The sequence below is a fragment of the Pelotomaculum propionicicum genome, assembly GCF_004369225.1.
GTDB lineage: Bacteria > Bacillota > Desulfotomaculia > Desulfotomaculales > Pelotomaculaceae > Pelotomaculum_B > Pelotomaculum_B propionicicum.
Genome location: NZ_QFFZ01000024.1, coordinates 1 through 51,250, shown reverse-complemented (window position 1 = coordinate 51,250; position 51,250 = coordinate 1). Strand labels below are relative to the sequence as shown.

Here is a 51,250-nt window from a genome sequence, read left to right as displayed (position 1 = left end):
GCGAAAACTACAAAAAGAAAAACCCGCCTCGAGGCGGGTTTTGCTTTAGAAGAACTTGACGGAGGGGTGGATTACGATTGTTTCGGGTTGCAGTTCAAGCTTGGTTATTTCCAGGTTGTTTAATACGAAGCCGAGCTTGTTTTGCAGCGCCTGGCTGAAGCCGGGGATTTTATTGAAGTCCAGCACCAGCTTATCTTCATTGATGGTCAGGTAGCTGAACATGCTGATCAGGCCTTCCGGCGCACCCAGGCGCCTGGCCTCGGCATCATCCAGATCCGCCGCCAGCCTGGTCCTGATATTGACGCCGTACACCGAAATGATAACCGGGCTGAGGGGGATCAGCTCGACATAGCGGTTGGTCCTGTTAAACTCGTATTTGCCCAGGGACAGCTCCAGTTTCACGTCGATGGGCGTGCTCTCGCCCACGACCAGCCCGACCCTGGCGTCAAGACAGCCTTCACCCACGGTGAGGACTATTTCTTTGACGACTTTGTTTTCCGCCAGTGTTTCTCCGATAAACTTGTTGATAAACTCCTGGTGGACGTTGATGTTGCCGCCCAGCAGGCTCTTAATGTTGTCCAGTAAACTCATCTGCTTTTATTCACTCCCTCCTGTTGTATTGGCGGTGATATATCCTCGCGCTTGTTTTTACTCATTTTTACTGTAGGTGCGACTTTAGTCGCACAATGTCGCTTTGGCCTAAAACATTTCGGGGCTGCGCGCCCAGTTCGACTGAAGTCGAACCTACATCTAAAAAGCTAACCTACAGTATGGGGAATTCTTTATCAGCAATTACATCCCCTTTTTCATGGGGGGCCTTTATGAGTATATTTTTTCCGGCCGGTCGCATACTACACACGAAATTAAAATGCTGGAGGGGACAAAACTTGAAAAAGCTGCGTGTGGGCATAATCGGCGCCGGCATGGCCTTTGAAAAACTCCATTACCCGGCTTACCAGGAACTTTCCGATAAATACCAGATTGCCGCCCTGTGTGACGCCGACAGGTTCAAGGCGGACGCCTGGGCGGGCAGGCTGGGCCTCGGCCCCCAGGATGTGTACACCGATTTCCGGGAGATAGCACGTCGGCAGGACCTGGACCTTTTTGACATCATGGTGCCCATTGAGAAAAATTACGAAGTTACCGATACGGTTGCCGCTATTGCCAGGAAGCCGATTATCTGTGAAAAGCCGCTCGCTCCCAACCTGCGGCAGGCCAGGGCGCATGCCGAGCTGCCCCGGAAATACGGCATCCCTGTAATGATCGCGGAAAATTACCGCTATAACGAAGAAGTGGACATGATCAGGGATCTGGTCAGAACTAAAAAAGTTGGCGATATCTTATATTTTATTCAGAACCGGGTTGTGAATTTCCCGGAGGACATGCTTAAAAATAAATTCCCGGCCAGGGAGTGGCGGCAGTACCCTGAGTTTGAGGGCGGCGCGCTGCTGGACACGGGTGTGCACGACCTGGCCGCCTTGCGGCATATTTTCGGGGCGGTGGACCGGATCCAGGCTTTCGGCCGGGAGCAGAGCCAGGACTTCGCCCCCTATTCAGTGGTTGCCGTTAATATTTTGTTCAAGAGCGGTGTGATCGGCACGTTTTCATTTTACTCCGCCGGCAAAGAAATGCAGCGCCCGCTGATCGGCCTGCGCATCTTCGGCAGCGGGGGGATGATCTACCTGGAGGAGAGAGACTGCGGTTATATCAATATCGCGCACAACGACGGCAAGCACGAACTCCTGCGCTACAAGCCGCAGCGCGGCTATTACAATGAACTTCTTAATTTCTACAACGCCGCCATGGGTAAAGAGCCGATTTCCGTAACGCCTGAAATGGAGTATGGCGACGCTAAAATGGTTTTTGATATTTTAAAGTCTGTTGATGAGGAAAAAATTGTGGAAGTGGACCGCGGCTACGATTACATCCCCGTCTACCGGGCCGGCAGGGGAACTGAAAGACATCCCGACCCTTACCTGATGTAGCCCCCCCAGAGGGGGTTTTTTATTTTTATCAATATTAAGGCAGGAAAGCGCACCTCTCCGTATAAACATATACTAAAGGAACTATTGTCCTGTCAGACGCTCTGGTCCTGACTTCATATAATCGAGGTGTTTTTTCAGATGTCCAGTCTAAAGCCAATCGGGTTTTTCGATTCCGGGGTGGGCGGCCTTTCTGTGATGAAAGAGGTGCGCCGCCTGCTGCCGGCGGAAAACCTGCTTTATTTTGCGGACTCAGCCTATTGCCCCTACGGGGAAAAACCACTGGAGGTAATCCGGGACAGGGTTTTTTCCATTTGTGATTTCCTTGTGGACAAGGGAGCCAAAATACTGGTTTTGGCCTGCAATACCGCTTCAGTGGCAGTGCTTGACGATGTGAGGAAGCGCTTTAGCATACAGGTTGTAGGGACCGAGCCGGCGGTAAAACCTGCTGCCGCGGCCACGAAAAACGGCCGGGTTGGTGTCCTGGCCACCCAGGTCACCCTGGCCGGGGACAGGTTTAATTCTTTGGTGGAGCGGTTCGGGGAAGGTGTGGAGGTATGTGCGCAGGCGTGCCACGGCCTGGTGGATATGGTGGAGTCGGGCTGCTGGGAGGGTCCGGAAGCGGAGGCTCTATTGAGGAGCTACCTTGACCCGCTGCTGGCCAGGGGAGTGGATACGATCATCTTAGGCTGTACCCATTACCCGTTTCTCCGCCCGGTTGTGGAAAGGATTGCGGGCAGCGGGGTCAGTGTTATAGACAGCGGGGAGGCGATAGCCCGGCAGGTGGCCAGGGTGCTGGAGCGAAACAGCCTGCTGTCCGGCGGCACCGCTCCCGGCGGAGAGTCTTTTTTCACCAGCGGTGACCCGGGCTATGTTGAGCCGGTGATGAGGTTATTATGGGGGGACCCGGAGCTGGTGGTGCGGCAGGAGAAATTCGACTGTAACAGGCGGTGTGAAGAGTGAACTGCAAGGACTGTGTGTTTTTTAAAACCTTTGCGTCATTTGACGGGGCGATCTGCCGGGCGACGTCGCAGCCGGTGGACCCCCTGGCGAAAGCCTGCGACAAGTTTATCCCGCAGGGGCGTTTTTCCGAGTGGGGAGAAGAGACCGGCGGGCATTCGTGCAGGTAGATATACATGAATTATGTGAGTTTTTAATAATATTTTACAAGTTAAAGTCTATAAGGTAAAATAATCCTGAGGCACTGTATACTGGATTATAATATCGCAGCTAAGGACATAAAAAATGAGACAGAAAAAATTAACTTATTCCCTGGTGGCTGTAGCAATTTCATCAATTCTGCTGGCCGGCACTTTGTTTCTTCACTTTTCCTGGGCGGAGCCGACAAAAGTTGTACGCATCGGCATTTTAGCCGGCGAAGCGCAGTCTGAAAAACAGAAACTAATCCTCGCTGTTTATGAACAACTGCTGAATGAGGAAGGGTTCCTCTATAAGGTAATATCGCCCGCTGAGCTTGAAATATTCGGTGCTGAAGGTATCAAAAGCCGCTATGAAACGCTGGTTATCCCTGAAAATATCAACGCGGCCATGAGGCCTGAGATTGCTGAAATCATAAAATCATACGTGAAAGATCAGGGAGGATCCGCTCTTTTCGTACTTGACCCGGCCACGATTACGACCGGTGGAGAGCCGCAGCCCGCCCCCCTGCTGGCGGACCTGATCGGTGTCAGGTACTGCCTGCCCCTGGCCAATGGCAAGCTGGCGACTTATCCCGGGTACTGGTACTTCCCGAACGCCGACAAAGGGCGGGAGTGGGGTATAACGCCGGGCCGCCTGGATAAGGATCATGCCGTCTGCACATATACTTACGGCAAACTAAAATATGAGCACTTCAGGGCCGTGAATACCGGTGCGTCAGTTTTAGCTTTTGACAGGTCTGAAAGCGGCGAAGTGCCCGTTATTACTGAGAGACGCTACGACAGCGGCGGTACGGCCGTTTATGCCAATATGCCCCTGGCCAAATACAAGATCAGGTCTGATGACCTGGTGCCCCGATCAGTACTGCGCACTTTCCTGATTAAGTACGCTAAAATGCCCCGTTTGGTCAACAGCCCTGCCGGTGAAGGCGGTATGGTTTTCAACCTGCATATCTGCAGCGGCGCTTACTTCAGGGCTTTGACGGTAATGATGATGCAGGGCCTTTTCAACAGTGAACTGCCGTTTTCCATACACATTACGGCCGGGCCGGACACCTACAAGCTTGGCGACAGCATGGGCTTTTACGCTGAAAGTTTGTACAGGGGGCAGCCGGTTTTAGAGGCGCTCAAGGACTATGGGGAGATCGGCGCGCACGGCGGCTGGGCGCACAACTTTTTCGCCTATAATATGCAGTATTTGCCGCAGGAGAAATTGAATGAACTGGTGGACTGGAATTTTAACGCGCTGGAGTCTGTGACCGGCAGAAAGGTGATCGAGTACAGCGCGCCCGGCGGCAACCATCCTTTCTGGTTTAACAGCAAGCTGGAGGAATTAGGTGTGAAGGCGTACTACTGGACCGGCGACACAGGGTCCAGCCCCACTCACCCCCGCCTGGACAATAAATATGCCAACGACAGTATGTGGGCGTTCCCGATCACGCCATACCGCCAGCATGCTTCATTGGAGGAGATGGACAGGGGGCATGTGCCTGAAGAAGAGGTCAGTCAGTGGATGAATGATTTGATTGATTTTGCCGGCAAGGAAAGAGTAATCAGGATGATTTACACCCACCCGTCCGATAGGCGTTTTTGTCTGGAAGCAATCAGGGCTTTTGAGGATAAAGCGCTGGCCGAACAAAGCGCGGGTAGGGTCAGGGTGGCGCCCATGAGCCAGTTTGCCGACTTCCTGAGCCGCTACTCCAAGACCAGGTGGGAAATAAAAAGGGAAGGCCAGGACTACTCTGTCGAACTTGAGAATCCTGATGGGCTGGCGGATATCACTGTAGCTGTCTTCGTAGGCGAGGGATCCAGCAACATAGTCACCGGCGGCGATGCCAAGACGGTCGAAGAGGACGGCTGGCTTTACATCACCGTAGCTTCCAACGACCAAAAAATGAAGCTGGAGATCAACCATTTGTAGGACTTTAAAGTCACTTTTGGAAAAACATCCGGGCGGCCAGAGCCACCAGTATAATCGCGAACACCTTGTTGAAAACACCGTTTGAGACGTATTGTACCAGCCGCGAACCGATCTGGGCTCCCACGACGCCCCCCAGGCCGATTAGAATACCCAGGCGGTAGTCCACGTGATTGAGCTTGCCGTGGGAAAACAATGCCGAAGTGCTGATAATCAGAATGGCCATAAATGAAGTGCCCACTGCCCTCTGAGCGGTAAAGCCCAGGAAAATCAGCAGCGGGACCATGATAAAGCCGCCGCCCAAACCGGTGAAACTGGCTGCTATGCCGATCACTATGCCTATGGCGACCATTATGGCGTAATTCATCTTTTCTACCCCCCCGCTGCTATTATATATCATTTTAATTGATTGGAAAACTTGATTTGTAAAGCCATCATTTTGGTGGTAGACTACTTAATGGGTGATTACTGTGAATCTTAATTGTGGCCTGATCGGGCTGCCGATGGTCGGCAAAACAACTATCTTCAACCTGCTTACCGGGGCCGGGGCTGAGACTTCGAATTTTTTAACCGGCAAAACTGAGACCAACATCCGGTCCGCCGTGGTGCCGGACCACCGGGTGGACTTCCTGAGCGGCCTTTACAAGCCGCGCAAAACCACCTACGCGCAGATCCAGTTCAGTGACGTGCCGGGCCTGGTGCGGGGGTCCAGCCAGGGGCAGGGTGTGGGCAACCAGTTTCTCAACAACATCAGGAATGTGGACTTGCTGGTGCACGTGGTGCGGGCTTTCGCCAACGGGGAAGTGCCGCATGTGGACGGCTCCGTTAACCCCATGCGGGATATTGAAACCATAAACTTGGAGCTCCTCTTTGCCGACATGGAGGTAGTGGAAAAGAAAATCGAGCGCATTAAAAGCGGCAAAAAAATTAAGAAGGAAAACGCCGCCGAGATAGAAATCATGGAAAAGTGCCTGAGCGCGCTGGAAAATGAGACCCCCATCGGGAGCCTCGAGTGGTCGGAAGCGGAAAAATTTATTCTAAGGAACTACAGCTTTCTCACTGAAAAGCCGATGCTGCTGGTGGTCAACACCGACGAGGAGCAGTTCAAGAGCAAGGTGTACGAAGGCAAGAGCGAACTGCAGGCCTTCGCCGCCGGGCGCAGCCTGCCGGAGCTGGAAATCTGCGGCAAGATCGAAGCTGAAATCAGCCAGCTGCCCGACGAAGACAAGGAAATGTTCCTGGCTGACCTGGGCATCAGCCAGTCCGGCATAGACAGGCTGGCCAGGGCGGCGTACGATTACCTGGGGCTGATCTCCTTCTTCACCGTGGGCGAGGACGAGGTCAAGGCCTGGACGATCCAGAGCGGCACCGAGGCCAAGCAGGCGGCGGGCAAAATCCACTCAGACATCGAGAGAGGTTTCATCAAGGCGGAAGTGGTCAAGTACCGCGACCTGGAGACCCTGGGCAGCATGGCCAAGGTGAAGGAAAAGGGCCTGTTCCGCCTGGAGGGCAAAGACTACCGGGTAGAAGACGGCGACATCATTCATTTCAGGTTTAACGTGTAAAAAAAAGGACATCATATTAGGGAAGATATATTAACGGGGACATTCCTCTGAGGTGAGACAAGGGGACGGTTCTCCTGTCTCATTCGATGAGACAGGAGAACCGTCCCCTTGTCTCACCTTGTCTCACCCGGCTTGCGACTTACGGCCTACGACATAAATTATGGGTGAACCGTTTCAAGATCTGGGATCGTCTAACTTATATGGTGAGGAGTGCTTATGAGTAAGGCAGCTTATTTGAAAATGACGACGCGCGAGCTGGGAGAAAAAGTCAAGCGGGCGGTGGCCATGCTGGAGGACTGCACAGTGTGCGCCCAGGCCTGCCGGGTCAACCGCCTGAAAGGTGAATTGGGAATCTGCCGGGGTGGCAGGCGCGCGGTGGTAAGCAGCTACGGCCCTCATTTCGGGGAGGAGGCCCCGCTGGTTGGCGCCAGGGGTTCGGGCACCATCTTCTTTGCCTTCTGCAACTTAAAATGCCGTTTCTGTCAGAACTGCGAAATAAGCCAGCACGGCGAGGGAGAGGTGGTTTCCACATCCGACCTGGCGGAAATGATGCTGGAGCTGCAGCAGGGCGGCTGCCACAATATCAACCTGGTATCTCCCAGCCACTTTGTCCCGCAAATCCTGGAAGCGCTGCTCGTGGCGTCCGCGCTGGGCTTAAGGGTGCCGCTTGTGTATAACACCGGCGGCTATGATGCCCCGGAGACGTTGGAGATACTGGACGGTGTGGTGGATATTTACATGCCGGACATAAAATTCGGCGATGACGATGCCGGCAGGAAGTACGCCGGGGCGGCCGGTTACTTTACTGTCGCTAAAAAAGCGGTGAAACTGATGCACGGTCAGGTCGGGGACCTGGTTGTGGACGGGAAAGGCATAGCCGTCAGAGGCCTGCTGGTCAGGCATTTGGTGCTGCCCGGGGACCTGTCCGGCACGGAAAAAGTTGTGCGGTTTTTGGCCGAAGATATTTCTAAAAATACTTTTCTTAATATTATGGCCCAGTATTACCCGGCCCACGAGGCGTTTGAGTACCCGGAACTGAACAGGAGGATCACCGGCGGAGAATACCGGGAGGCGGTAAAAATTGCTGAGCGGTATGACTTGAGCAGGGTTTATCGCTGATTAGGCAGATTTTTGCGGCTTTACCGCATTTTTCGCTTTCTTGAGACTTTATTTTCAATGGTTTATAATATGAGGGAGAAAAGATAATTTTTAGGCTGCTTCTTTGTGCAGTATAGACTTGTAAGTAAAACAGGAGGTGTTAATTTCATGAAAGACACAATGCTGGCAGTCGCAGGTTTGATGGAGCTTGCCGCCCGCACTGCTCCCAAAGCGGGTGGGCGTGATTTTGTAGGGTCAAAAGTAGTGTCAGGCGAAGATCTTAAGACCCTTGCTGACGCTATGGAACGTTATGGCCAGGAAAAAGGCGTGGTTAATTTTGACCGGGACGCGGCCAATGTCCGCCGCTCCGACGCGGTGCTGCTGCTCAGCCTGGACCAGCCCAATACTTTGGGGCTTAACTGCGGGGCCTGCGGGTACAGCCGCTGCGCCGATTTGAAACCGGAAGAAGGGCCGGAGTTTGTCGGCCCCCTGTGCGCCTGGCGCGTGCTGGACCTGGGCATTGCTTTGGGCTCCGCGGCTAAAACAGCCGGTATTCTGAACGCGGATAACCGCATCATGTACAGGGTCGGAGTGGCGGCCAGAAAGATCGGCATGATCAAAGGAGAACTGGTTGTGGGTATACCAATTTCTGCAACCGGCAAAAGCATTTACTTTGACCGTTAAAGAAAAAAATGTTTACCGTTATTGGAGGGAAAGTATTGCGTAAGAAATGGTCTGTCTGTCTCCTGTGGGCAAATTTTGTATTGGCGGTTCTGCTGTTCAGCCTGGCCGGGCCCGCGAGGGCGGATGCTTATCAACTGGTCAGTAAAACCGGCAGCGATGAGATCATTACGCAGGGGGCGGTCCTGCAAACGGTCAGGATGAGTACCGTAGAAGGGCCGCTTAATGTTTACATGCTAAAAGCCGATCTCAGTGATCCTTACCTGAAAATAGACACAATCATCGGCAGTGACGGCACCCTCAACAGCAACCAGGCCGTAACTGAAATGGCCAAGCGTACCTGGGCGGTGGCTGCCATCAACGGTGATTTCTTTCAAATTAACGAAAGCGGCCGGACTATCGGGCTTGCCTACCAGGGCGGGCACCTGGTGGAAAGCCCCGCCCAGCGCACCGATATGTATGGTTTCGGCCTTACCACGGATAAAACACCTCTGCTCGAGATTTTTGGCTTCAGCGGGCAGGTAACGGCCGGCAACGGCAAAAGCTTTCCCCTGTCAGGTATTAACAAGCCCAGCTACCTGGTGATGAGTGAAGCTACTTCAGATACTGACGCCCTTACCCTGTATAATTCACTGTGGGGCACCACCAGCCGGGGCAAGCTGCCCAATCTGACCGGAGTGGTCGAAGTTGTGGTCAAAAACGGTGTGGTCCAGCAGGTTTTGACCGACCAGCCCGGCGTGCCGATCCCCGCGGACGGCTATATCCTGAAAGGGCACGGCCTGGCGGCCAAGTTTATTAAGGAGAACCTACCGAAAGGCGCAAAAGTTACCTTTACCTACTCGGTCCAGCCCCAGGGCGATAAGCTGTTTGCGGCAGTGGGCGGGCAGGCGCTGCTGGTTGAGGACGGCCACCTGCCGGCCTACTTTACCCAGAATATCACCGGCAGGCACGCCCGTACGGCTGTGGGTATCTCCCGGGACGGGAAAACGCTTTACCTCGTTGCTGTTGAAAAACAGACAGCGGACGGTACTGTGATGAGTATCGGCATGACCCAGGAGGAACTGGCCGACTTTCTGATTTCGGCCGGGGTCTGGCGGGCGGTTAACCTTGACGGCGGCGGCTCGACGACTATGGCCGCCCGCCATTTGGGCGAATTCAGCGTGTCCCTGATCAACCGGCCGCAGGGCATGTCCCAGCGGCGGGTGCCCGACGCCATAGGGATTTTTTCCACCGCGCCGCAGGGTAAGCTGAGCGGCTTGCAGGTCAGCGGCCCGTCTGTGGTGCTGATAGGCAGGAGCGGCGAGTTTGGGGTCAAGGGATATGACGAGTATTACAACCCGGTAAACATTGATCCCGGTGAAGTGGAGTGGTCTGCCAAACCTGAGGACGGGAGCTTCCGGGGCAGTGTTTTCACACCGTCTGAAGGCGGCACCTTCACCATCCGGGCGGAACTGGGCAAAGCCAGCGGCACAGCCACACTGCGGGTAATCGGCCCCGAATCTATTTCACAACTGGTGGTAAGCCCCGCCCAAATTAACCTTGAGCCTGGGCAGTCGGTCCAGTTATCGCTGCAGGTGAAAACATACACCGGGGAATCATTCGACCTGCTGCCCGGCGACGTGGACTGGACCGTCGACAGCTCTTTGGGGAGTGTTGCGGCGGGAAAATTCACGGCAGTCAATAATACTGTCTCGGGAGTGTTAAAAGCGGACTTCCATGGCGTTACCGCCACAGTTCCGGTAACAGTAAAACCGTCCTGGGTTGACCTGCAGGTTTCTCCCAAAAAAGATTCCGATATATCCCTGGATGGCTGGATTACGATTAATTTCCCGGCCGGCAGCCTGTCCGAGAAGACCACTATCAGGTTGGCCTACGCGCCGGCCCCGACAGACCTAGCCGCCGGGCTTAGTGTGCTGGGCACCTGCACGGTCAACCCGCTGCAGGGGGATACCACGCTTGAGGGGGCCTGGGACCTGGACTGGCAGTACAGCAAGGACGTGATTACCAGCCGCCCGGCCATCCTTCTGTGGGATACTGCGACGCAACAGTGGCGGGAGCAGCCCGCTGAAATTGAAGGTGACGGGGAGATCAGGACCATTTCCGCCAGGCTGTGGAGTTTCGGCGGACTGATCCTGGTAGAAGACAGCCGCAAGGCGCCGTCCTTTAAGGATACCAAGGGCCACTGGGCCAGCCAGGCCATCAGCAGGCTTGCCCTGAGCGGGGTGGCCAAGGGTTTCCCGGATGGTACTTTCGGGCCCGGCCAGCCGATAACCAGGGCGCAATTTGTGTCCCTCCTGGCCGCGGCGCTGCAGTGGCCGGCTCCGGAAAACCAGCCTTCATTTAAGGATGCCGTACCCCAGTGGGCACAGCCTGCTATCGCGGCGGCGGTGTCGCGGGGAGTGGTCACCGGCTACCCCGATGGAACTTTCCTGCCTGACGCCAGGGTAACCAGGAGTGAGATGGCTGTAATGATCAACCGTGCGCTTAATATAGGCGAAGCAGAGGAAGCATCATACAAAGACTCCGATTTAATCCCCGCTTTCGCCCTTGATGCTGTGGACAGTGTTACCGAGGCAGGCATACTGCAGGGCAGCAACGGCTACTTCAGGCCCGGCGACGGGGCGACCCGCGCCGAAACCGCCGTCGCCATAGACCGTGTGATCAAATGGTGGGCCGCCCAGTAAGAAGCGTCGCTCTGCTTCCCCTCTCCCCTCAAGTTGGAAAGAATTTTTTAACGGCGGCAGGAAGTTGATATATTGTGTAGAATAAGGAAGTATAATACAAAGAATATAAAACCCAGCAGGTGCCCGCGAGGGAGAATAGGGAATCAGGTGTAAGACCTGAGCGGTCCCGCCACTGTAAACGCTAGCCATACCGCTTTTTTGCCACTGGTTTTGCCGGGAAGGCGCGATATGGTGATGAACGAGAGCCAGGAGACCTGCCTGCTGGACGGAAACCCCGCGTCGAAGGGTAAGCCGGTGGATGATGGAAAAGTCCACAGCCTTAATTGGCTGTGGTTTTTTATTTAACAAAAACATTAATATGAAAGGGGTTTTAAAATGCTGCTGAAAAAAACAATCGGTGAGATAAGGGACCTGGATCAAGAAGCGATGAACCAGGCACAAAAACGCCTTGACAGCCTGATCAAGCCGCCCGGAAGCCTCGGTGTGCTCGAGGACATAGTGGTACGGCTGGCTGGGATTACCGGCGACCCCAGGCCTGTGATTGGCGACAAGGCTGTGATTATCATGGCCGGGGACCACGGGGTGGTTGAGGAAGGTGTGAGCGTCGCTCCTCAGGAGATCACAGCCCAGATGCTGCCCGCGTTTCTTACGGGGGTGGCCGGCATCGGGGTGCTGGCCAAGCACGCGGGTGCGCGGGTAGTGGTAGTAGACGTGGGTGTTGTCTCCCCGGTAGATTTTCCGGGTGTGCTGCAGCGAAAAGTAAGGGCGGGCGCCGGCAACATCGCCAAAGGACCGGCCTTGTCTGTGGCTGAAGCTGTGCGGGCGCTGGAAGTTGGCATTGAAGTGGCAGTCGAAGAAATTGAGCGGGGCGCCAGCCTGCTGGCGGTCGGCGACATGGGCATTGGCAACACCACGCCGAGCAGTGCGATTTTAGCCGCTTTCGGAGGGTACAGCGCTGAAGATGTGACCGGTCGGGGGACGCTGGTCAACGACCAGGTCATGAAAACGAAGCGAGAGGTTATTGCCAGAGCCCTGGCCATAAATAAGCCTGACCCCAAGGATGGCCTGGACGTTTTGTCCAAGGTGGGCGGCCTGGAAATTGCCGGGCTGGCGGGGGTTATACTCGGTGCGGCGGCCAGGCGGGTGCCGGTTTTAATAGACGGTTTTATTACCACGGCGGCGGCCCTGGTTGCCTGCAAGCTGCAGCCCAAAGCCCGCGACTACATGTTTGCCTCTCACCTGTCGGGTGAACAGGGTCACCGGCTGATGCTCGATTTGCTGCAGCTGGTCCCTTTAATCCACTTGAACATGCGCCTAGGTGAAGGGACCGGGGCCGCCCTGACCATGCACCTGGTCGAAGCTTCAACCAAAATCCTGCACGAGATGGCCTCCTTCGACGAGGCAGGCGTCTCAGACCTGGAAGAAGACAAAATCCTGAAATAAAATGAAAGAAGGAAGCAAGGGAACGCCCGAAGCAGAGGGAAGCAGAGGGACGTTCTTTTTGCTTCCTTTTACAGTAATTGCCAGGCAACAGCAAGAACCGTCTCCGGTTTTACGGTTTGCTGGTTGACTAGCTGAGGCGGAGTTTTTCGAAGCGGTCTTTGAGGCGCTTGCTTACGTCGGGCAGGGTGGTGTACTCCATTTCGTTGAGGTGCAGCCGGTGCGGCTCGAAGGGGCCCATGCGGCGTATGTAGTTGGCGATCTCATTAGCTTTTTGCCTGGCTAAATCATAAGATGGATCGGCGAAGAAATCCTGCGGGCCGAGCAGCTTGCCGCCGCACAGCTGAAAGCCCAAAGCCGCCACCCTGGGCGGCCCGTCAAAGCGGGTCGGGTTTGACATGGCGACTGGTACGGGCATGAGCGGGCCGCTGTGCGAGCCCCGCATCCAGCCGGAAACCAGGTGGGGGTTGGCGAAAGGCTCCAGCGCCTCGCCCACAGCCGGGAAACCGCTCTGGCAGCGCACCAGCAGGACCGGGTCGTCTTTGCCCACATAGCGCCCGGCCATCAGGTTGAGGCGCTGGGTGCTGGAGGTGGCGACTATTTCGTTGGTTTCTTTTTGGAAAACTGACTTGACTACGTAACGGCCCGTCGCGCCTATGAACACCAGCATGTCATAGAGTTCTTCGGGGCAGGAAAAAGTAACTTTTTTGTTCTCAATCAGGTCGCGGATTTCAAATAAAAAACCTTTGTGCATTTTGGGGTCGATGACCAGCCCGATGGTGTTGAAAGGGTCGGCGAACATCTTGTAGAGCGGCAGGTTCCAGGCCCCGGGTTCGGTTTTGTCGGCCATGAACACGATCACAGGCTCGCTGCCGCGCTCTTCAAATTCCAGTTCGGCCACACCGGGCCCCATTCCTTTGACGTTGCCCGAAAAGGCGTCTGACAGCAGGTCCTGGCCGGCGCCGTACAATTTGAGTTTCTTGGCCACACCGGTGCAGGACAAAAACGTGTCCCAGGCCAACTGGTGTATACTGCCGTTATCCTTGCCGTTTTCATGGGTCATGATCAGGTTAATGTCATCGCCGACGTGGGTTACATGGAAGTCAATCAGAAGCGGGCTGCCTGCCAAAACACCTCTGGCGGTTTCCAGTAATTCCGGGTGTACGCTGGAGTGTCCCACAAATCCACCAACGTCCGCCTTGATGACCGATAAGGTGATTTTCTTGCCCATTATTTACCCTCCCTTAAAAGATTTGCTATAATAAACGTGCTGCTTTTACCCCTATATTCTTTAATGTGTTTTCATGAAAAACTATAATGATATACTATTCTCTATTTATAATATAATTGTGACATACTAATTGTCAATAAAGAGTGCTTGAATTAAACAAATTTCAGTGCAAGGTATATTATATTTTTGCGGGGGGTTGACATGGATATGGCCGGAAATGATACTTTCTTAAAGAAAACGCTGCTGCAGGCCGAAATCAACCGGCTCAAGCACGGGGATGCGCAGAAGGATGACCTCAGGCCTGTGCTTGATTGGGCTTTGATCGCGGGGGAGCATATGGGTCACCTGCTCGGCGCGGTGCGGGAAAACGATCTGGAAGCGGTGGAGAAAGAACTGCTGCATGTGGCGGCGCCCCTTATGGAACTGCATAATGCCCTGCAGAGGGAACAGTTGGGAAAAACAGAAAAAACATAATGAGGTGATTGTAATGGAATGGTTAATCACACTAGTGCTGAACGGTGTGGCTTTGCTGGTGGCGGATTACTTTGTGGCAGGGTTTCACATCAGCGGTTTCTTTGCCGCCCTGCTGGCCGCCCTGGTGCTGGGCCTGGTCAACACGTTTATCAGGCCGGTGCTGCTGGTGCTTACCCTGCCGGTAACCTTTTTCACCCTGGGGCTGTTTATCCTGGTGATAAATGCCCTGGCCTTTCTAATAGCGTCCTGGCTGGTGCCTGGTTTCACTGTTTACACCTTTTGGGGCGCGATGGCGGGAGCGCTGATCACAAGTATTGTCAGCTGGCTTCTGAATGGAATTTTAAGCCTTCGGGACTAGCGACGCGGGGCGGGATTCTTGAATATATCATAATTATATATAAAATATATAAAAAATATTGCAAGTTTGTAATCCAGTGATAAAATGTAAAAATAGAGATTTTACGAGTAATCTTCAGAAAAAAGGACAAAAGGAAGGAAGTTATTGGGAAGGTATTGAATTTTCGAGTTATTTAGGGAAATCCCACACAATTAATTACGCGCCTGGCTATACGGCAAAAAAATGCCGCGGGATTAAGCCGGACGAGGATGTCCGGCAGGATCCCGGGAAGACCGTCAATGAGGCCGCGTCCTTCCAAATTAAAGGGGGTATTATTTCCGATGAAGTTAGCCAACCGGGCGCTGAATATCAGTCCGTCCCCAACTTTGGCCATCGACAGTGTCGCGAAAGAGATGATAGCCAAGGGAATGAGTGTGGTGAGTTTTGCCGCCGGTGAGCCGGATTTTGACACGCCGGACCATATCAAAGAGGCCGCCGTTGCCGCTATCCGCGCGGGCAAAACCAAATACACACCTGTAGCTGGGACTTCCCAGTTGAGAGAAGTCATCTGTACCAAGCTAAAAACAGATCAGGGTCTGGATTACACGCCTGACCAGATTGTCGTTTCCGCCGGGGCCAAGCATTCCCTGTACAACGCCATGCAGGTGCTGGTACAGCCGGGCGACGAGGTTATCCTGCCGGCGCCGTACTGGGTTAGTTATCTGGAACAAATAAAGCTGGCCGGAGCGGAAGCCAGGATCGTGCCGGCCAGGGAGGAGAACGGTTTTAAGCTGACTCCCGCCGAACTGCAGGCGGCAATCAGCAACCGGACCAGGCTCCTGATCCTGAACAGCCCCAGCAACCCCACCGGCGCCGTATACACGGCCGATGAACTTGGAGCGCTGGCGGCGGTCATCGAAAAGTATGACTTTATGGTTATATCTGATGAGATTTATGAAAAGTTCATTTATAACGGCACCAAGCTGGTGAGTATAGCATCATTGTCTCCTGGTCTTAAGGAGCGCACCGTGGTTATTAACGGTGTTTCCAAGACTTACGCCATGACCGGCTGGCGGATTGGTTACGCCGCGGCGGCCAAACCTGTGGCCAAAGCCATGGGTGCTTTGCAGGGCCACTCCACTTCCAACCCGACTTCCATCGCCCAGGATGCCGCGCTGGCGGCCATTGGCGGCGATCAGGCGCCGGTTGCGCTGATGATGGCTGAGTATAGCCGGAGAAGAAACTTCATACTGGAGCGTTTAAACGCCATCCCGGGGATATCTTGCTTCAAACCCGGCGGCTCGTTTTATGTTTTTCCGAGTATTAAGCATTACGTCGGTAAGTCTTACAAAGGGAGGACTATCAGCGGCGCTACAGATCTGGCGTCCGTCCTGCTGGAAGAAGCACAGGTGGCCATAGTGCCGGGCATTGCTTTTGGAGACGATAATTATATACGCCTTTCCTACGTGTGTTCAATGGAAAAAATAGAAGACGGCCTGAACCGGATTGCCGGCCTGCTAAAGTTGATAAAATAAATTTATGGTAAAAGATAATACTAAGCAAAGGTTAATCATACAGGCGGTGGAGAATTGATTAAAAGTATGACTGGTTACGGCCGGGGAGAAGCCAGTTCGCCCGGCAAAAAGTTTAATGTGGAGCTAAAAGCGGTAAACCACCGTTTTTGTGAAGTGGTTTTGCGCATGCCCCGTTCCCTTTCCCTGTTTGAAGACCGCATTAAAAAATTAATCCAGTCGCGAATTGCGCGGGGACGGGTGGACGGCTTCCTCAGCCAGGAAGAATGCGGTGAAAAAACTGTAGCGGTTAAAGTTGACAAAGCGCTCGCCGCGGCGTATTATAGGGCAGTGAAAGACCTCCAGGAAAGTCTTGACATAGCAGGCAGCATTAAGATAAAATATCTTACCGATCTGCCTGGTGTACTGGTGGTGGAAGAGCCTGCCGAAGATCTTGAAAAGTTATGGCCGGCTATTCTTGAGGCGGTTGAGGCCGCTCTGGCCAACCTGATCCTGATGAGGGAGGCGGAAGGTGAGCAGCTGGCCACTGACCTGCGGCAAAGGATAGAGAAGTTGGCCCTGCTGAATGATCAGATCAGAGCAAGATCGCCTCTGGTGGTTGAGGAATACCGGGAAAAGCTCAGGGCGCGGCTGAATGATTTTATCAAGGACGGCAGCCTTGACCCCGAGCGCCTGGCTGCTGAAGCTGCTGTTTTTGCCGACCGCTCGAATATTACCGAAGAGACGGTGCGCCTGGACAGCCATTTGAAACAGGCAAACGCCTGCCTTAAAGAAAACCAGCCGGTTGGCAGGAAGCTGGACTTTTTAGTGCAGGAAATGAACAGGGAAATTAACACCATAGGGTCAAAAGCCAACGACCTGGAAATAAGCCGTCTTGTTGTTGAAGTGAAAAGTGAAATAGAAAAGATCAGGGAGCAGATTCAGAATCTGGAGTAAGTCCCGGGTTAAAGAAGGGAGTGCAGAAATGGAGATCAAGTTAATCAATATTGGTTTCGGCAACATTGTCTCAGCCAATCGCATTATTTCCATCGTAAGTCCGGAGTCGGCGCCTATTAAAAGGATCATCACGGAGGCCAGGGACAGGGGGATGCTTATTGACGCCACCTACGGGCGGCGTACCAGGGCTGTCATAATTACCGACAGCGACCACGTGATCCTTTCAGCTGTCCAGCCTGAAACTGTGGCCAACCGCCTGGCGTCCAAAGAGGCCTCACCCCAGGCGGAGGAGCCCGCCGATTAAGGACGGCGCGGCGGTTGTGGGCAGAAAAGGTTTACTGCTGGTTTTTTCCGGTCCTTCAGGGGCAGGGAAGGGTACCATCTGCAGGGCGCTGCTAAATGAAATTCCCTCCCTGCGCTTATCTGTTTCCGCCACGACCAGGCCGTCCAGAAGCGGTGAGATCGAGGGGAAACATTACTTTTTCCTGAAGCGGGACGTATTTAAGAAAATGATCGAAGACGGCCAGCTGCTGGAGTGGGCTGAAGTTTACGGCAACTATTACGGGACACCGCTTCAGTATGTCCAGAAAACGCTGGCCGGCGGCAACGATATAATCCTGGAAATTGACATACAGGGTGCTCTGCAGGTAAAGGAAAAATTCCCTGAAGCGGTGCTGATTTTTATTGTCCCGCCGTCAAAATCCGATCTGAAACTGCGCCTGCTCTCCCGCGGCGCCGATGCTGAGGGGGAGGTTGCCAGGCGGCTGGCCTGTGTGGCAAGTGAGATGAATTTTGCCTGGCGTTATGACTATATTATTATTAACGATGTGATTGACCGGGCGGTGAGTAATGCCGCAGCCATTATCAGGGCTGAAAAATCCAAGCCTGGTTATCTGGAGGATTTCCTGAGAAATTTTTCAGATGAAAAAACCAGTGACCGATGAACTTAGTAGGTTCGATTTCAATCGAACAAGACGCGTTAGCGCCGAGCTTGCTTGAGATTTTGGGGACATACCTCGTCAACAAAGGAATACCTAAAATAGAGATGTGTTCCCATTCCTATGATGAATAAATTCGCACCTACACTATAAGCAACCCAGGAGGTTGTTTTAAGAGCAGTCTATAAATCGGAGGGTAGCCATGATCCAACCGTCTCTTGATGAACTCATGGAAAAGGTTGACAGCAGGTATACCCTGGTGGTGGTGGCGGCCAAGCGGGCCAGGACACTTACTGACAGGGGCAATGCCAAGGAGGAAAGCGCTGTCAGAAAGCCGGTAACAACCGCCTTAATGGAAATAGCCCAGAATAAAGTAGGATATAAACGGACCAAAATTGGCATTAAATAATAAATTGGGGGAAGGCCATTGCTGGCTGGCAAAAAAATTACCGTCGGTATCACCGGCGGCATAGCCGTTTTTAAGGCCGCTCAATTGGTTAGCAATCTGAAAGCTGCCGGAGCGGAGCTTCATGTTGTCATGACCAGAGCCGCCCAGGAGTTTGTCCGGCCGCTGACCTTTCAGGTCCTCTCGGGCAATCCGGTGCGCACCGACCTTTTTGAAGGGGCGTACGGGGCGGTCCAGCACATAGAAATAGCGCAGTGGTCGGACCTGGTGGTGGTAGTCCCGGCCACGGCCAATATCCTGGGCAAGGTTGCCGGAGGCATTGCCGATGACCTTCTTTCCACTATCATTATGGCAGCCACCTGCCCGGTATTGTTTTGCCCGGCCATGAATGTCGATATGTATCAGAACCCCGTGGTCCAGCGCAACCTGGCCGGTTTACGCGGCCTCGGCTATCATTTTGTCGAGCCGGGCGTGGGCCGCCTGGCCTGCGGCACCGAGGGGCGGGGTCGGCTGGCCGATTTAGAAACCATTACCCGGGAGATCGTCTCCCTGCTGGCGCCCAACAGGGATCTGAAAGGCCTGACCGTCATGGTCACCGCCGGCCCCACAGCCGAGCCGATTGACCCGGTCCGCTACCTGACCAACCGCAGCTCCGGCAAGATGGGCTTCGCGGTGGCGGAAGCAGCCGTGCGCAGGGGCGCCAAGGTCATCTTAATCAGCGGTCCCACCGCGCTGAAGCCTCCGGCAGGGGTAGAGTTTACCGGTGTTGAAACTGCCGCTGAGATGTGCGAGGCGGTGCTGGAGCGTTTCCCCGCTGTGGACGTGGTGATCAAGTCCGCCGCCGTGGCCGACTACCGGCCTGCCAGGGCTGCCGCGCAAAAGATTAAAAAAAATACAGACAGCATGTCCATAGAGCTGGTAAAGAACCCGGACATCCTCGCCGAGCTGGGCCGCAGGAAGGAAGGCCAGGTCCTGGTCGGCTTTGCCGCGGAAACCAGTAACCTGGAAAAAAACGCCCTGCAGAAGGTAGCGGGCAAAAACCTGGATTTACTGGTGGCCAATGATGTTACCCAGCCCGGCGCCGGTTTCGGCACCGACACCAACATCGCCAAACTGGTCTACCCGGACGGCTCTATTGTACCCCTGCCGCTGATGGACAAACTGGCCCTGGCCCACCGCATCCTGGACGAGGCGCTGGCCCTGCGCGAGGGGAAAAAATAGAAGCGCTTTAATTCAACATTATAAAAATATGAGGAGATTAAAGGATTTAATAAAAGATTAGACAAAAACAATTAGACATGATTTACAGGATTTAATAAGATTAACAGGATTATAATAAATTATTGACAAAGCGTTTTACAAGGCAATCTTAAATAGTGTTACTTGATAAAGGTAATAACCTATTATTTAAATTATTAATCCTGTGAATCCCGTCTAATCCTGTTAATCCTGTCAAATTGTTTAATTTTTGTGTTTTGACAAGAATTTTATGAGCTTAGTGCCCTTGTTCATAACCGGGGCCTTTTTTGTTATAATGGGGTAAGATTTGTAAATGTTTTCATGGGAGAGTATAATGAAGCAAAACGGCCCTTACGCCGAGATAATTGTTGATCTTACCGCCCGCAGGACTGACCGTGTTTTTCACTACGCCGTCCCGGCAGACCTGAAGGACAGGGTCAAACCGGGCTCAAGGGTGCTTGTGCCTTTTGGCGGCAGGCGTTTGGCCGGCTATGTGGTAGGGTTCGGGTTTCCTGAAAGGGATGTTAAAGTCAGGGAAATAGCCGGCATTATCGATGAGGAGCCGGTGCTGACAGGCGACCTGCCCGAGATTGCCCGCTGGATGGCTGAGAGCTACCTCTGCAGCACGGCGGAGGCATTCGGCCGCATCATCGCGCCGCGGCTGGCGGTGAAAGCGACCCGTGAGGTAAAACTGCTCAGGCCTGCTTTCCCGGACGACAAACTGCAGGAGGTTCTTAGCGGTCTTAAGCACGCGCCGAAACAGGCCGCCGTGCTAAGGGAAGCTTTACGCGGTGCAGGCCTGACCAGGAAGGAACTGGCCGCGGCTGCCCAAACCTCGCCGGCGACAGTGGACGCGCTGGTTAAGGCGGGGCTGCTTGAAGCAAAAGCCGTGCCGCCGTCTGGTTTGCCGGGGGGAGGTTCTGCCGCCGGCAGTGGGATGATGCCGCTGCTCAATCCGGATCAGGACAAAGCTGTTAAAGAAATAGCACAGGCCGTGGCCGGGGGCGGATTTGGCGCTTTTCTCCTGTACGGTGTCACCGGCAGCGGCAAGACCGAGGTTTACCTGAGAGCCATTGCCTCAGCCCTGGCGGCGGGCCGGCAGGCGGTTACCCTGGTGCCTGAAATATCACTGACCCCGCAGATGATCGGGTTGTTCCGGGAGCGGTTCGGCGCCCTGGTGGCGGTGCTACATAGCGCCCTGGCCCCCGGGGAAAGATACCGGGAGTGGAGAAGAATCAAGAAGGGACAGGCCCCCGTGGTCCTGGGAACGCGATCCGCGGTGTTTGCCCCCATGCCCGGACCAGGGCTTTTTATCATTGACGAAGAACATGAGCCAACCTATAAACAAGACGACCATATTCGCTATCACGCCCGCGAGGTGGCCCTGAAACGGGCCCAGCTGGCAGGCGCGGTGGTCGTGCTGGGCAGCGCCACCCCTTCTCTGGAGTCGTGGCTGCGGGCCGGCAGGGGAGGGCCGTACCGCCTTTTGCGGCTGCCACATAGAGTAGACGAAAGGCCTCTCCCCAAAGTCTGTGTGGTTGATCTCAGGCAGGAAATGAAGGAGGGGAACCGTGGCATTTTCAGCCGCGCCCTGACCTCAGCGGTTTTTGAGCGGCTGGGCAAAGGAGAGCAAACACTTCTCTTTTTGAACAGGCGCGGTTACTCGACTATAGTTATGTGCCGCGAGTGCGGCCTGGTTTTGAAATGCGTCAGGTGCGACATCTCTCTTTCTTACCACCTGGACGGCCTGCTGCGGTGCCACTACTGCAACTACACCACAGACCTGCCGGGGCTGTGCCCCCGCTGCGCCAGCCGCTATATCCGCCATTTTGGCGCCGGCACGCAGAGAGTAGAGGAAGAGGCGCGCAGGACTTTCCCCGGCGCCCGGATTATGCGTATGGACAGCGACTCGACCTCCCGCAAGGGCTCGCATGAAAGGATATTCAGCGCCTTCCGCCAGGGTGAGGCGGACATCTTAATCGGCACCCAGATGATCGCCAAAGGTCTGGACCTGCCCGGCATAACGCTGGTGGGGGTGATCAACGCCGACACTACCCTGCACATGCCCGACTTCAGGGCGGCGGAGCGCACTTTTCAGCTTCTGACCCAGGTGGCGGGCAGGACCGGGCGGGGAGAGCTGCATGGTGAAGTGCTGGTTCAGACTTACTGCCCCGAGCATTACAGTATAACAACAGCTTCGATACACGACTGCGAAGGTTTCTACCGGAGTGAAATGCCGGTAAGGCGCGCGCTGGGCTACCCGCCGTACAGCCATTTGGCCAGACTCCTGTTCACCCACGATGATGAAGAAGAGCTCAAAAAAGGGGCCGGCCTGGCTAAAGAAATCCTTGACAAAATAGTGACAGAGCACGATGATCTTATTGATGTACTGGGGCCGGCGCCGGCGCCTTTGAGCAAGATTAAAGGGCGGTTCCGCTGGCAGTTGGTGGTGAAGGGGCCGCGGCGCAGCTTATTAAGGGATGTTATAAAAGAAAGTCTGGAAGAACTGCAAAAACTGCGCCCCGCCTTTAAGCCGGCAATTAATGTTGATATTAACCCGCAGGGGATTCTATAGAATTTTATAAAGGAGGACTTTTTTTGGCGGTTTACAAGATTGTGGAGATAGGAGACGAAATCCTTAAGGAAAAAGCTAAGGCCGTGCCGAAAATAACGCCGAATATCATTAAGCTGTTAGATAACATGGCCCAAACGTTATACAGCGCCAAGGGGGTGGGCCTGGCCGCCCCCCAGGTCGGTGTTCCCAAAAGGGTCATAGTGATTGACGCCGGTGAGGGACTGATAGAGCTGATCAACCCCGAGATTCTGAGCTCCTCCGGCAAGGATACAGACACTGAGGCCTGTCTCAGCATCCCCGGCCTGATCGGGGATGTTACCAGGGCTACCTCAATAAAAGTAAGGTATTTTGACCGCCAGGGCAAGGAGCAGCTGGCCAAGGTTAAAGGTTTTCCGGCCAGAGTGTTTCAACATGAGATTGACCACCTGGAAGGGATACTCTTTATCGACCGGGCGTCCAATGTCAGGAAACTGGAACAGAAAGAGAAATAGGGTGTAAGCATGCTGGCTATATTTATGGGCACGCCGGATTTCGCGGTGCCTTCATTTAAAGCTTTAGTAGGGGCGGGACATGAAGTGGCCGCTGTTGTTACTCAGCCTGACCGTCCCCGGGGCAGGGGTAGGAAGGAAGCGCCTCCCCCGGTCAAGGAAGCGGCGCTTTCTTTTAAAATCCCGGTTTATCAGCCTTCACGCATTAAGGATCCTGAATTTATCGCTCTGTTGGAGAGCTTGTCTCCGGATGTGATTGTGGTGGCAGCTTTCGGCCGCATCCTGCCGGCTGAAATACTGCGTATACCAAGGTACGGCTGTATCAATGTCCATGCTTCCCTGCTGCCCAAGTACCGGGGCGCCGCTCCCATCCACTGGGCGGTGATCAACGGGGAAAAGGAAACGGGGATTACCACCATGTACATGGACGAGGGGCTGGATACCGGGGACATGATCCTGCGTGAAGCTATCCCGATTAACGATAGTGACACGGTAAGCATGGTGCATGACCGTTTAGCCCGGCTGGGAGCGCAGGTGCTGGTCAAGACGCTTTCTCTGGTCGGATCAGCCAAGGCTCCCAGGGTGCGGCAGACCGGCAGCCCTACCTATGCGCCGATGATTAAGGCTGAGGATGAACAGATCCTCTGGGACAGGCCGGCGCGGGATATTTACAACCAAATCAGAGGCATGAACGCCTGGCCGGGCGCCCGTACCACCCTCTCGGGCAGGGTGCTTAAGGTATGGAGCGCGGAGCCGCTGGAGGACGGCGGGGCCTCCGGCCTGCCAGGTCAGGTGCTGCCTGGCGGCGGCGACGGTATCATTGTCAAAACCGGCGGCGGCCGGCTCAAAATAACCGAGCTGCAGCTGCAGGGCGCCAAAAAAATGAACGCGGCGGACTTCCTAAGAGGCACCCCCGTCCCCCCCGGCACAATACTGGGCGAAACCAAAACGAGTAATTAGGAAGCGTAAGCATAAATGTCTTAGGACGTAAGGCGTATGGCGTAGGCATATATGGTCGTAAGCTATAGGCCGTAAGACGTAGGTGTGCAAGAAGTTATCATAAGATAAAGACCTAAAAGGAATGCAGGATATACTTACGGCCTACAGCCTACGGCCTACGACCAAATTGGAATGCAGGATATACCAACGACCAACCACCAACGGCCAACGTCCAACATGTGAGGCGAGACTACGTGATTGTCAGAAATTTTTTACCGGTGCGCAAGCGGCTTTTTATCGGGCTCTTAGGTATCAGTGTCCTGTTTGCCGGCCTGCTGCTTACGGGGATATGGTACCTGGCGCTGAACCCGGACAGGACAATTTATGACCAGGTGCTCCTGATCGCCCTGGCCGGTATGCTGGTCGGCGGTATGGTAATAGCCGCTTTCGGTATAGGCGGCATTGTCCTGACCATAATCTATGCTAAAGACATTTCAGCCCTGCACGGGCCGATGCGGGTGGCGGTAAACCTTTTCTTCCCTCTCGTCCTGGTCATGGGCAGGATTTTTCATATAGACATCGATAAGATCAAGAGCTCTTTTGTTGAAGTGAATAATGACCTTGTTAAGTCACGGGAACTGAAATTGGCGCCGGCTCAGATACTCCTGCTGGCGCCGCACTGCCTGCAAAACAGCGAGTGCCCTTATAAAATCACCATAAACATAGATAACTGTCACCGCTGCGGCAGCTGCCCGGTCAACGACCTGCTGAACCTGAGGGACGCCTACGGGATCAAAGTGGGTATGGCCACGGGCGGCACCCTGGCCCGTCGATTTGTGCAGGAATACCGCCCCCGCGCCATCGTCGCCATCGCCTGTGAGCGCGACCTGACCAGCGGCATCATGGACACAAACCCGCTCCCGGTGTTGGGGGTCACCAATGAGCGCCCCTTTGGTCCTTGCTTCAACACCCAGATCAAAATACCGAAAGTGGAAGAGGCGGTCCGTTACTTTTTATATGAGAAAAGCAGTGTAGCAGACGCAGACCAGGTTTTGCCTGATCTTAGACTACAGTAAAAAAAACAAGGGCGGCCTGGTTTTAAACACGGGCTAAATGTGGATAATAATTGTAGTGTTCCGGAAAGGGTGGGCTTGTTGCCTCAGTTGTCAGCCAGAGAAATGGCTCTGGAAGTCCTTAAGGCAGTTGAAGAGGAAGGCGCCTACGCCAACCTGGCCTTGAATTACATCCTGGAAAAAAACCGGCCCGGTAAACTTGACCGGGCTTTTGCCACTGAATTGGCATACGGTGTCCTGCGTTCACTAAACACCCTGGACTGGGTCCTGGGACAGTTTATTAAACGACCTTTAAGCTCCCAGACTCCGGCTGTAAGAAACATTCTCCGGCTTGGCGTCTACCAGCTGATGTTTATGGACAGGGTCCCCGCGTCCGCCGCCTGCAACGAAGGTGCTAAAATGGCGCGCAGGTACGGGCACGCGGGAGCAGTGAAATTTGTCAACGGTGTCCTGCGCAATATATCCCGCCGCAAGGCCGGGATTGCCTACCCGCCGCTGGCTGAAAACCCGGCCAGGCACATAACTTTAAAGTATTCCCACCCGCTCTGGCTGGTGGAGCGGTGGCTGGAGGAATTCGGCGCTGAAGATACCATCTCCTTATGCCAGGCCAACAATAAGCCGGCGCCCAACACGGTACGCGCCAATACTCTACGGGTTACCAGGCGGGAACTGGCGGAAAGCCTCCAAGAGGAAGGCCTGACTGTAAGAGAGACGGCATTGGCGCCGGAGGGTTTGAAAATAGAAGGTTTTTTCTCGGTTGGCTCACTGGCCTCGTTTAAGCAGGGTTTGTTCCAGGTGCAGGACGAAAGCTCCATGCTGGCAGGCCGGGCGCTGGCTCCCGCGCCCGGGTCAGCGGTGCTTGACGCCTGCGGCGCTCCCGGCGGTAAGACTACACACCTGGCCCAGTTAATGGGGAATCGGGGCGAGATCCTGGCGGTGGATGTCCACCCGCACAAGCTGGAACTGATCAGGGAGAACAGCGACCGCCTGGGGATTGCCATTATTAAGACAATGGCCGGTGATGCCAGGAAACTGCATGAAGGGTTTACAAATTACGCTGATTTTGTCCTGGTTGACGCCCCTTGCTCCGGGCTTGGTGTCCTGAGGCGCCGTCCGGACGCCCGCTGGCGCAAAGAAGCGGGCCAAATAGCGGAACTGGTTGTCCTGCAGGCTGAAATTTTGGACGCTGCCGCCCGCTGCGTCAAGCCGTGCGGGGTGCTGGTGTACAGTACCTGTACCATTACCCGTGAAGAAAACCTGGGGCAGGTCGAAAGCTTTCTGTCCAGACACCCTGACTTCAAACTTGACGACCTGACAGGGCTCCTGCCCGGCGAACTTGACTATGACAGCAGCCTGAGCCGGGGCTATGTGCAGATACTGCCCGGCTGGCACGAGATGGACGGGTTTTTCATCGCCAGGATGAGAAAAAAAGGGATTGCCTTCGCTGATGGAGAATAAAGAAAAACAAAAGTTAAACTTAAAAGACCTGAGCCTGGCCCAGATTGAAAGCTTTGTCACTGGCCTGGGAGCCGAAAAATACCGCGCCAGGCAGGTGGCGGAGTGGATCTTTGGCAAGGGCGCCGTTTCATTCCAGGAGATGACCAACCTGGCCGTTGATTTCAGGGATAAGCTGGCTTCCGGCGCCAGGGTGAGCAGCCTGTCGATAGCCGCCAAAGTGCAGTCCCAAAGGGGAGACACTGTCAAGTATCTCTTTGCCCTGGAAGACGGGCAAGCGGTGGAAAGTGTTTTAATGAAGCATGACTACGGCAACTCCGCCTGTGTGTCAACCCAGGTGGGCTGCCGTTATGCCTGTCGGCTTTGCGCTTCAGGGCTGGGCGGTTTTAAGCGCAACCTGAGCGCCGGGGAGATTTACGACCAGGTCCTTGCTATGCAGCAGGACAGCGGAGCCAGGGTCAGCCATGTCGTGCTTATGGGTTCCGGCGAGCCGCTCGAAAACTACGACGCGGTAATGACCTTTATTAGAAACGTTTCAGCGCCTTATGGCTTAAACATAGGAGGCCGCCATATTACCATATCGACCTGCGGCCTTGTGCCGGGCATCAGGAGGCTGGCCGCGGAGTCTCTCCAGCTTACACTGGCGGTTTCACTGCACGCGCCTAACGATAAGGACCGGGATTTGCTGATGCCGGTCAACAAGAAGTACCCTTTAAAGGAATTAATCCCAGCCTGCCGTGATTATGCCCGCGCGACCGGCAGGCGAGTGACATTTGAATATGCTCTGGTCGCGGGAGTTAATGACAGCGCCAGGCACGCGCAGGAACTGGCGCGGCTTTTAGCCGGCGTGCTGTGCCATGTGAACCTGATCCCGGTTAACCCGGTCCCTGAGAGGGGTTTGGAGCCACCCGCCAGGCGGCAGGTGGAATTGTTCAAATCTATTGCCGAGCAGGGCGGCCTTACAGTTACCGTCAGAAAAGAATTTGGCGCCGATATCGGCGCCGCCTGCGGCCAGCTGAGACGCAGAGTTTTGGGAAATGAGAAGTGAGACGTGGGAGTGAAAGATGGCATTAAGGGTCTAAAACCCACAAGAGGAATGTATGATATTCTTAGGTCCGGCGTCTGACGGCCGACATCCGAAATTGTAGGTGCTAATTTATTCGCAGATGCGACCAGGCAAGATCATGTTCATATAATGGATGGGTGGGAAGCCCACCTGACAAAGAATGAGACAAGAGAACCGTCCCCTTGTCTCATCACCCTTGTCTCACGGCCCATGTCCCACGACTCACATCTCAAACCGGAGGTGATAGGAATGCGCATGTTTTCGGGGTTGGAAGGAAGCCTGGAGAAATATATAGAAGGTTTTTTCAAAGACAGTTTCGGGGGGCGCATTCAGCCCGCGGATATAGCCAAGAAGATCGCCAGGGAGATGCGCGACGGCAAGCGGGTAAGTATCAGCAATATATACGTGCCCAATGAATATGAGGTGCGCCTCAACCCTTCGGACTATGAGAACATTGCCACTTTTTCCACCTTGCTTTCTCAGGAGCTGCAGGAATATGTGCGGCAGAAAGCAAACGAAAAGAAATATACCCTGACTGGAGCCCCGGTGGTAACGTTTGCCAAGGATGAGGAAGTGACTCCCGGCCATATGAGGTTGGATTCGGAGTTCAGCGAGGCACCGCCGGAAGAGAAGAAAAAGGCTGCACCAAGAGAAACTCTTGAACATACACAGCGCTTTACCCCTGTCAAAGAGGGGGGGCGGCCGGAAACTGCTTCCCTGGTTTTCGCCAGGCTTGAGGTGAACTCCGGTCCTGACCGGGGTAAAGTGTTTAATTTAAGCGGTGTTTCAATGATGATCGGGCGCCGTAATGACTGCGACATAGTGCTGACAGATGACAGCGTTTCGCGTCACCACGCCCGCCTGGAGCTGCACCGGGGCAGTTACACAATCTTTGACCTGGGCAGCACTAACGGTGTTAAAGTCAACGGTGTCAAAGTAGCGTCCAGGGTGCTTGAACCTGAAGATATAGTAAGCATAGGCGCCACATTGTGCGCATTTAAGGTGGAATAAGTTTGTTTGCAATTTTACTGGCTGTATTGAGGTATGTCTTTCTGATATTCTTGTTTCTTTTTATTTTTGGGCTGGTTAGATGGATGATTAACGACCTCAGGAGCGAAGCACGTTCCTCCGTCCTGACGCCGGAACAGCCGCATGATAAGAAGAGAGCAGAAGAGAAATACGGCGGCAGGATGATCGTAACTGAAAGCCCCTTGCCGGAGCTGATCCCCGGGGTTTCTTTCGGTATCGGGCGGGAAATGGTAATTGGCCGCGGCAGCGTCAGCGATGTGGTTATCAAAGATTCATTTACTTCAACCAGGCATGCCCGGGTATTTGTAAAAGACGGGCAGTACTGGCTGGAAGATTTGGGCAGTACCAACGGTACTTATTTAAACGGGGTGCAGCTGAAAAAGCCGGTTGTGCTCGCCGACGGGGACGGCATAAAGGTGGGCGGCGTCACTTTTCAATTTGCGAGGTGGGGGGCATGAAGTGGTCTTACACAACTGATACAGGATTGGTCAGGTCTTTAAATGAAGACAGCCTGTGCCTTTCGCCTGAAACAGGATTTTTTGCCGTGGCCGACGGTATGGGCGGCCATAAGGCAGGGGAAGTCGCCAGCAGGACGGCGCTTCAGATCATTAAGCGTGAATTGGACAGGCGGCTTGGACTTGGTGTGAAACCCGCAGACGCCCTGGTTGAAGCAATTAAGGAAGCCAACAGAACAATATACGAGATGGCTGCCCAGAATGCTGACTGGGCTGGTATGGGCACAACAATAACAGCATGCCTGAAAAATAAGAATCACGTTTTAATCGGCCAGGTGGGCGACAGCAGGGCATACCTGCTGCGGGGGAGTGAGATTGCCAGGCTGACCGAGGACCATTCGCTGGTGCAGCAGATGGTAAAAAACGGCGGCATTACCGAGGAGCAGGCTTTTAAGCACCCGCAGCGCAATGTTCTGACCAGGGCGCTCGGCACAGCGACTTCTCTAGAGGTTGACCTGTACAAGGTTAAAGTGAAGCCTCGTGAAATGCTCCTGATCTGTACTGACGGCCTGACCGGTTACCTGCGCCAGGAGGAGCTTTCTGAAATTATCACCACCGCGCCGGACCTTGACACCGCAGTGGACAGGCTGCTGAAAAAAGCCATCCAGTCCGGCGGCGCTGATAATATAACAATTATTCTGGTGGAGTTTTAGTTAAAGAATAAAAACAAATCCTGTTAATCGTATTATTAATCCTGTTAATCCTGTCAAATTGTTTTAGTTTTTCTCCAAAATAGTTCCTTCCTTCGTATATATTCTTAATGGAGGGCTTTAAGCACATGGCGTCTTCCGCAATCAATAAACTGGCCGGCAGCCGCGCCACTGAGCGCAACCTGCTCCTGCTGGCGGCGCCTTACACTTTGGCCGGCATGCTGGCGCTTTATCTTGGTTCGCAGCGGGCGGGCTACCAGTCGCTTATATTGGGACCGGCTGCAGTTGCCGCTTTTTTCCTGGTCCATTTGTATTGGAAGAAGGTTGGCTACAAGGGGGATAGTTATTTATTACCCATCACGGCTGTCCTTTCCGCTACCAGCCTGGTTGTTTTGTACAGGCTGAACCCGGCCTACGGGATGCGCCAGTTTATCTGGATCCTGATCGGGCTGGGCGTGCTTCTGCTGACATCGCGCCTGCTGGTTGATTTCCGTTTTCTGGGTGATTATAAATATATATACGCCCTGGCAGGTCTTATCGCCCTGATCCTGCCGATATTTTTCGGGCAGGAACATGGCGGGGCCAAAAGCTGGCTGGATTTCGGCCTGTTTCAGTTCCAGTCCTCCGAGTTTGTGAAAATACTGGTGGTGCTTTTTCTGGCCAGTTTCCTGACCGAGAATAAAGCTGTTTTATCAGCCGGGACAAGGAGCCTTGGCTGGCTGTCCATTCCCGGGCCGCAGGAGTGGGTGCCGCTGGTGGCCATGTGGGGGGTGTCTCTGCTGCTCCTGGTCTTTCAGAGGGACCTCGGCACCGCTTTAATTTATTTCGGCACCTTCCTGGCCATGGTATATGTCGCCACCGCCCGTGTTTCATACGTTGTTTTTGGGCTGGGGCTTTTTACGGCCGGAGCGGCGGCGAGCTATCAGCTGTTCGGGCATGTGCGGTCCAGAGTGGCGATCTGGCTGAACCCCTGGCCGTATGCCGACACCGCCGGGTACCAGCTGATCCAGTCCTATTTTGCCATCGGCTCGGGCGGGGTGCTGGGTACCAGCCTGGGTCAGGGATACCCTGACTTTATTCCCCTGGTGCACTCTGACTTTATTTTTTCAGCCATTTGTGAAGAACTGGGGCTGCTGGGCGGTGCGGCGATCATAGTGCTGTTTATGTTTTATGTTTTCCGGGGCATCAAAATTTCCATGAACACTAAAGATGAATTTGCCGCCCTTGCCGCTTCGGGCTTTACCGCGCTTTTAGGGCTGCAGGCGTTTATCATTATTGCCGGGGTGACCGGCCTGCTGCCTTTAACAGGCGTCACCCTGCCATATGTCAGTTACGGCGGCAGTTCGCTGGTGGCTAACTTTATTCTGATGGGACTTCTGCTAAATATCTCCCACGAGGCTGCAGCGGACTTATGAAAAACAACATTTTAAAACTGGGAATTCTAATGCTTGGGCTGTTTGCGATCCTGGTTGTATACCTTTCGTACCTCCAGGTAATCAGAGGGCCCTCTATCGCGGCCAGCCCCTATAATCACCGTTTTCAGGAATATGAGGCACAGGTACAGCGCGGCACGATTTACGATGCCAGAGGCACTGTCCTGGCCAGGACTGAATTCACTGACGGCAAAGGCAAGCGTGTTTATCCGGAGGGGCGTAACACTGCTCATTTGCTGGGGTATATCTCGGAAATGTATGGACGGGCCGGCCTTGAATCCGCCTATGACCGCTACCTGCTGGGCAGGGAAGGGGCCGACCGGATCAGGAACTATGTCAATAAGATCCTCGACAGGCAGCAGTCCGGCGGGGATATGGTCCTGACCCTGGACGCCGGCCTGCAGGAGCTGGCTGTGGACCTGCTGGGCGGCCGGCGGGGAGCGGTAGTCCTTCTCGACCCCAGGTCGGGGGCGGTGCGGGCCATGGCTACAAGCCCCAGCTTTGACCCTAACAAACTGGACACTATCTGGAACAGCCTGGTTGCGGATGAGGATTCACCGCTGCTGAACCGTGCCACACAGGGGGCTTACCCGCCGGGATCGACTTTTAAGGTGGTGACCGCCGCCGGCGCTCTGGCTGAAAAGCCGGACCTTGCCGCAAAAACGTTTAACTGCCCCGGCTTCATTGAAGTTAACGGGTACAAGCTGATGGATACAGACGCGCATGGCGATGTAGACCTTAAAAAAGCGCTTGCCGTTTCCTGCAACACTACTTTTGCCCAACTGGGCGTAGGTCTGGGCCCGGAAGGTTTTGAGCGGGCTTGCAAGGCTTTTGGTTTGACCCAGGACCCCGGCCTGGGGCTGCCGGCGCGGGCGGGCACAATGGCTTCAGTTGACAAGCTGCACCCGGCCGAGTTGGCCAGCAGCGCCATCGGTCAGGGCGAGGTCCTGGTGAGCCCGCTGCAGATGGCCCTGGTGGCCGCAGCGATAGCGAACAAAGGTGTGATCATGCGGCCTTACCTGGTGGATAATGTTAAGGACTCAATGGGTGAGGTGATCCTGCAAACAGCGGGACGCAAATGGCTGACCGCCACCACCCCGCAAATTGCCGCGACCATTAAAGAAGGAATGCTTGAAGCGGTGCGTTACGGCACTGCCACAGCTGCTGCCGTGTCCGGAACGCAGGTTGCCGGGAAGACCGGCTCGGCACAGAACCCGCACGGTGAGACGCATGCCTGGTTTATAGGGTTTGCGCCGGCCAGCCAGCCGACTCTGGCGGTGGCGGTAATCGTGGAAAACTCGGGCTCCGGCGGCGCGGTCGCCGCCCCTATAGCGAGCCGCCTGATAGCCGCGGCAACCGCCAAAGGATACTGATTGGGACGTGGGAAATGAGACGTGAGACGTGGGGAAAAGAAGTCGTAGGCTATAGGACGTAGGACGTATGTATGCATGAAGGTTTTATATGTCAGAACCAATAAGAAATACAGAATATACCTAGGGCTTACAGCTTACGGCTTACGCCCTACGGCTTACGTCTTACGACCATTTGATATACATGGCGAATCGTCTACTATGGATTTGAGGTGAATGTGATTGATAGGGAAACTTTTGGGTAACCGGTATGAACTTTTGGAACAGCTCGGCGGCGGGGGTATGGCCATTATTTACAAAGGCCGTGACACTTTGCTGAACAGGTTGGTCACGATCAAGATTCTACGGCCCGAGTTTACCTGTGATGAAGATTTCGTTAAGCGCTTTCGCAGGGAGGCTCAGGCAATCGCCAGCCTTTCCCACGCCAACATAGTCAGTATTTATGATGTTGGGCAGGAAGGCGAAGTCCATTACCTGGTTATGGAATACGTGGAAGGGGATAACCTGAAAAACCTGATCAGGGAGCAGGGTGCGCTGCGAGCTGACAGGGCGGCTGAAATTGCCCGCCAGATCAGTGAGGCCCTGCAGCACGCGCATGAAAACAATATTGTGCACAGGGATGTCAAGCCGCAAAATATTCTAATAACTAAAGGTGAAAAGGCCAAGCTGACCGATTTTGGTATTGCCAGGGAAGCCACTACGGCAACTTTGACCCAGACTGACACCATAGTAGGCTCTGTTCACTATCTCTCCCCTGAACAGGCGAGGGGTGAAACCGCGGGGCCAAGGTCCGATATATATTCTCTGGGTATAGTGCTGTATGAGATGGTCACGGGCCAGCTGCCATTTCAGGGTGAGACGCCCATAGGGGTGGCTTTAAAGCACATCCAGGAAACTCCTCCCCCTCCTTCCAGCCTTAATCCAGCCGTATCCCCCGGGCTGGAGAGGGTAATTGCCCGGGCGATGGCCAAAATTCCCGCTGACCGCTACACGACAGCCAGGGAAATGGCGTCGGACCTGGGAAAAATAACAGCAGCCCCCGCCGGTGAGCCCAGGCAGGAGGTTCCGGCAGACGAGTTTGCCACCAGAGTGATACCTGCTGTCTGGACCCAGCCAGAGACTGCCCAAACCGGAGAGACCAGGGTGCGAACGCGCCGCAGGTCAGCCTGGTTATGGGTGTCGTTGGTCATCCTTGGGCTGATTATTGCGGGAGGAGTAGGCTTCTGGTATTATCTGAACGTCCCCGAAGTCAAGATGCCGGATGTTATAGGAGAGACACAGGAAGACGCTGAAGGCATACTTCGCCTGCAGGGTATCAAACACATCCAAGTCAACAAGAGCGCCCACCCCTCTGTGCCGCAGGGGCAGGTTATTTCTCAGGACCCGGAGCCTGAAACAAAGATTAAGGTTACCCGCACAGTAACCCTGTCTGTCAGCCTGGGGCCTGAATGGCGTGATGTTCCTAATGTCATCGGTTTACCCCTCAGTGAAGCGAAAATCAAGATCAATAAAAACGATTTGAATGTTAGTGACCCTGTACAGGAAAGGTATAGTAACGATTATCCTGTTGGGGTGGTTATGGACCAAGATCCAAAGGCCGGTGAGCGCTGGTCTAAAGGTGACGGCGTGATGCTTTTTGTCAGCAAAGGTCCTCAGCCCGTGGTGCGCCAGGTGCCGGACCTGACCGGCATGACTGTGGATAAAGCCTCCGCGGAATTGGAAAAATTAAAGCTGAAACTTGATTCAAACGTGAAGAAAGCCTCAAGCTCTGAATATTTCTCCGGGCAGGTGATCAGCCAAACCCCGGCCAAAGGAGCTGAAGTAGCGGAAAACTCTGTGGTGCAGGTAACAGTAAGCAGCGGACCGGGGCCGTCCGTGCGGTCGGCCAGGGTGGAGGCCCAGATCCCCAGTGACGGCAAGTCGCACGAGTTAAGGATTGTGGTCAATGACGCCAAAGGAAGCAGGGATGCTTATCTCAGCATTTATGAATCAGGGGAAAAAGTGGTAAAAGAAGTGCAATACTATGGGAATGCAGTAATACAGGTCTATATAGACAAGAAATTGGTTGGTGAGCAGAGTATTGGATAGCCCGGACAACCTGGTTGAAGGCCTGGTGCTCAAGGCCTACGGGGGTTTTTACTATGTGCATGACGGCAAGACCCAGTGGGAATGCTCCCTGCGCGGGCGCTTGCGTCATGAAAAGCAGCAGGTGCTGGCCGGAGACCGGGTTCAGCTCAGACCCGGCTCAGAACACACCGGTGTTGTTGAAAAAGTGCTGCCCCGCCGGTCGTTGCTTAAACGCCCGGCGGTGGCCAACGTGGACCAGGCGGTGATAGTGTTTTCACTGCGGGAACCTGACCCCAGCCCCGGGTTGTTGGAGCGTTTTTTAATCACAGCCAAATTAAATTTTATTGAACCATTAATTTGTTTTAACAAGGTTGATTTAACCAGGGAGGCCCAGATTGAACTGGTGTCCCGCTACCAAAGAGCCTATCCTGTCTTTGTCACCAGCGCCAGGACCGGCGAAGGGGTTGATCGTTTGCGGGAGTCGCTGGCCGGTAAAATTTCTGTTTTCGCAGGGCCTTCCGGAGTTGGCAAATCATCTATTTTGAATATCTTAATTCCCGGCGTTGGGCTCAGGACAGGCGAGGTAAGCGCCAAGCTTAAAGGCGGCAGGCATACTACCCGGCATGTCCAGCTGATTAGCCTTCCGTCAGGCGGATTTGTGGCGGACACGCCAGGTTTCACCAGCCTGGATTTGCCGGACATAAAACCGGAAGAACTGCCGGGCTTCTTTCCTGAGATGGAAGAATATAACCACGAGTGCTATTTCAGCGGCTGCCTGCATTTCAAAGAGCCGGGCTGCGCAGTCAGGAAGGCCGTGGAGGCAGGCAGGATTGGGGAAGCCCGCTACCGGCAGTACGTGGAATTTTTGGAGGAGCTTATGGATAGGAGGAGGTATTGATGACTGCGGTTAAAATTGCGCCTTCGATTCTTTCTGCGGATTTTAGCGCGCTGTGGCAGGATGTTCTAAAAGTCGAAGAGGCCGGCGCCGAATACCTCCACATCGATGTCATGGACGGTCATTTTGTCCCCAACATCACTATCGGGCCCCTGATCGTAAAAGCACTGAGGCCGAAGAGCAAAATGTTCTTTGACATTCACCTGATGATCGAGAACCCGGATCTTTATATAGAGGAGTTTATCAAGTCCGGCGCCGATCTGGTCACGGTACACGCGGAGCCGGTCCATCACCTGCACCGGACCGTTTCGCTTATTAAAGAAAAAGGCGCCAGGGCTGGTGTGGCGCTAAACCCCGCCACTTCACCCGCGGTGCTTGAATACATCCTGCCGCTGGTCGATTTGGTGCTGCTGATGACGGTCAACCCCGGTTTCGGCGGCCAGGCTTTTATACCAGAGGTACTGCCTAAAATCACGGCTGTGAGAAAGATGCTGGAGAGATGCGGCTCAAGCGCGGAGATCCAGGTTGACGGCGGCATTAACCGGGAAACCGCGGCCGCTGTGGTCAAGGCGGGAGCCAATGTTCTGGTGGCAGGTTCGGCCATTTTCGGCAGCGAAGATATTGCTGCCGCTGTTCGTCAAATCAGAGAGGCGGCGGAAGGTGGTGAGGGTTAGTGGCAGTCTTTAAGTGCGCGGTGTGCGGGGCGGTGGTGGAAGCCCGCTGCAAACCCGGCAAGTGCAAGAATTGCGGGGCGGAAAAGGATAAACTGGTAAAAGAAGAAACACTAAAAAAGTAAAAAAACAGGTAATGCCTATATTTCTTGGGGCCGGGCGTTTTTACGCCTGACCCCGATTATTTTTTTAAAATGATTATTGACATATATATCGTAATATCGTAATATACAGATATAAGGATAGAGGTGGTACATATGAAAATTGAAGGCAATTATACGGAAAAGGCGGAACTGCTTAAGGCACTGGCTCATCCAACCAGGCTTTGCATCGTACACGGGCTGATGGATAGCGAGTGTAATGTGAACAAGATTACAGGCTGCATGGAAATGCCCCAGTCAACAATTTCACAGCAACTGGCCATACTACGGAGTAAAGGAATAATAGAGGGGCGGCGCAAGGGAACCGAAATCTGTTATTCGGTCATCAATAAGAAAGCCAGGGAAATCGTGACTCTTCTCATGAATGATTAGCAAAGGAGGAATGCAGCGGTGAAGTCTGAAAAAGTACTTATCATCGGTGGTGTTGCCGCTGGTACCAAAGCGGCGGCTAAAGCCAAAAGGGAAAACCCTGATTTGAAAATTGTGGTCTTGACCAAGGACCGCCATGTGTCCTACGCGGGATGCGGGCTGCCCTATTATCTGGGTGATGTGATTAAAGAAGAAAAAGAACTGCTGGTCAAAATGCCCGAAGATTTTTTAATTGATTACGACATTGAAGTTCTCACAGAAATGGAAGCTTTAAAAATCATGCCGGAAGAAAAAACGGTTGCTGTGAAGAGCCTGCGCACGGGAGATGTCCAGACCTTTGCGTATGATAAGCTGGTCCTGGCAGCCGGCGCCTCGCCGTTTGTTCCTCCGGCGCCAGGCAAAGAACTGGGCAACATAGTTACCGTGCGCACGGTCACAGAAGCCACCGCCATCAAGAACCTGATCAACACGCGGGGTATCAAGGACGCGGTGGTTGTCGGCGGCGGCATGATCGGGCTGGAAGTGGCCGAAAACCTTACCTTGAAAGGGATCAACACAACTGTTGTGGAGCTGGCCCCCCATGTCCTGCCTCCCTATGACGCCGATGTGGCGCTGTATGTGCAGAAATACCTTGCAGAAAAGGGGATTAGAGTCCTTACTGGCACCGCTGTCAAGGCTTTTGAAGACAATGGGCAGGGGGATGTCGGAGTAGTTATAACAGAGGCCGGCCCGCTTAAAGCCGACCTGGCAGTCCTGGCTGTGGGTGTGCGGCCAAACGTCGACCTGGCTAAAGAATGCGGCATCGCGCTGGGCGCCACCGGAGCTATCGCGGTCAACGAGTTGATGGAGACCAACATCAAGGACATCTACGCTGTTGGTGACTGTGCCGAAAATACAAACCTGATTACCGGCAGGCCGGTTTGGTACCCGATGGGCTCAACCGCCAACAAGACCGGGCGGGTTGCCGCAATCAACCTGGCCGGGACGGGGCATAAAGACACCATGAAAGGTGTTTTGGGAACTTCGATTCTTAAGCTGTTTGAGCTGAATATGGGCAAGACAGGACTTTCCGAAAGAGACGCCAGGGCTCTTGGCTATGATGTGGAGACAGTCCTGGTTACAACCCAGGACAAGGCCCACTACTATCCCGGCAGCCATTTGATTGTCACCAAGCTTATAGTGGACCGGAAAACTCACCTGGTGCTGGGCGGACAGGTTTATGGCGAGGGTGTGGTTGACAAACCGGTCGACATACTGGTCACGGCCATCTCCTTCGGCGCTACCGTCGAGCAGTTGACCAAACTTGACCTGGCCTACGCGCCCCCGTTTTCTATGGCTATGAGTTCAACGATTGTGGCCGCGCACGTTATGATTAATAAACTGCAGGGCCGCTTCACCGGTGTTTCACCACTTGACCTTAAGGAGAAGATGGAAGCGGGGGCTGTCCTGGTTGATGTCAGGTCCGATGAGGAGTTTTTTCTCCGCTCCATCCCCGGGTCAATTAACATTCCTTTAAGAATGCTGTCCGAACGCGCCGGTGAGTTGGACCGCAGCAAAGAAATTATCATCAATTGCAAGCTTGGTTTGCGTTCCTATATGGCATCGCTGAAATTGAAAAGATTAGGCTTTGAAAAGGTGAGCATACTGGATGGCGGACTGACCGCATACCCGTTTGAAACTGAATAGGAGGGCTGTGAAATGGCAGAAAAACATATTAACGCGAGAGGCCTGCAGTGTCCCGGCCCGATCGTGCAGATTTTTAAGGAGGCCCAGAACTGCGCCGCCGGAGATATTCTATGTGTTGAAGTAACTGACCAGGGCTTTAAAAAAGATATTGCCGCCTGGTGCAAAAAGACCAAGAATGAACTTCTTTCCCTGGAGGAAGAGGGCGGAGTGATCAAAGCCAGGATCAAGAAGGGCTGATTTGTCGTACTGACTTGAGGGGAGGGCTTCGCATGAGCGAAAACAAAAAAACCATTATAGTGTTCAGCGGCGACCTCGACAAAGCCATGGCTTCCTTCATTATCGCCAACGGGGCCGCCGCCATGGGCAACGAAGTATCCATGTTCTTTACCTTCTGGGGCCTCAACATACTGAGAAAGCCGGAAAAGATAAGAACGAGAAAAAGCTTTATGGAAGCCATGTTCGGCTGGATGATGCCGCGCGGGGCGGGGAAGCTGGGTCTTTCCAAAATGAACTTTGGCGGCATAGGAGCCATCATGATGAAAAGCATCATGAAACAGAAGAAGGTAAATACCATCCAGGAGCTGATTGAGTCGGCCCGGGCGCTGGGAGTGAAGATGATCGCCTGCACCATGTCGATGGACGTGATGGGATTTAAGGAAGAAGAGTTGATCGACGGGCTTGAGTTTGCCGGCGTGGCCACCTACCTGGGCGAAGCCGACGAAGCCAACGTAAACTTGTTTATCTAAAAATCTGAGACCCGGAATTGTATGTTGACCGGGTCTCTTAAATTTTCAGTTGGTTAGGGCAAGAACTCTCTTTGTATGAATAACCAATTGAAAATAATTATGAACATATGCAGGAAATAACTAATCTTTGTTGAAACTATGACTTAAAAAGTGTTGTCTTGAAAGGAGTGTCTTTTTTGAAAATTGGATTGATCAGGTGCCGGCAAACAGAAGATATGTGTCCGGGAACGATGGATTTTAAAATAATAAGAGAAAAGAAGTGTGCTTTTGAAGGCGTTGAAGAGGATATCGAAATAATAGGTGTGGTTTCCTGTGGTGGTTGTCCTGGCAAAAGGGCTGTAACAAGAGCTCAAGAAATAGTAAGAAGAGGCGGAGACACTATAGTGCTTGCATCCTGTATTACAAAAGGTAATCCTATTGGTTTTCCTTGCCCGCAGGCAAAGCAGATTAAGGAAGCTATAGAAAAGAAACTCGGTGATAAGGTTAAAATAATTGATTTTACTCATTAACTTATCAAGTGAAGCAAAGTGAAGCAAGGGGACGTTCTTTTTGCTTCCTCATAGTGAAGCAAGTGAAGCAAGGGGACGTTCTTTTTGCTTCCTCAGGTTTTAGTTGATTTTACATTGATAACGAACGCGCAACTTAAAAGCCCTCCGGCGGCATTTCTGCCGGGAGGGCTTTTTACTGTGATACAACGCCTTATTGTTTTTTATTTTATCACCAGACTGTTTAATTCCTGCAAATCATCCAGCTGGTTGGCTTTAATCATTTGCTGGGATAAAGTATAGAGAGTGTCGCCGATATATATGATGCGCTCGATATCTTTTTCGCTGTTGTACCAGTAGTTGCCGGCCTTCAGGTAATCTTCGTCCGACAGGTGGGTGATGCGGCCTTTCAGGGTGAAGCCGCTGGTCAGGTCAATATTGTACACGTAAGCTCCCTGAAAGGCGAAGGCGCCGTATTCCGGGACAGTCGAACCGTTATTGTAGCCGCTTTCTGTCACTTCCATCACCCTGACCGGAAATGCCAGCAGGTTTTTATCTTTGGCAAACAGCAGGGCTTTATGGTTGCGCAAAAGTTCGGAGTCTGTTCCCCTGTCCCCGATGTCCGCCCTGAACATTTCCACCGGGTTGCTCACATCGGTCACGTCAAAGACAGCCATCTTCATGCCCATATAGAAAGCCGTGGTATCATCCGGCCTGCCGCCCCATACCTTGCCGCTCATTTCCACCGTGTCTTTGCCGAAACCGATAATATGGTTTTCGTCATAGGGGTGGAGGTAGTCGCTGTAGCCGGGTATTTTCAGCTTGCCGAGTATGGCCGGCTGCTGCGGGTCGCTTAAGTCCAGGACAAAAAACGGGTCGACTTGCTTGAAGGTGACCATGTAGCCGCGATCTCCGGTGAACCTTACGGAATATATCTTTTCACCGGGGGCGATGCCTTCGATTTTCCCTGTCATATTAAGGCCGCTGTCCAGAATGTACAGGTTGTTTTGCGAGGTGTGTGTCCCGGAGCGCCAAACTTCCCCGCTGGTGGTGGCGATGCGGAAGTAACCGTCGTGTTCATCCATTGAAAACTGGTTTAAGATGGTGCCCGGCGCCTCGCCGCTGGCCGCATAGCTCACCTGCCCCTGGTCGATCCGGAATTTATAGATCTTAGTCCTGCTTAGGTCAGAGGGAGGCACAAGATCATTAGCCAGTTTTCTCGCATAGCTGTAGCCGGTTACCGCCACATAGAGGTTTTCAGTTGAGGCATAAATATTCTGGCCTGACCCCAGGTAACTGGAAACATTGGCTTTTTCCTCCGGCTGGTCTAAGTTCAGGCCGGCCACGATCAGGTAGCTGGGCTCAACAAAATCGGGGAAGCACCTGATGCTGGGGTAGTCAATTTCTTTATAACTGTCACTGACCACAGAATCGCGGTACATCGGCTTGGGGTCTTCTATTTCCCTGCCGGGATAAAAAGTAATATATTTATTGGCGATCAGGTAAAGCGACTGGCCCACTTTGCGTGAGGACACATAATTGCCGTATAGTTCCAGCTCGCGCACCTGGCTGATGTTAGACCTGTCTTCAATGTTGTAAACAATAGCCTTCACCATCGGCCTGTAGTAATTGTACGGTGGCATTATCTTCAGCCCTGAAGATGAGCCGCTTTCGTTATATAACGGGTAAACACCGTAGGTGCGGGTGTTGCCGATTACTACCAGGTGGTTGTCGTCGACATACATTTCCTGAGGAGAAAAGTCTTTGCCGGTATAGTTCAGGACACTGACAACTTCCATTGCTTCAGGCGGGGCGGCTCTGGCTATAATGATCCTTTCCCGGTTGACCTGGTAGATGTAGGTCCCGTCGGTCTTGACAATATCGGCTTCGTCCACTCCCTCGACCTGGACGTTGGTTTTAGAGTAATCAGCCGCGTTGTTGTCAGACAGGCTTTCCCCGGCGGCCGCGGGCGCCGCGCTGGCTGCCTTCTCCTGTACAGCACTCGGTGCTGTTCTTAAAATGGTTCCCGGTGTGGTAACCATTTCGTCCATTCTTCCATAGAAGGCAGAGGATTGCGATTTTTCCAAAAGGTCTTTCAGGTTCTCGTAAGTTCCAACTGACGGCAGGACGTCCTGTGATGCCTCAGGCAAATTGCCGGGAGGCCCGATTAAAACGGCCCTGACTGTCTCATCCCAGGCTACGTCATAGCCGAAGGCTTCCGCTATATGCCTGGCGGGCAGGTAAGTCCTGTTGTCGCGCAGTGTGGGGGCCGCGTCAATGGTAAACGGCTGGTCGTTTATGTAGATTGTGTTGCCGCCAACCGCCAGGCTGATAGTAACATTGTCCCGCACCAGAGTTAACGTGGAGGCGGAGGAATTCCAGATGATTTTATCCTCCGGCACACCGAGAGCCAGGGCGAGATAGCGGGCAGGCACAAATGACCGCCCGTTTTCAATGAATGGCGTGGCGTCCATAGTTTTGGCCTGGTTGTCGGTAACGTACGTCCTCTGGTCAATAATAAAAGTGGCGGTATGATTTGGCTCGGCGTTAGCTCCTGATAGGGATTTAAAGACCGGGAAGATAGTCATGGTCAGTAAAATAATTCCAAATAACATTATTCTTTTCATCCGCATAACCTCGCTTCCAACTATTTATTAGTTTAGACGTGGTTTTTATCAATCTGGTTCGTTTTACCATGAAAAGCTGTGATTATTATAATCCTTGCAAAACTTATGCTTTTTAGTCGGGTTGTTATTATACCGGCTTGTTATTATAATTGTATACGGGTGACAATTTCTTTTAAAGGTGCAAAAAATATGGAAAATATTACAAATACTCCTTTGCATATAGCCCGCTACATCACCATAGCCATGGACCTGGCAGAAAGGGTGACCAAGGGGGCCTACCGGGAGGGTCAGAAGATATCAGGCCGCTCAACTTTAGCCGGCCTTTATAATGTTTCGCCTGAAACTATCAGGAGGGCGCTTTCTCTGCTGCAGGAAGCGGGTGTGGTCAAGGTGGTGCCGGGGGCGGGCGTGCTGATGAATTCAGTTGAAGCGGCCAGGGAATACCTGGCTGAGTCCAGCCAGTATCAAGTGATCAAAGAAATGCAGGAGAGGCTGGTCAGTCTAATCCAGGAAAGGAACAAACTAAACTCGGATATTGAACACCTGACCTCGGAACTCCTGGATTATGCTTTTAGCTTGCTGTCATCGAAACACAGGATATAAAAAATTTACAGTGTCAAGTGCTTATACGAGATAAGTGAAAAGTCAATGACCATAAGCTTGAACCCGCAGGCAAAAAAGTCGCCGCCGGGCGCCGGTAAAGGCGGGAGCGGCGGCGATATTGGTCTAGAACTTACCGTAATCTTGATCATCCAGGGGTATAACGTCCTCCGGGTTTACTCTGCCGACCGCCGCTACCTCTGCCAACGGCGGCCTGGAAACCTTCTGCGCCGCGCCTTTGCCGGCCTGTTTATGAGCCAGGTAAGGCTTGCCGGTGTTTACGGGGGCTGCTGCGAAACTGCCGCCGAAGGCCTGTCTCTTTAGCTTGAACTTGCCAAGCATCTGCCTGACCATCTCAGCCTGGCCCGACATCTCCTCGCTTGCCGCGGCAAGCTCTTCTGAACCGGCTGAGTTTTGCTGGGTGACCTGGTCAACCTGGTCCAGCCCCTCGTTGATCTGACCAATGCCAAGGGCCTGCTCCTTGGAAGCGGAAGCTATCTCGCTGATGAAGTCAGTCACCTTGCTGATACCCAGGACAATTTCTTCAAGCGCTTTAGAAGTTTCCTCGGCGATCTTAGTCCCCATCTCGGTCTTCTTAATTGAGCCTTCGATCATCTCGGCTGTCTCCTTGGCCGCCTTGGCGCTCCGCTGGGCGAGGTTCCGCACTTCCTCCGCCACCACGGTGAATCCTTTGCCGTGCTTGCCGGCGCGGGCCGCCTCCACTGCTGCGTTTAAGGCCAGCAGGTTGGTTTGGAAGGCAATTTCGTCTATAGCCTTGATAATTTTAGATATGTTTGCCGCAGACTCGTTAATTTCTCTTATGGCCAACAACATTTGGCCCATCTGTTCGTTGCCCCTCTCAGCATTAACCCTGGCCTGGGCGGCAAGCTGGTTGGCCTGAGTGGCGTTTTCAGCGTTTAGCTTGGTCTGGTCGTTCATCTGGTGCATGGAGGAAGTAATCTGCGCCACTGTACTGGCCGACTCTGCGGCGCCCTGCGACAAGGCCTGGCTGGAGTCTGATACCTGCTGCGCGCCTGTGTTGACCTGTTCGATGGCTATGGCAATCTGGGCTAATATTTCGTTCAGGTCGCTAACCGATGTATTGAGCGCATCTTTGATGAGACCGTAGTCTCCCTTGTAATCACCGGTTACGGCGACGTCAAGGTTCCCTTTAGCCATTTCCTGCAGGCACTGAACTGCTTCTTTTTTCAGTATTTCATTTAATGAATCCAGTGAAGTGTTTAATGCGTTTTTAATAATGGCAAGATCGCCCTGGTAGTCGCCTTTTACTCTTACGTCGAGATTGCCGTTCGACATGTCCTCCAAACAGGCTGCCGCTTCATTGATTGGGGTGATTACTGCATCCATCATTTTGTTGACACCTTCGATAATCTTGCGGTAGTCGCCCTCGTGGCGGCTGGCGTCGGCACGGACGCCAAGTTTGCCTTCCAACGCCGCTCCGACCAGCATGTTGACGTCGTCTACGAGTTTTTGAATTGCCTCAATCATCTTGATAAAAGCAGTCATTAATTGGTCGTTCTCACTTCTCCGGCCAATTTTCTTTATTCTGGCCAGGTCGGTAAGATTACCGTTGCTCACGTTGATCAATGTATCACGACTGTGTGTCAATCGTGCGATAACCTCATTGGTGGCGTGTTTAAGGTCATTCCAAGCCCCGGCGTAGTCTTTCTCTACCTTTTTACTGTAATCATTGACTCCTATCCGGTTTAAGACCTCGAGCAATTCTTCAACCGGCTCTGCCACGGTCATAATCAGCCCGTTCATGCCGCTCACCAACTTGCTCCAGTCACCGGTGAAGGCCGCAACATTGCCGCGGGCGTCCAACCTGCCTTCCCCGACGGCATGGATCAGGCTTTCTGCCTCTTTAAGCAAGCAGTTGACAGAATCAATACAGCTGTTCAGGTTGTTCTTGATCCCGTTGAACTCGCCCTGGTAGTTGTCAATAATCTTTGGCGGGATGTCGCCTTTGCTGATCCGGCCTATATATTCGGCCGCAATATGCAAAGGGCCGGTTACGGCGTCAATGATTTTATTTAATCCGTAGATAACTCCCTGAAACTCGATGTTAACTTTATCTGAGTCTCCCCGGGTGTCAAGTTTGCCGTCCTTCACTGCTTCAGCCAGCCGGCTGCATTCGGTCAGCAAATTATTAATACTGACGTTTATACTCTGCATTAAGAAAAATCCCACTATGAGCACTAATACGCAGCCAAGTATGATGGTAACCGCCAGGATTGTTTGGGACGGTACCAAATAGACTAACAGTATTGCCGCCACTATAATAGCAATGACCATACAAAATGCCGCCACTATTTTTGTTGCAAGTTTTCCCTTGTGATGCATTTGGTAAATCCCCCTCTTATAAAAAATATTCTTCATGAATTTCCCGGTGCATTCTGGATTATCTCTCCGGCATTTTCAGTTAGGGCCGTTCCGTCGTGTATGTATATGGTTCATAACTCGTTCTATATCGCTGAACTAATCCTCCTCTTTTTAGGTCGGCTATACAAACAACATCTATTATTCAACAAGTAAGATATCCATTGACTTCCCTCCTATTGTTTTCTTGCGCACTGACAATGTTAGAGTTAATATCCCAGAAGCATTACTATATGGAAGCAACTTAAAGGATTTTATTGCCAAAAACATACAAGCAATATTGATGCCACCAGCAATTAACATGCTGGTGGCATCAATATTACTCTTACTTTTTTATGCAACCGCCGCGACATCATGATCTCCTTATGCTTATTTATATCCTCTTATGTTGTATCACTGCTAACGCTTGAAAGGTTCCAGGATTCATTTTTTAGGACCTGGGGATTGCCGGATAAGTTCTCAGCCTACAGTCACAAAACATACATAAAATGTTAAAAATTTTCTAACTATTTTGCAGGGATTTTTTAAACAAAGAATGAATTATATAGCGGCATTATTCGACAATACTTCAGGGGGGACAGAAAGAGCAACTGTAAAGGCGCCTAAATATGTCAGTTGTTCCATAACTTAGACGAAAAGGGGGTAAGTGTTTTAAAAGCAATCCTAGAGATATCTTACTGTTGAAATATAAGAATTATAAAAAAATTTTTTTCTTCAGGATTCTAAATACTGCAGGTAAGTTTCTTGCTATAAAAAACAACATGGCCACATTTGTTCCTGGATAAGCAGTGAATAAGTTTCTTGAAAGGAAGTAAAGCACACTGGGGAAATGGAAGGTGATAAAAAGACAAGCGGTAAATAAGTTTCTTGAAGGAGGCTTATAGTTATTAGTAAAAAAGATAGCATTGTTAAAAGTATCGAAACCGATAATCCTTACTTTTTTACAGTACGAACCGCGGGCGATTCACACGCAATAAACCATATGGAAATCTCGGAAGCCAGACGTGTCGCCAGCGAACTGGAACAGGTTATTGAAGCCTCTCACGACGGTATATTTATCACTGACGGCAAAGGTGATGTCCTGATGGTTAACAGCGCTTGGGAGCGTATTTGCGGCATGTCCCGGGAATATGTCGTGGGGAAAAACGCTCAGAGAGATTTGGTTGATAAGGGGTTTTATAATGAATCCGCCGCCTATAAAGCGCTGAAGGAAAAAAAAGAGGTTACTATAATGTTGCGTATGACTGGAGGCGATAAATCAGGACAAAAGATCATGGCCACCGGAATTCCGGTTTTGGATGAGAGGGGCGAAGTTAAGCGAGTTGTGGTTAATGTAAGAGATATTACTGAAATAGTAAATCTTAGAGATCAGTTGGAGGAATCACAACAACTAAATGTAAAATACGCTGCTGAACTGGAACAGATGCGCATCAAGAAGCTAAAAAATAGTAATATTATAGCCCGTAGCCCAAAGACCAGGCGGGTGCTGGAAATGGCAACCCGGGTTGCTAAAGTCGACTCAACGGTTTTAATAACCGGTGAATCAGGGGTCGGCAAGGAAGTAATCGCCAATACGATTCACTGTCTAAGCCAACGTTCTGATGGGCCTATGATTAAGATCAACTGCGGCGCCATTCCGGAAAACTTACTGGAATCGGAACTATTCGGTTATGAGCCGGGAGCCTTTACAGGGGCCAGCAAACAGGGAAAACCGGGCATGTTTGAATTAGCGGAGAGAGGAACTTTATTTCTGGATGAAGTTGGGGAGTTGTCTTTAAACCTTCAAGTAAAGCTGCTAAGGGTTTTGCAGCATCACGAAGTATCAAGAGTGGGAGGGCTTAAGCCTATTCCGGTTGATGCCAGGATTATTGCGGCAACCAATAAAGATCTTATGGAAATGGTTAAACTGGAAAGGTTCAGGGATGATTTATATTACCGTCTAAATGTTGTGTCTATAGATGTCCCCCCCTTACGTGAACGCAAGGAAGATATACCGCTGCTCTCGGTATATTTCTTGGATAAAATTAACAAGAAGTATAATTTTAACAAATATTTTTCTTCCGAAGTTATTGACAGGTTTTTAGAATATTCATGGCCGGGAAACATCCGGGAGTTGGAAAATGTAATTGAGCGAATGGTTGTAATGACAGATGATAAGGAGATTACAACCCAACACCTGCCGTTGACAATAAGAAATAATGCACATTCCGTGGTAAACGTTATTTTCCCCGAACAAACGTCTCTAAAAAGCGCGGTTGATGAGTTGGAGTAGCAGATGATTAAACAGGCCTTAAAAAAGTATGGAAGCACAAGAAAGGCTGCCAGGGTTCTAGGGGTTGATCAGTCCACGATTGTGCGTAAATCCCAAAAATATAATATTGCAATAAGTGAGGATTTTCACAAAATTTATAATTAGAGAAGATTTATATGTCATGAAGGTAATATTTGTATATGTGTTATTGCATCAGCGATGATTTTTAACAAGTGATTTTAAAAAATTCGCAATCCCGCATGGTAACTGACCAAATAATGATTTTATTAAGCTTTACGTGATGGATAGATGCATCGGCGTAAAGCTTTTTTATCATGGGTATTGCTGCTTCTATTAACTATATTTGCCAGATCCGCAAGTGATTTTTAGTATTTGATGTGTTTCCTCATCGGCTGATGGCAATATGCATATCATATTGGCCTTAATCTATAGACATCATGCCAACTGTGTTGCGAATTTGCATCATGGTTGGCATTTCTTTTTTTCATAATTAAAAATTCTTTTGAATGTCGCAAAAGTAATGGCACAGGAATTGCGACTAGAATCGTCAGGCAATCAAACCGGTAACAGTTTGTTTACAGGAATTTATCGAGGTGATGCCAGATAAAGAAACCAAAAATCCAACAATACTAGGGGGTATGGAAGATATGGCGGTATTTATGTCCGCCGAAGAAGCGGTAAAGCTAATTAAAAATGGTGATACGGTCACTACCACCGGATTTGTGGGAATGGGTCACCCGGAAGAGATTTCGGCGGCGGTTGAAAAGAGCTTTCTGGAAACCGGGACACCAAGAGATTTAACCATGGCTTGGGGCGCCAGCCAAAACGATGGAAAATCAAACTGGGGACTGAACCGCTGGGCTAAAGAAGGCCTGGTTAAAAAGGTTGTTGCAGGGCACTGGTCACTTCAGCCCGACATGATCAAATTGGCTGTGGAAAACAAAATTGAGGCCTACAACCTTCCTCAGGGGGTAATGCTGCACCTGTTCAGGGCCATCGCGGGCAAAAAGCCCGGCATAATCACTCATGTGGGTTTGAAGACTTTCGCTGATCCAAGGGAAACGGGCGGCAAGTTAAACAGCATCAGTAAAGAGGATTACGTCAAGTTAGTTGACATTGACGGAAAAGAATATCTGTTTTATAAGTCATTCCCGGTCAATGTAGCCATTATCCGGGGTACAACGGCGGACGAGAACGGCAACATTTCCATTGAAAGAGAAGGTATCGCGCTTGAATTTCTCGTGACAGCGCTGGCGGCTAAAGCTTGCGGCGGTAAAGTGATTGCCCAGGTTGAGAGAGTGGCAAAAGCCGGTACTCTGCATCCAATGATGGTTAAGGTGCCGGGGGTTGTGGTAGACGCTATAGTAGTTGCCAAACCGGAAAATCACTGGCAGGTTCCCATGGCTGAACAGTATAACCCAAGTCTCTGCGGGGAAACCAGAATCCCGCTCAGCCGTGTTAATCCTCTTCCCTTGAATGAAAGAAAGGTAATCTGCCGGAGATGCGCCATGGAACTGGTGCCCAACGCGGTTATCAACCTGGGTATCGGCATGCCGGAGGGCGTCGGTGTGGTGGCGGCTGAAGAGGGTATCAGCGACAGCATGGTAATGACGGTTGAGCCGGGGGTAATTGGTGGAGTGCCTCTAGGCGCACTATACTTCGGTACGGCGATCAACCCTGAAGCGATGCTGGATCACCCCAATATGTTTGACTTTTACGACGGCGGCGGGCTGGACCTGGCAGTGCTGGGAATGGCTGAGTTAGACCAGTACGGAAACATCAATGTCAGCAAATTCGGTCCGCGCATTGCCGGCGCTGGTGGATTTATCAACATTACCCAGAGTACCAACACGGTCGTATTCTGCGGTACCCTGACCGCTGGCGGCTTGAAACTGGAAATTAAGGACGGAAAATTAAATATCGTTAAAGAAGGCAAAATTAAGAAACTGGTTAACAAAGTAGAGCACATCACCTTCAGTGGTGACTACGGCAGGACGAGCGGTCAAAAGATTTTATATGTCACAGAACGGGCTGTATTCGAGTTGCGTCCGGAAGGAATTACGCTAACAGAAATTGCGCCGGGAGTGGACCTGGAAAAAGATGTCCTGGCCCAGATGGAATTTAAACCGCTGATAGCGCCGGATCTAAAGCAAATGGATGCCCGGATTTTTGACGAACCGGCAATGGGTATCAAAGAGCAAATATTGGCCAAAGTAAGGAGCAAATAGTTAGATAGTTAATTGGTTCCAAGGGCTACAACCCGAAAGTTAATTGGGTTAGTAAAAAATATGAATGAGGGGGACAAGAAAATGGCGCTTAAAACCAGAGAGGACTACCTGAAATCGCTTAAGGCGATGCGGCCGAACGTTTACAAATTCGGGAAGCTTATTGAAGATGTGACCACCGACCCGGCAACCCGCCGGACCGTAGAGAGCCACGCCCGCGCCTTTGACGCGGCTCATGATCCTGAGTACGCGGACGCTTTCACGGCAGTTTCAGACTTTACGGGAGAAAAAATTCTCCGCTGGAACGGAATGATGGACAGCCTGGAAGACATCGTTGCCAACTCCGTATTCAAGCGCTGGATGTACCGCTTTACAGGCACCTGCAACGGCGGCCTATGTGTTGGGTGGAACAGCCAGAACGTGATGTGGAACGTTACCGCGCTGATTGACAAGGATTGCGGGACCAACTACCAGGAGCGTCTCAAAAAGTGGATTATTGGCGCGCAGGAAAAAGGCCTTGTAGTGGCAGGCGCTCTGACCGACGCCAAGGGCGACCGTTCCATGAAGCCCTCCCAGCAGCCTGAGCTTGACGCCAACGTACACATCAAGGAAGTACGTGCAGACGGCGTCGTCATCAGCGGGGTCAAAGCGATGATCTGCGGCGTGGCTGCTTCCAACGAAATCTTCCTCCTGCCGGGTTCCGGTTATAAGGAAGAGGACAAGGCTTTTGCGTTAGCATGCGTGGTGCCCCGCGATATAGAGGGCTTGACCATTGTGGAAACCCGCCGGCCCAGTGACGGCAGGGAACTCGAAGAAGAAGGCTGGGATATTCCCGAAACTGCAATTACCCAGGCCTACCTGATTTTTGAAGACTGCTTCGTCCCCAACGAAAGAGTGTTTATGTGCCAGGAATTTAAGTACAGCGGCAAGGTTATCGAATACTTCACAGCCAACTACCGGGCCTGCATCGGCGCCTGTGTGGCCGGCCAGGGCGATATCATGATCGGCGCTGCCGCCCTGATGGCAAGGACCAACGGCCTTGCGGCAGGCACATTCTCCGGCAAGATGGTCGACATGGCGATAAATAACGAGACTACTTACGCCGTGGGTATAGGAGCGATGGCTGTTGGTAAACCTGGCCCCGGCGGCATGTGGGTTTCCGACTCGCTGCTTGCGCACACCAACAAGGTGCATGTGGCTACCCTCCCTTATGAAACCAAGCGTCTCTGCCAGGACATCGGCGGCGGCATCGTGGAAACCGGCTGCTTCCCGTCCTACAAGGACTTCCAGGATCCGAAATACGGCAAGAAAATTGAGAGTGTCGTTAAGGCCAGTGTGAGGTTCAGCGCCGAATCAAGAGCGCGTGCGGCCAGGCTTTCAGAGTGGCTGACCTTAGGCGCGGGTGTCCCCGGATGCATGCACGGCGGCGGGTCGCCCGACGGCGCCAAGCTGGTTGTCAGAGCGTTTACTCCTGTTGACAAGTTTGCCCAAATGGCCAGCAAGATCGCCGGTATCACTGAAGAGATCACCGAACCTGAAAAGAAAAAGAAATAGCAGCTAACAGGCAATAGTTTGGATAGGTTTAAGATGAGGGCGGGCGCGGGAAAAGACCCCGCCCACCCTCAAAAAAGAACAGTATAAGCATTAAAGGGAAAAAGCAAGCTCAACGGCCGTTATAGCTTATGGACCAGCGCCAGAACTAATCAATAACTCACGAGAGGAGAAACCCCATGAATTTTCAACTAACTGAAGAACAACAACTAGTGCGCGCCAGTGTAAGAGAATTCTGCCAGAAATACGTCGAGCCCATCGCCCAGAAAGTCGACCAGGAGCCC

At 52.6% G+C, this 51,250-nt stretch carries 48 protein-coding genes and 1 riboswitch; of the genes, 43 read left to right on the top strand and 5 right to left on the bottom strand.

Annotated features, from left to right (window positions below):
* Positions 1 to 45: 45 nt before the first annotated feature.
* Complete coding sequence (locus Pmgp_RS11420; protein ID WP_134214110.1) at positions 46 to 591, bottom strand: hypothetical protein; 546 nt, start codon at positions 589 to 591, stop codon at positions 46 to 48.
* Positions 592 to 887: 296 nt separating this feature from the next.
* Here Pmgp_RS11420 and Pmgp_RS11415 point away from each other — a divergent pair, with 296 nt between their 5' ends.
* The 4 genes from Pmgp_RS11415 to Pmgp_RS11405 all read left to right on the top strand — a co-directional run bounded on the left by Pmgp_RS11415 (position 888) and on the right by Pmgp_RS11405 (position 5,060).
* Positions 888 to 1,985: a Gfo/Idh/MocA family protein gene (locus tag Pmgp_RS11415; RefSeq protein WP_134214109.1), complete on the top strand. Its 1,098-nt coding sequence runs from the start codon at positions 888 to 890 to the stop codon at positions 1,983 to 1,985.
* A gap of 138 nt (positions 1,986 to 2,123) precedes the next feature.
* Positions 2,124 to 2,945 (top strand): glutamate racemase, encoded by an 822-nt coding sequence (gene murI / locus Pmgp_RS11410; RefSeq protein ID WP_134214108.1) that lies wholly within the window; start codon positions 2,124 to 2,126, stop codon positions 2,943 to 2,945.
* A complete protein-coding gene (locus Pmgp_RS19750; protein WP_192902906.1) occupies positions 2,942 to 3,112 on the top strand; it encodes a hypothetical protein in 171 nt (56 codons plus the stop codon). The genes murI and Pmgp_RS19750 overlap by 4 nt, the downstream gene beginning before the upstream one ends.
* A 115-nt stretch (positions 3,113 to 3,227) precedes the next feature.
* Positions 3,228 to 5,060 carry a polysaccharide deacetylase family protein gene (locus tag Pmgp_RS11405; RefSeq protein ID WP_134214107.1) on the top strand — a complete coding sequence of 611 codons (1,833 nt, stop codon included), beginning with the start codon at positions 3,228 to 3,230 and terminating at the stop codon, positions 5,058 to 5,060.
* A 10-nt stretch (positions 5,061 to 5,070) separates the two neighbouring features.
* On the opposite strand, the gene Pmgp_RS11400 is transcribed toward Pmgp_RS11405, so the two are convergent.
* Complete coding sequence (locus tag Pmgp_RS11400) at positions 5,071 to 5,424, bottom strand: sulfite exporter TauE/SafE family protein (RefSeq protein ID WP_134214106.1); 354 nt, start codon at positions 5,422 to 5,424, stop codon at positions 5,071 to 5,073.
* A 97-nt stretch (positions 5,425 to 5,521) separates the two neighbouring features.
* Here Pmgp_RS11400 and ychF point away from each other — a divergent pair, with 97 nt between their 5' ends.
* The 5 genes from ychF (at position 5,522) to cobT (ending at position 12,528) form a co-directional block, all read left to right on the top strand.
* Complete coding sequence (gene ychF / locus Pmgp_RS11395) at positions 5,522 to 6,622, top strand: redox-regulated ATPase YchF (RefSeq protein WP_192902908.1); 1,101 nt, start codon at positions 5,522 to 5,524, stop codon at positions 6,620 to 6,622.
* 216 nt (positions 6,623 to 6,838) lie between these two features.
* The gene (locus tag Pmgp_RS11390) at positions 6,839 to 7,741 is read left to right on the top strand and encodes a radical SAM protein (RefSeq protein WP_134214104.1); all 903 of its coding nucleotides are present in this window, start codon (positions 6,839 to 6,841) and stop codon (positions 7,739 to 7,741) included.
* 147 nt (positions 7,742 to 7,888) lie between these two features.
* The gene (locus Pmgp_RS11385) at positions 7,889 to 8,404 is read left to right on the top strand and encodes a ferredoxin domain-containing protein (RefSeq protein WP_134214103.1); all 516 of its coding nucleotides are present in this window, start codon (positions 7,889 to 7,891) and stop codon (positions 8,402 to 8,404) included.
* A gap of 35 nt (positions 8,405 to 8,439) precedes the next feature.
* Positions 8,440 to 11,085, top strand: coding sequence for an S-layer homology domain-containing protein (locus Pmgp_RS11380; RefSeq protein WP_192902905.1), 2,646 nt, complete (start codon positions 8,440 to 8,442; stop codon positions 11,083 to 11,085).
* A 100-nt stretch (positions 11,086 to 11,185) separates the two neighbouring features.
* Positions 11,186 to 11,361, top strand: a riboswitch (cobalamin riboswitch).
* A 99-nt stretch (positions 11,362 to 11,460) separates the two neighbouring features.
* Complete coding sequence (gene cobT / locus Pmgp_RS11375; protein WP_134214101.1) at positions 11,461 to 12,528, top strand: nicotinate-nucleotide--dimethylbenzimidazole phosphoribosyltransferase; 1,068 nt, start codon at positions 11,461 to 11,463, stop codon at positions 12,526 to 12,528.
* Between the two features lie 127 nt (positions 12,529 to 12,655).
* Here the strand turns inward: cobT and fbp are convergent, their stop codons facing one another.
* Positions 12,656 to 13,756, bottom strand: a complete 1,101-nt coding sequence (gene fbp / locus Pmgp_RS11370) for a fructose-1,6-bisphosphate aldolase/phosphatase (protein ID WP_134214100.1) — start codon at positions 13,754 to 13,756, stop codon at positions 12,656 to 12,658.
* 207 nt (positions 13,757 to 13,963) lie between these two features.
* Between fbp and Pmgp_RS11365 the strand changes: the two genes are divergently transcribed.
* The 28 genes from Pmgp_RS11365 (at position 13,964) to Pmgp_RS11230 (ending at position 39,315) form a co-directional block, all read left to right on the top strand.
* Positions 13,964 to 14,230 (top strand): hypothetical protein, encoded by a 267-nt coding sequence (locus tag Pmgp_RS11365; protein WP_134214115.1) that lies wholly within the window; start codon positions 13,964 to 13,966, stop codon positions 14,228 to 14,230.
* Positions 14,231 to 14,243: 13 nt separating this feature from the next.
* The gene (locus tag Pmgp_RS11360; protein ID WP_134214099.1) at positions 14,244 to 14,588 is read left to right on the top strand and encodes a phage holin family protein; all 345 of its coding nucleotides are present in this window, start codon (positions 14,244 to 14,246) and stop codon (positions 14,586 to 14,588) included.
* 320 nt (positions 14,589 to 14,908) lie between these two features.
* On the top strand, positions 14,909 to 16,102 hold the full coding sequence (locus Pmgp_RS11355) for a pyridoxal phosphate-dependent aminotransferase (RefSeq protein WP_134214098.1): 1,194 nt from the start codon (positions 14,909 to 14,911) through the stop codon (positions 16,100 to 16,102).
* A gap of 54 nt (positions 16,103 to 16,156) precedes the next feature.
* Positions 16,157 to 17,035, top strand: a complete 879-nt coding sequence (locus Pmgp_RS11350; protein WP_134214097.1) for a YicC/YloC family endoribonuclease — start codon at positions 16,157 to 16,159, stop codon at positions 17,033 to 17,035.
* Between the two features lie 28 nt (positions 17,036 to 17,063).
* Positions 17,064 to 17,339, top strand: coding sequence for an extracellular matrix/biofilm regulator RemA (gene remA, locus Pmgp_RS11345; RefSeq protein WP_134214096.1), 276 nt, complete (start codon positions 17,064 to 17,066; stop codon positions 17,337 to 17,339).
* 16 nt (positions 17,340 to 17,355) lie between these two features.
* Complete coding sequence (gene gmk, locus Pmgp_RS11340; RefSeq protein ID WP_134214095.1) at positions 17,356 to 17,979, top strand: guanylate kinase; 624 nt, start codon at positions 17,356 to 17,358, stop codon at positions 17,977 to 17,979.
* Positions 17,980 to 18,175: 196 nt separating this feature from the next.
* Positions 18,176 to 18,382 (top strand): DNA-directed RNA polymerase subunit omega, encoded by a 207-nt coding sequence (gene rpoZ, locus Pmgp_RS11335; RefSeq protein ID WP_134214094.1) that lies wholly within the window; start codon positions 18,176 to 18,178, stop codon positions 18,380 to 18,382.
* A gap of 18 nt (positions 18,383 to 18,400) precedes the next feature.
* Complete coding sequence (coaBC, locus tag Pmgp_RS11330) at positions 18,401 to 19,600, top strand: bifunctional phosphopantothenoylcysteine decarboxylase/phosphopantothenate--cysteine ligase CoaBC (RefSeq protein ID WP_134214093.1); 1,200 nt, start codon at positions 18,401 to 18,403, stop codon at positions 19,598 to 19,600.
* Between the two features lie 352 nt (positions 19,601 to 19,952).
* A complete protein-coding gene (gene priA / locus Pmgp_RS11325; protein ID WP_134214092.1) occupies positions 19,953 to 22,193 on the top strand; it encodes a replication restart helicase PriA in 2,241 nt (746 codons plus the stop codon).
* 23 nt (positions 22,194 to 22,216) lie between these two features.
* Positions 22,217 to 22,684: a peptide deformylase gene (gene def / locus Pmgp_RS11320; RefSeq protein ID WP_134214091.1), complete on the top strand. Its 468-nt coding sequence runs from the start codon at positions 22,217 to 22,219 to the stop codon at positions 22,682 to 22,684.
* 9 nt (positions 22,685 to 22,693) lie between these two features.
* Positions 22,694 to 23,641 (top strand): methionyl-tRNA formyltransferase, encoded by a 948-nt coding sequence (fmt, locus tag Pmgp_RS11315; RefSeq protein WP_134214090.1) that lies wholly within the window; start codon positions 22,694 to 22,696, stop codon positions 23,639 to 23,641.
* Positions 23,642 to 23,874: 233 nt separating this feature from the next.
* Entirely contained in the window at positions 23,875 to 24,696 is an 822-nt protein-coding gene (locus Pmgp_RS11310) for a DUF116 domain-containing protein (protein WP_134214114.1), read from the top strand.
* Between the two features lie 78 nt (positions 24,697 to 24,774).
* Positions 24,775 to 26,151 carry a 16S rRNA (cytosine(967)-C(5))-methyltransferase RsmB gene (gene rsmB / locus Pmgp_RS11305; RefSeq protein WP_134214113.1) on the top strand — a complete coding sequence of 459 codons (1,377 nt, stop codon included), beginning with the start codon at positions 24,775 to 24,777 and terminating at the stop codon, positions 26,149 to 26,151.
* Positions 26,141 to 27,196 carry a dual-specificity RNA methyltransferase RlmN gene (gene rlmN / locus Pmgp_RS11300; protein ID WP_134214112.1) on the top strand — a complete coding sequence of 352 codons (1,056 nt, stop codon included), beginning with the start codon at positions 26,141 to 26,143 and terminating at the stop codon, positions 27,194 to 27,196. Before rsmB ends, rlmN begins: the two co-directional genes overlap by 11 nt.
* A 267-nt stretch (positions 27,197 to 27,463) precedes the next feature.
* On the top strand, positions 27,464 to 28,225 hold the full coding sequence (locus Pmgp_RS11295; RefSeq protein WP_134214089.1) for an FHA domain-containing protein: 762 nt from the start codon (positions 27,464 to 27,466) through the stop codon (positions 28,223 to 28,225).
* Between the two features lie 2 nt (positions 28,226 to 28,227).
* Entirely contained in the window at positions 28,228 to 28,701 is a 474-nt protein-coding gene (locus tag Pmgp_RS11290) for an FHA domain-containing protein (RefSeq protein ID WP_134214088.1), read from the top strand.
* Complete coding sequence (locus Pmgp_RS11285; protein WP_134214087.1) at positions 28,698 to 29,411, top strand: Stp1/IreP family PP2C-type Ser/Thr phosphatase; 714 nt, start codon at positions 28,698 to 28,700, stop codon at positions 29,409 to 29,411. Before Pmgp_RS11290 ends, Pmgp_RS11285 begins: the two co-directional genes overlap by 4 nt.
* Before the next feature lie 125 nt (positions 29,412 to 29,536).
* A complete protein-coding gene (locus Pmgp_RS11280; RefSeq protein ID WP_243119818.1) occupies positions 29,537 to 30,823 on the top strand; it encodes an FtsW/RodA/SpoVE family cell cycle protein in 1,287 nt (428 codons plus the stop codon).
* The gene (locus Pmgp_RS11275; RefSeq protein ID WP_134214085.1) at positions 30,820 to 32,214 is read left to right on the top strand and encodes a peptidoglycan D,D-transpeptidase FtsI family protein; all 1,395 of its coding nucleotides are present in this window, start codon (positions 30,820 to 30,822) and stop codon (positions 32,212 to 32,214) included. The genes Pmgp_RS11280 and Pmgp_RS11275 overlap by 4 nt, the downstream gene beginning before the upstream one ends.
* Before the next feature lie 234 nt (positions 32,215 to 32,448).
* Positions 32,449 to 34,299, top strand: a complete 1,851-nt coding sequence (gene pknB, locus Pmgp_RS11270) for a Stk1 family PASTA domain-containing Ser/Thr kinase (protein WP_243119817.1) — start codon at positions 32,449 to 32,451, stop codon at positions 34,297 to 34,299.
* Entirely contained in the window at positions 34,280 to 35,176 is an 897-nt protein-coding gene (gene rsgA / locus Pmgp_RS11265; protein ID WP_243119816.1) for a ribosome small subunit-dependent GTPase A, read from the top strand. The genes pknB and rsgA overlap by 20 nt, the downstream gene beginning before the upstream one ends.
* On the top strand, positions 35,176 to 35,847 hold the full coding sequence (gene rpe, locus Pmgp_RS11260) for a ribulose-phosphate 3-epimerase (RefSeq protein ID WP_134214083.1): 672 nt from the start codon (positions 35,176 to 35,178) through the stop codon (positions 35,845 to 35,847). The genes rsgA and rpe overlap by 1 nt, the downstream gene beginning before the upstream one ends.
* Positions 35,847 to 35,969: an RCKP-type rubredoxin-like domain-containing protein gene (locus Pmgp_RS11255; protein WP_134214082.1), complete on the top strand. Its 123-nt coding sequence runs from the start codon at positions 35,847 to 35,849 to the stop codon at positions 35,967 to 35,969. The genes rpe and Pmgp_RS11255 overlap by 1 nt, the downstream gene beginning before the upstream one ends.
* Before the next feature lie 132 nt (positions 35,970 to 36,101).
* On the top strand, positions 36,102 to 36,377 hold the full coding sequence (locus Pmgp_RS11250; protein WP_134214081.1) for an ArsR/SmtB family transcription factor: 276 nt from the start codon (positions 36,102 to 36,104) through the stop codon (positions 36,375 to 36,377).
* Positions 36,378 to 36,395: 18 nt separating this feature from the next.
* The gene (locus Pmgp_RS11245; protein WP_134214080.1) at positions 36,396 to 38,060 is read left to right on the top strand and encodes an FAD-dependent oxidoreductase; all 1,665 of its coding nucleotides are present in this window, start codon (positions 36,396 to 36,398) and stop codon (positions 38,058 to 38,060) included.
* A 12-nt stretch (positions 38,061 to 38,072) separates the two neighbouring features.
* A complete protein-coding gene (locus Pmgp_RS11240) occupies positions 38,073 to 38,297 on the top strand; it encodes a sulfurtransferase TusA family protein (protein ID WP_134214079.1) in 225 nt (74 codons plus the stop codon).
* Between the two features lie 32 nt (positions 38,298 to 38,329).
* Positions 38,330 to 38,806: a DsrE/DsrF/DrsH-like family protein gene (locus Pmgp_RS11235; protein ID WP_134214078.1), complete on the top strand. Its 477-nt coding sequence runs from the start codon at positions 38,330 to 38,332 to the stop codon at positions 38,804 to 38,806.
* Between the two features lie 176 nt (positions 38,807 to 38,982).
* Positions 38,983 to 39,315, top strand: coding sequence for a CGGC domain-containing protein (locus Pmgp_RS11230; protein WP_134214077.1), 333 nt, complete (start codon positions 38,983 to 38,985; stop codon positions 39,313 to 39,315).
* Positions 39,316 to 39,515: 200 nt separating this feature from the next.
* Here Pmgp_RS11230 and Pmgp_RS11225 read toward each other — a convergent pair whose 3' ends face one another.
* The gene (locus Pmgp_RS11225) at positions 39,516 to 41,918 is read right to left on the bottom strand and encodes a beta-propeller domain-containing protein (protein ID WP_243119815.1); all 2,403 of its coding nucleotides are present in this window, start codon (positions 41,916 to 41,918) and stop codon (positions 39,516 to 39,518) included.
* A gap of 189 nt (positions 41,919 to 42,107) precedes the next feature.
* On the opposite strand from Pmgp_RS11225, the gene Pmgp_RS11220 reads away from it, so the two are divergent.
* On the top strand, positions 42,108 to 42,521 hold the full coding sequence (locus tag Pmgp_RS11220) for a GntR family transcriptional regulator (protein WP_134214075.1): 414 nt from the start codon (positions 42,108 to 42,110) through the stop codon (positions 42,519 to 42,521).
* Between the two features lie 123 nt (positions 42,522 to 42,644).
* Here Pmgp_RS11220 and Pmgp_RS11215 read toward each other — a convergent pair whose 3' ends face one another.
* Positions 42,645 to 44,882, bottom strand: coding sequence for a methyl-accepting chemotaxis protein (locus Pmgp_RS11215; RefSeq protein ID WP_192902904.1), 2,238 nt, complete (start codon positions 44,880 to 44,882; stop codon positions 42,645 to 42,647).
* 1,018 nt (positions 44,883 to 45,900) lie between these two features.
* Here Pmgp_RS11215 and Pmgp_RS11210 point away from each other — a divergent pair.
* The 5 genes from Pmgp_RS11210 to Pmgp_RS20585 all read left to right on the top strand — a co-directional run.
* Complete coding sequence (locus tag Pmgp_RS11210) at positions 45,901 to 47,190, top strand: sigma-54 interaction domain-containing protein (protein ID WP_243119814.1); 1,290 nt, start codon at positions 45,901 to 45,903, stop codon at positions 47,188 to 47,190.
* Between the two features lie 3 nt (positions 47,191 to 47,193).
* On the top strand, positions 47,194 to 47,334 hold the full coding sequence (locus Pmgp_RS20315; protein WP_243119813.1) for a helix-turn-helix domain-containing protein: 141 nt from the start codon (positions 47,194 to 47,196) through the stop codon (positions 47,332 to 47,334).
* A 503-nt stretch (positions 47,335 to 47,837) separates the two neighbouring features.
* On the top strand, positions 47,838 to 49,418 hold the full coding sequence (locus Pmgp_RS11205; protein WP_134214073.1) for an acyl CoA:acetate/3-ketoacid CoA transferase: 1,581 nt from the start codon (positions 47,838 to 47,840) through the stop codon (positions 49,416 to 49,418).
* 81 nt (positions 49,419 to 49,499) lie between these two features.
* The gene (locus Pmgp_RS11200) at positions 49,500 to 50,969 is read left to right on the top strand and encodes a 4-hydroxyphenylacetate 3-hydroxylase N-terminal domain-containing protein (RefSeq protein ID WP_134214072.1); all 1,470 of its coding nucleotides are present in this window, start codon (positions 49,500 to 49,502) and stop codon (positions 50,967 to 50,969) included.
* Positions 50,970 to 51,145: 176 nt separating this feature from the next.
* The coding region (locus Pmgp_RS20585) for an acyl-CoA dehydrogenase family protein (RefSeq protein WP_134213037.1) at positions 51,146 to 51,250 on the top strand (105 nt) is incomplete at its 3' end.

Excerpts from the sequence above, each read along its gene's own strand:
- fbp (WP_134214100.1), bottom strand. The coding sequence starts at position 13,756 with ATGGGCAAGAAAATCACCTTATCGGTCATCAAGGCGGACGTTGGTGGA.
- Pmgp_RS11250 (WP_134214081.1), top strand. The coding sequence starts at position 36,102 with ATGAAAATTGAAGGCAATTATACGGAAAAGGCGGAACTGCTTAAGGCA.
- murI (WP_134214108.1), top strand. The coding sequence starts at position 2,124 with ATGTCCAGTCTAAAGCCAATCGGGTTTTTCGATTCCGGGGTGGGCGGC.
- Pmgp_RS11355 (WP_134214098.1), top strand. The coding sequence starts at position 14,909 with ATGAAGTTAGCCAACCGGGCGCTGAATATCAGTCCGTCCCCAACTTTG.
- Pmgp_RS11420 (WP_134214110.1), bottom strand. The coding sequence starts at position 591 with ATGAGTTTACTGGACAACATTAAGAGCCTGCTGGGCGGCAACATCAAC.
- Pmgp_RS11200 (WP_134214072.1), top strand. The coding sequence starts at position 49,500 with ATGGCGCTTAAAACCAGAGAGGACTACCTGAAATCGCTTAAGGCGATG.
- Pmgp_RS11225 (WP_243119815.1), bottom strand. The coding sequence starts at position 41,918 with ATGAAAAGAATAATGTTATTTGGAATTATTTTACTGACCATGACTATC.
- Pmgp_RS11235 (WP_134214078.1), top strand. The coding sequence starts at position 38,330 with ATGAGCGAAAACAAAAAAACCATTATAGTGTTCAGCGGCGACCTCGAC.
- Pmgp_RS11285 (WP_134214087.1), top strand. The coding sequence starts at position 28,698 with ATGAAGTGGTCTTACACAACTGATACAGGATTGGTCAGGTCTTTAAAT.
- Pmgp_RS11205 (WP_134214073.1), top strand. The coding sequence starts at position 47,838 with ATGGCGGTATTTATGTCCGCCGAAGAAGCGGTAAAGCTAATTAAAAAT.
- Pmgp_RS11220 (WP_134214075.1), top strand. The coding sequence starts at position 42,108 with ATGGAAAATATTACAAATACTCCTTTGCATATAGCCCGCTACATCACC.
- Pmgp_RS11405 (WP_134214107.1), top strand. The coding sequence starts at position 3,228 with ATGAGACAGAAAAAATTAACTTATTCCCTGGTGGCTGTAGCAATTTCA.
- rpoZ (WP_134214094.1), top strand. The coding sequence starts at position 18,176 with ATGATCCAACCGTCTCTTGATGAACTCATGGAAAAGGTTGACAGCAGG.
- rpe (WP_134214083.1), top strand. The coding sequence starts at position 35,176 with ATGACTGCGGTTAAAATTGCGCCTTCGATTCTTTCTGCGGATTTTAGC.
- Pmgp_RS11400 (WP_134214106.1), bottom strand. The coding sequence starts at position 5,424 with ATGAATTACGCCATAATGGTCGCCATAGGCATAGTGATCGGCATAGCA.
- Pmgp_RS11390 (WP_134214104.1), top strand. The coding sequence starts at position 6,839 with ATGAGTAAGGCAGCTTATTTGAAAATGACGACGCGCGAGCTGGGAGAA.
- Pmgp_RS11240 (WP_134214079.1), top strand. The coding sequence starts at position 38,073 with ATGGCAGAAAAACATATTAACGCGAGAGGCCTGCAGTGTCCCGGCCCG.
- Pmgp_RS11275 (WP_134214085.1), top strand. The coding sequence starts at position 30,820 with ATGAAAAACAACATTTTAAAACTGGGAATTCTAATGCTTGGGCTGTTT.
- Pmgp_RS11210 (WP_243119814.1), top strand. The coding sequence starts at position 45,901 with ATGGAAATCTCGGAAGCCAGACGTGTCGCCAGCGAACTGGAACAGGTT.
- Pmgp_RS11280 (WP_243119818.1), top strand. The coding sequence starts at position 29,537 with ATGGCGTCTTCCGCAATCAATAAACTGGCCGGCAGCCGCGCCACTGAG.
- rlmN (WP_134214112.1), top strand. The coding sequence starts at position 26,141 with ATGGAGAATAAAGAAAAACAAAAGTTAAACTTAAAAGACCTGAGCCTG.
- Pmgp_RS11360 (WP_134214099.1), top strand. The coding sequence starts at position 14,244 with ATGGAATGGTTAATCACACTAGTGCTGAACGGTGTGGCTTTGCTGGTG.
- Pmgp_RS11385 (WP_134214103.1), top strand. The coding sequence starts at position 7,889 with ATGAAAGACACAATGCTGGCAGTCGCAGGTTTGATGGAGCTTGCCGCC.
- Pmgp_RS20315 (WP_243119813.1), top strand. The coding sequence starts at position 47,194 with ATGATTAAACAGGCCTTAAAAAAGTATGGAAGCACAAGAAAGGCTGCC.
- cobT (WP_134214101.1), top strand. The coding sequence starts at position 11,461 with ATGCTGCTGAAAAAAACAATCGGTGAGATAAGGGACCTGGATCAAGAA.
- Pmgp_RS11365 (WP_134214115.1), top strand. The coding sequence starts at position 13,964 with ATGGCCGGAAATGATACTTTCTTAAAGAAAACGCTGCTGCAGGCCGAA.
- remA (WP_134214096.1), top strand. The coding sequence starts at position 17,064 with ATGGAGATCAAGTTAATCAATATTGGTTTCGGCAACATTGTCTCAGCC.
- Pmgp_RS11295 (WP_134214089.1), top strand. The coding sequence starts at position 27,464 with ATGCGCATGTTTTCGGGGTTGGAAGGAAGCCTGGAGAAATATATAGAA.
- fmt (WP_134214090.1), top strand. The coding sequence starts at position 22,694 with ATGCTGGCTATATTTATGGGCACGCCGGATTTCGCGGTGCCTTCATTT.
- Pmgp_RS11215 (WP_192902904.1), bottom strand. The coding sequence starts at position 44,882 with ATGCATCACAAGGGAAAACTTGCAACAAAAATAGTGGCGGCATTTTGT.
- priA (WP_134214092.1), top strand. The coding sequence starts at position 19,953 with ATGAAGCAAAACGGCCCTTACGCCGAGATAATTGTTGATCTTACCGCC.